A 57671-nucleotide genomic window follows, 5' to 3' on the forward strand; every position below is an offset into this window, starting at 1 on the left:
ACCGCCTAACCCCGGACCAAGCACCATACCCAAATTCATGGAGGCACCCAAGTATCCCATTCCTTTAGCTCGGGTTTCAAAAGTGGTAATATCAGCGACGTAGGCCATATTGGAAGGAACCATTAATCCAATACCTATCCCCCCGATAAATCGGGCAATATATAGAAGAGGCAATGTCGTAGAAACAGCAAACATGAGATCCGAGATGACGGTTAAAAACAGACCGGTGATGATCATGGATTTTCGACCCCATCTATCCGAAAGCTGCCCACCTAGGGGCGAAAAAATAAACTGTGCTGCTCCAAAAGCGGCAATAAGATACCCCGCAGCAGCTCCTGCCGCATTAAATTGTTTCAGATATTCAGGCAGAATGGGAATCACCATACCTTGACCCAATAAAGCAATAAACAAATTCAGCATCAGAATGAAAAGTGGAAATGTAGCAGACTTAGGTAAGCTGCTCATGTTTGTAGCCCCCTTCAACCATTTACACTATGTAACCCTTTACTATGTGTAAACTATATTAGTTGAAGTAGGGACCCTTGTAAATAAAATTACAAACCTATTAAGCCAAGCTAATACCGGAAAGAGATCTTGTTATTCTTGAGTTACACATTGGGCTCCTGTTTTGCAAACTCTTGTAACATCCCTCTTATTTGTTCTACCAATATAGCAGGTGCTTTCTTTGGTGAACCCGTGTCAAACGGAGGCTGAGGATCGTATTCCAAAATCAGCTGAACTCCTTTACTCATATCTTCTCCTAATTCCCATGCCAATAGCTGGAGTGCCATATCAATACCAGAGGAGACACCGGCTGCTGTAACGATTTTGCCCTGACGAACCACTCTCTCATCTGTTGGAATGGCTCCAAGAGATTGGAGCAGGTCTAAGGAACCCCAATGACTGGTGGCTACGGTTCCATTTAACAAGCCTGCGGCGCTCAAAATCAAAGAGCCGTTACAAACCGACGTGGTCCATTTCGTAGTTTCATGTATTTGGCGAATCCAATTTAACGTTTCTTCGTCATTCATTGGCGTTTTATAATTTGGCGGACTGCAACCTGGAACAACAAGAATATCAGCTGAACTAACTTCAGAAAAACTGTAATCAGCATGCAAATAACCCATATTTGAGTCCAGCTTGATTAAGCCTTTTTTCTTAGCGACAAACTTCACTTCACATTTCAGTGTAGCAGCAAATACATCGTATGGACCCATTGCATCTAATGCCGTAATTCCATCGAAAAGCATGATTGCGATTTTCATGATGATCTCTCCTTTGAAGTGGGATTTTATTCATGCACACCCATACTAACATACATATACGGGGTATGGGTATATTTATTATTGTGAAAGCAGTATCTTCATTTCAAACGCCTGTTTAATAGTACTTACCTGTAAAAAGGCATACTTAAAAAGGGCCACCCCCGGGGTAGTCCTTTTAAGTATGCCTGGAAATCTGTTAATCGCGAGCCGGCTTAAGAGCTTTGCTTACTCAATTGACCATAATATAAATCACTGTAAAAGCCTTTGTGAGCCAGCAGTTCATCATGAGAACCATGCTCCTCCAGACGGCCATCCTTCAAGACTAGAATCCGGTCAGCCTGACGAATGGTATTCAGCCGATGCGCGATGACGAAACTTGTTCGACCCTGCATGAGCCGCTCCAGTCCTTCTTGTATCTTCATCTCTGTAATGGTGTCGATGCTGCTGGTTGCCTCGTCGAGTACAAGGATGGAAGGGTTGGCCAAAATAGCACGGGCAATAGCCAGCAGTTGTTTTTGCCCTTGACTGATGCCACTGCCGTTCGCTTCCAGCACCTTGTCGTATCCGTCCTTCATCCGCATGATAAAGGAATGGGCGTTGGCCAGTTTCGATGCTTGTTCAACCTCCTCATCGGTGGCGTCCAGTCTGCCGAAGCGGATATTTTCACGAATCGTCCCCTGAAACAGGAAGGAGTCCTGTAGCACAAATGCCATGCGGGAGCGCAAGCTTTCACGCTGTATGGTGGTGATATCGCGCCCGTCCAGCGTAATCATTCCCTTGTCGGGGCTATAAAATCTGGAAAGGAGCTGGATCAGTGTCGTTTTTCCTGCCCCGGTCGGACCAACCAGCGCGATCATTTCACCAGGTTTGGCTTCAAAAGAGATACCTTCCAGCGTAGCGCTTCCCTCATCATAACCGAAGGAAACATCCGTAAACTGCACCGCCCCCTCCACATGCCCTACCTCCACTGCGCCGCGTTCGTCCTTAGACTCTTCATCTTCATCCAATATTTCAAATACACGCTCAGCTCCGGCAATGGCGGACAGCAGGGTGTTCCACTGGTTAGCCAAATCGTTCAGCGGTCTGGTGAACTGGCGGGCATATTCTACGAATACAATAATTGTACCTATAGTGATGGAACCTCGAATGGCCAAAATCCCACCGATCCCCGCTACAATAGCAAAGCTGAGATTATTCAGTCCGTTCATCAGCTTCGGTATAAAGCCTGAAATCGTTTGTGCCCAGAAGCCCGATAGCCGAATACGGTCATTACGCTCGCCAAAACCACGGATGACTCTCTTTTCCTGCGAAAATGCTTTAATAATCTGCTGCCCGGACAGTGTTTCTTCGATGTATCCGTTCAGTTCGCCCACATTCTTCTGGCGTTCCTTATATAAGGGCCCGGTGCGTCGTGTAATCCAGCGCATCCCGGCAGCCATTAGCGGCACCACGATAAAGGTCAGCAGGGTCATCAGCGGGCTTAACCACAGCATCACCGTGAGTGTACCGATTAGCGTCAATATGCTCGAAAAAATCTGAATGGCGGAGCTGTTAAGCGTAGAACTGACATTTTCGATATCATTGGTCAGACGGCTCATAATCTCTCCCTGCTGACGTTTGCCGTAGAAAGGAATCGGTAGTCGATGCAAATGTGAAAACAGATCGAAACGCATGCGGTACACCGTCTCTTGGGCAATCTCGATCATCCAGATATTTTGCAGCCAGGAGGTTAGCGAGTTGAGCAGATATACAGCTCCTAATCCGATGAGAAAATAAATCCACGTGCGTCCACCCGGACCTTCGAGAAAATCATCTACCGCTACGCCGACCAGATATGGACCCAGCAGAGCCAGCCCGGAGCTGAGCAGTACCATGAACAGTACCAGCATCAGTTTGGCCTTACGGCGGGCCAGATAAGCCCATATCCGTCCTAACGTGCCAGACCAATTCTTCGCTTTGGCCTTGCGGCGTCCTTCAGCTCCCGCCGGATTTCGCAGCACACCGGACGGCGGTGTAGGCTGACGGAACGGTTCAATGAGTTCCTTGAACATGCGACTCCTCCTTTCCGTATTGTGATTCATAGATACGCCGATATAGATCCGAGCTATCCATGAGATGCTCATGACTTCCACTTGCCATCAGGCGACCCTCATCCAGCAGTAAAATCTGATCTGCCGATGCGGTCGAGCTGATCTTCTGCGTAATGAGAAATGTCGTGCAGGACAGGCCATCGAGTGCGTTCAGTAGTGCTGCTTCTGTCCCTACATCCAATGCACTTGTGCTGTCGTCCAAAATCAGCACTGTCGGCTGGCGCACCAGTGCGCGGGCAATCGAAAGCCGCTGTTTCTGTCCGCCAGACAGATTGACACCACGCTGCCCGAGCATCGTGTCATAGCCTTGCGGCAAGCGTTCAATCATATTATGGATTTGCGCCATGCGTGCGGCTTCCTTAATTTGCTCCAGGCTGGCATTCTCCAGCCCCCAAGCAATATTATCCCGAATCGAGCCGGTGAATAGCAGTACCTCCTGAGGCACATAACCAATAGCTTCTCGCAATATGGACGCATCCAGTTCACGAGCGTCCTTTCCGTCAAAGCGCACATGACCTTCATCTTCTTCATACAGACGCGTAATCAACTGCACAAGTGAGGATTTTCCCGAGCCAGTGGCCCCCATAATAGCTATCCGCTCGCCCGATTGCGCCTTAAAAGATATATCCTTTAGGACAGCCAGATCACTGCCCGGATAATGAAAGCTCACCCGGTCCATTTCCACCTGTCCCTCAATCCGTGTATGATGCGTTGAAACAGGCTCCAGTTCTTGCCCATCTTCATTAGATGTTTCCAATACCTCTCGAATCCGCCCGGTAGATGCAGTTGCCCGGGAAAATACAACAACGATACCCGATAAGGCAGACAAGGCTCCAATCGTCCGCAGTGAATAATTGACGACTGCGACAACCTGTCCTACACTGGCATCCCCAGTGGAAATTTGGCCGCGTCCGAACCATAGTACTGCAATAATCCCTGCGTTCATCGTAAACAAAATGAACGGCATCGTCGTTTCTGTCCAGCGTAGAGCGGACACCGTCCCTTTCATCAATTCCCCTCCGTAATGGGCAAAACGTTCGATTTCATGCCGCATCCGCACAAAAACCCGGATGAGACGGATGCCTGTCAGGTTCTCCTGGATTACTCCGTTAACGTCATCCAAGCGTCGCTGGACACCCTTAAACAAAGTGACCGTTCGCCGCATCATCACTAGCACAAACAAGAACAGCACCGGAGCCATAACCGCCAATAGCAGCCCAAGCCTGAAATGCACAACCAGTGCCATCACGATACTGCCGATGACTACAAGCGGAACCCGTGTCATAAACCGCAGGCTCATAAACACCGTATCCTGTACTTGCGTGACATCCCCGGTCAGGCGCGTAATCAGCGACGAAGTGGCAAAACGTTTAAACACAGGATACGAAAAGGATTGCACTTTACGGTATAGCTTTTCCCGCAAATCATAGCCGAAGCTCTGACTTGCATGTGAAGCAAAAAAAGAGCTGGATATACCCGCCATAAAAGCGATAACAGCACTCCCCACCAGTACACTGCCCCATAACCAGACGACAGACAAATCCTGCTGTCGGATGCCCTCATCAATGATTTTAGAGATCAAATATGGCTGTGATAGCTCTACCGTCAATTCCAGCAGCATCATCACGAGCGCTGCGATGGCTGGAACCCGATATTTTTTCAGAAAAGAAAACATCATCCCCACAAGCATTCCTCCAATTGCCCAATAGCCGTACTTCCAGATCAGCGTGTCATGGTTATATGAATCAAGACCTGCTGTAAAACCATATATACGCACTTTATACAGCACTATATTTTATTATACCCTTCTGAACGGCTTCGTTTAACCCGCAAATTGGAGACTCCGGTTGTGAAATTAAAAGATATGCAAGAAAGCGTTCCAGTCACGGTCACACTTACCGGACGGGAACGCTTTTTCGGTTATTTCGGTAGCTCTGCCGGATAATGCTGCAGCCAGCGCTTTAAGTCTGTGCTGTAGATAACACACTTGGGGTCTTCACCGACCAGGCGAAGCCGCTCCAGCAGAAATTTGATTTCATCGGAGCCTGCCTTGATTCCCTCCTGCTCCAGCATATATTGAACTGCACTTCTGCCCGAATGCTTGCCGAGTCCAGCATGATGGCAATTTAAGTGTGTCAAATTTTACGTTAGGTAAGATGTCACACCCTTTACATGTGTGCGGTTACATTTCATATTCTCAATAACATCAAGACGTAAAAAAAGAGAGTCCGTAAATACGGCTCTCCTTTTGAGATAAGAAATTCAAATTGGCTCGATCCTTACATGTTGGTAAAATGCCTGCCCTCCAAATACATTCACACCCACATGTCCCTCGGCGAACGTACTATCTTCCAGGTCGATGACCTGCTCACCGTCTACATCAATGCAAATGCGCAGGCCCTCCGCCACGATTTTAATATGATGAAACATTTCCGGCAAAACGAATCTTGGAACCTTGGCAAGCACCTGCTGCTCCTCGAAACGGCCGTCTTTTTTATAGAACAGGCGAATCGATTTCAGATTGGGGTCCAAATTCAGATAATAGCCACTCGATCCGTCAGCATTGGCGCGGAAAATCATGGATCCAGCACTTCCATTTCCATGCAGCTTCATATCAGCCTCATACGTAAAATCTTCCGCCTGCTCAGTAGCCATATAATTCGCATCGCTGATATAGCTTCCTCGCATCCCATCCGTTGTCACGATCCACCGCGATGCGGAAACATCCGGCTTCCAACCTGTAAGGTTGGTATGAAACACCCCGTCGTTCACCTTAACCAAGGTACTGTCACGCACCTTATCCTCCGGGTCGGAAGCCGTAACAACAGCTTCTCCTGGGGCAATCGCCTCCATTAGCGCACTCCCGTCCTTGGACGCAGTGATCTTTACAATCTTAGGATTGTTAGAAACCCAAATCAGCGAGTTTTCTTTTTCTCCAGACTCATCCTCCACACTCGCGTACAGACGCTTCGTCTGCTCCCTCGCAAGCTCCACATAAGTGTGATCCATGATCACTCTGGTGGACGAAGCTTCTGGTATCCTCCAGCTGTTCCGCAAGGCATAAACATGGAGGGAAACAACTTTCACCTCACCCCCCTGGGTGTAAAAGCCCATCCCTCTTCGCGCCGAATCGGGCAAAATAATCTCCGAAAATACGACTTCTCCATCATTCCCAAACACCTCAACCGAGGATTCGTCCACAAATATACGCATTTGAATTCGATTTTCAATAGGTGCAAGTGATGCTTTATGAAGCGTTGAAAACAGAGTAGAGAAATCAGTAAGTCCTGAATCAGCACGGTTTACAAATATTTGTTGTACATCTGTTTTATAGCCGACTGCGGTTCTTTGCTCACCGCCATCCCGCACGTAAAACCCGAATGTCGAGGCAGCCCCAACAGAAGACAGTTCGAACTCCGCCTCAATCTCATAGGCACCTGCATTCAAACCTTCCAGTATATTCGGAGAAGATTCCGTGACACTTTGATTTTCTATCGAAAATAAACGGGAACGCAGCAAAGTCAGCTCGGATATCGGATGCTGTATCAAACGGATGCCTTCACGGGTTGTTTTTAGCGATAACTCTCTTGGGATGCTAAACTGTCCCTTCCAGGGAGAAGTCGGAAAGCTGAACGGATAGTCCCAATTCGTCATCCATGCCAGCATGATACGCCGCCCGTCGGGTACATTGGAGAAGGACATTGAGGCATAGAATTCCTTGCCCCAATCGGTTTTCAACACCTTCCCCGGTGAATGATCATTTTGAAATTTGCCATCAGGCGTCAGTTCACCGATAAAATATTCCGCATCCGAGCCTTGAGTATTCGCGCTGGCTCCAGTGCTAATCATCAGCACCCATTTAGAAGTGTTACCATCGTCTAACGGAAGCTGAAATAGATCCGGGCATTCCCATACTCCACCACGTATATAATCACCATAGCCAAAGTTATCCGTCCAGCGCCAATCCAATAGGTTGGTGGAGGTAAAAAAACGGATATGATCGCCTCCCGACACTACCATAATCCAGCGCTGATAGGCTTCATCCCACACTACTTTAGGATCACGGAAATCCCAATTGCCAGGATCATTTTCACTTTGGCCCGGGTTCTCTATTACAATTGGACGGTCTTTCGGGTATTGCCATGTGCGCCCCCGGTCTGTGCTGTAAGCAAGGCCGATTCTCTGGTTTCCCTTGGGCTGATCGGGATTGAAGGAAGTGTAATAGGCAATCAGCCCTGTTCCTCCATAGTCGCCGAACAAGCCGGAAGTATTGGTTAGATCAGCTACAGCCGAGCCGGACCAGATATGGCCAAGATCATTCCACTCCAATGCAAACGGAAGCCTTTTCCAATCCAGCAAGTTCTGGCTGACCGCATGCGCCCATTGTCCACCATCCTGATGGAACAGGTGGTACTCCCCCTCGAAATAAACTAATCCGTTCGGATCGCTCGCGGAACCTCTAGCAGGGGAATAATGATACTGCGGGCGATATTTTTCTGTATAGTAATTCGAGACAGAGGTAAGGTAGAAATCCTGAAAATAAGCGATTCCTCCGGTTACTTTCAAGCCTGTAAAGCCGTTGGTATTGCTGCTGTCCATGATATCAATTGCCGCAGGCGTATAGCCATCTATAAACACCTGAATCCGCCCTCCATGAGCGATGATTTCCAAGTGGTGTTTGCCGCTGAACCCACCCGGATATGTCTGCGCCGACCTTGTAATCAACGTTCCGTCCGCCTTCTTCAGTTGTACGCGAACCTGATTGCCTTCGCCTTGCACAGAAGCAACATATCCATCCTTCCCATCCTGACTCCCTCTGAAAAATAGTCCTGCTTCCATCCCCGGTTCAGAAGGATTCAGCGTCACACCGCCTTCCAGCACTAGGTCTGTAGCTGCGGAGCCATACATTTTTAACGCATCTTCTGCACTTGTTCCCTCACCCCTTTGCCCTTTCAGGTCAGGTTGCCATTTTCCATGGATCAGGAGCGGTCCGCTTAGATTCGTATTCATATCACTGACTTGAATGTTCTGAAATAACGCCGATCCATTCCAGACATTCAGCCCCAAATATCCTGATGTATAAGTCGTATCGACCGCATCTATAATCGGGTTATATCCCTTATCCCAGAACACCTTAAGATGGGAGCCCTCTACGCTCACCTTGAGATGATAAATAGCTCCTTTTTTTAAATTGACCTGACGTTCCTCTTTCAGTTTTCCAAGATCCCCAGCGGCATCCCGCAGCCGCAACAATCCGGCAGCTGGTACGATATGGAGCATATAGGAAGACCACCCGTCCTCACTGGAACGGAATACTAGCGTAGCATCCGCCTGTGTGTCAGTGACCATCACATCCGCCTCAAAAGTAAAATCCTGAGACGTTGTTCCGGACATAGCCATCACATTTTCCTGTGGCTCCGACCTCAGCAAAAGTCCCTGGATGTTATCTTCTATGTGCCCTTGTCCTTTAATCTGCCAGCCGGTCAGGTTCGTTCGCGTGTTTGCCAACTCCATCTCCATTCCCAACCTCCTGCCTTCCAGTACGGATTAACACTGCGCTTCCACTACAAAACAACAGGGAAATCACTGTATAGGTCATCATGAAGAAAATCTCATTTCAGCGCATAAAGCTCCAGCGAAAACAACGTGATCTGCTCATCCGCTGTGAATATTTCAAGACCCTTAGATTCTGCATCAGGAAATATTAAATCGGTAATTACCACCTGCCCGTGGTTAAAAAACACTTCAATGGACGAACGATCCACATAGATATGAAGGTCCAATCGGTTTTCTGCCGTTTCCAGTGGGAAAGCGTGTCTCCCTGCAAATTCCTCATGAAAATCCGAACAGCCTGACCTTGTCCCGTCTACATATACTTCCTGTGTTTCGGAAGCATAGCCGACGAGCGTCTCCTGTTCTTCTGATACTCGCAATCCCCCCAATCTGTAATAAATCGTATGTACAACAAATTTGAAAAGGCTTACATTTTCAATTTTCAATTTACCAAATCGAAATGTCATTCGTCAATTATTTTTGCAAAAAAATTCATTTACATTTGACTAAATATAGCATTAATAAATTATGCTTTTGCAAGAAGAAATGATAACAGTCATAGTATATACTCCAACTTTGAAAGTTACCCATTAACAATGACCGCTTTACTTATACAGCATGGATCTGTCCTCTCTGTTTCTCATGCGCACTTTTTTGTCCAGCTTGTATAAGATTGAATTCAAATTCATTTTTCGATCCGATGGAGTTAAATATAAGTTATCAAATAAACCTTACAAATGTAAATATTATTTGTTCATTTATAAGGTAAACATTGCTGTTTTATGCGAACTATTATACATTTAAGGTCTGAACGGAGAGCCGTAAGAGGAAATTGTACCTCTCAGGCAATCCATTTTTTATTGAAGGTGGAACCTGTCTATGAAGAAAGAAAAAGTCACTATTCAAGACATTGCCGACGCTTTGGGAATCTCCCGAAATACCGCGTCCAAAGCAATTAACGGTAATGATAGCATCCCGGTTGATACTCGGAACAAGGTCATTAAAAAAGCGATAGAACTTAAATATAAGCAATTTGCCTATGTGGAAACGGAGAGTATCATCCCGAAAAATCAAGGTAACATTGCCCTGGTCACATGCAATCTGCCGAACAGCTCACATTTTGGCTCCTTACTCATCAGTGGTTTGGAGAAAAGAATAAGCGCAGAAGGGTATAATCTGTCGATTCATATTGTGCGGGAAAATGAAATCCATGCAGGAACGCTTCCTAATAATTTTGAAGCCTCCAAGGTGGATGGAATTATTTGTATTGAAATGTTTGATCCACAATATAGTGAGCTTATTACGGATTTGGGACTGCCCACGATCTTTATTGATTGTTCTGTGGACATTTTTTACCCTGATTTGAAAGCGGATTTATTGTTGATGGAAAATGAACATAGCATTTATTCTGTCACCAAAAGCCTGATTCGTCGTGGATTTACGCGGATCGGTTTTGCTGGGGATTATAAGCATTGCAAAAGCTTCAACGAGCGGTGGGTTGGATATAACAGAGCTTTAATCGAAGCAGGTCTAAATGTGGATTTATCTTGCTGCATTGTCGATCAAGACCGAAATTTTTTCTCCGAGTCGGATTGGATGGATAAACAATTGGACGGCATGAGCGTGTTACCTTCTGCGTTCGTGTGCGCCAATGATTTTATTGCCGTCAGTGTCATGAAAGCGCTCAAAAATAAAAACTTGAAAATTCCTGACGATATTGCCGTGTTTGGGTTTGATAACGCTCCTGAATCCCGGATTGTGGAACCTCATTTATCCACCGTGCATATCTACAACAACGAAATGGGCATTACGGCGGCTGAGATGCTATTGGCGCGGGTCAAAGATCCTTCCCGACCTTATCAGATCACGCATATCAGAACAGAGCCGATATTTAGAGAATCGACTCCGACATTGCGATAGAAGGTGAGAGTAAAAGAGGTGTTCTTACGACGCTCCGCGAACGGAACGTTGCTCCAATCGCTGTTGTATCTGGATTTTATTGAATAGCTCAGTGGTAAAAATCCGGATACAAAGGCGGCCGCTGACGCTTTTTCTCAATCGTTCCGTCCTCTCCGCTGCTTTCAGCGTTTCCCTCACTATTAAGGCTTTTCTAACCACCAATACAGACCTTGGATAGAGCCATCTCTGCTGTGAAAGCTCTAAGAACACAAAAGGCAAGCCTCTAAAATTCAGAGGCTTGCCTTTTTTCTAAATCCATTAACTAATTTATACGCGGAAATAGAATCTTAGTCTTCATCTAGTGGTTTATAAATCCTTTGCTGGAACTACAGGAACTACTGGCTCTCCCTCTATTTCCTTCACATCTATTTCCGTCCCATCGACTTTCGTTCCATCGACTTCTTTTTCATCTACCTCTGCTGTCTCTACTTCATCCACCTCATCACTGTTGTCTTCCTCCATCAAGGCTTTTGGCGTGTAGAGCTTGGGAATCGGCACATTCGCCCAGTCCATATCGGACCCAAAGTAAAAGCTCGTATAGGAAGGTTGATTATACCCAGTATTTTGACGCGCCACATCCGTGCGATATTGCGGATCATGCATTAACGTGTACAATTTATGCGTCGTAGGCTCTGTGCTCAGATAGATACGGATTGCTGAGCTGTCCGCTGTGCGGACGAGCATTTCCTCCCGCCAATCTCCGAAAATGTCGGCTACCAGCGATGGAGTTCCTTTCGTATAGTTGTTCGTTTTGGTTCCAGTAGCGGTCAACAATGTACCTCGTTTCCAATCCTCAATGGTTGGGGTTACATCAATTGCGCCGTTTACGATTTGTGTGGTCATATCAGCTGCCCATTTGATACTCATATTGGTACCCGGCATCTTCGTATCCAGCTGTTTCCCCGCTGCGGTCCACAGGCCTATGGCCCACGTCTCCAGACCTCGCTGATCCGGGTCTATGTCACCGACCATTCCCCGACCTGTATCCTTGCCGGAATATGCGCCGTAAATGATTTCACCTGTTTTGGCATCCCGCAAAGAATAGCCATATGGAGCGTAGGTGCCACCTTCATGTACCATAAAGATTTCTTTGCCGGGGCGATCCGGGTCAATATCGGTTACATGCAGCGCATCGCCATGTCCCAATCTGGCGGTTTGACCCGGAGTTGCGCTTTCAGGAGGCATGACATCAAATGAGCTGTACAACAGGCTGCCATCATGGTCAATCGTGGCGGAACCGTATACGATTTCATCCTTGCCGTCACCGTCCACATCCACCACGCTCAAAGAATGCGCTCCCTGTGTGGTCAAGGTGCCAAATTTCGGGTCCGTTCCATCACGCCCGTGCGGACTATCGTTAAATGGATTGGTCATTGGTGTCCAGCCACTGTCCACCATCCAATGTTTTTGGAGATGGCGGCCATCCCATGTGTAGGTGGCCAAGGTGGAACGCGTATAATAGCCGCGTGCAAATACGGCGTACGGCTTGCGTCCGTCCAGGTAAGCCACACCTGCCAGGAAGCGGTCTACACGGTTGGCGGGTTCAATTCGGGCCATAGCGTAGTCGCCCCACATGAGGCCATCGTCATGACGCTCCGGCTCATAGCGGATGGTATCCAGCTCAGCACCCGTTTTCCCCTTGAAAATCGTCAAATACTCCGGTCCATCGACAATAAAGCCCTCGAACTCTCTCAGCTTGTTTTTGTCGCTCCGTGATGGTGCATATACATCCATAAAGTAGTCTGTCAGGCTTTCCGCATCCTTTCGGGATAACGGATAACTGTACTTCGGAGCGATGCCAAAGCATTCCTCCAGCGTAGCAGGCCATTGTCCCTTGACCACTTCTTCATGTTTCGTCCAGTTCATGAACATGTTCACCACATGCTCATAATAATCCGAGCGGCTCAAACGGTAATCGTCCTCATGTGTAATCCCTGCTTTGCGATCCTCACGTGGCAGAGTAATATACTTTTCTTTTTTCGGCTTGCCCTTCTTATCAAAAGAAATCGTTTTGGTCCCTGGAGCCGTCTTGAACATCAGCTCGGCTTTACCATCGCCGTCAAAATCGTACACCATCATCTGTGTATAATGCGCACCTGATCGAATATTCACGCCCAAGTCGATCCGATACAACAGCTTGCCTTCGGCCGTATACGCATCAACATACGTATTTCCGGTATACCCCTTCTGAGATACATCTTTGGAGTTCGACGGGTCCCATTTTACAAAAAATTCATATTGCCCGTCACCATCCACATCCCCCACACTCATATCGTTGGCCAAATAAGTATAGGATTCACCTGCGGGTGTTACGCCATCGGCAGGCTTTTGGAGAGGAAGTTCATAGTAACCCTGTTGCCATGGCTTCACTTTGGCGCTACGATCCTTTTCCCGTCCATTAACGACTGAAGCTACTCTGTATACCGATTTCCCATTCCCTTCCTTATCCACATAGTTGGTACTGTCGGTCACCGTCGCGATCTTCTTACCGTCACGATATACGTTAAAGTCCGCTCCTGTCAGCCCCGTTGAACCGTAACCGTTCACTTCTTGAGCCAATAACCGCCAGCTTAAAAATACCCCCTCCTGCGTCACCGCAGCTACCAGTCCGCGATCCAGCTTTTCCAGCTGAATGCTGCCGCTACGGTTCTGTTCAACTGCGATTGCTGATTCCGCCTGCAGTGTGGGTTCGGATAAGTCTTCCGCAGCCACTCCTCCAGTCGTCCCCGTCATCGCCAGCATCGCTGCCAACGCGGCGGTCAAGCTTCCCTTTCGCCATGCGCCTTTCCCTTGAGCCATCCAGGTCGTCCTCCTCAATTGTATTGTAATGACAAGCAAATACCTGAAATGATTGCGCTTACATAAATTAAATTTCCTTACTATTATAGTTTTGCCGTTCCCCCAAACGCGTTTAAATATCCGAGGATTTCTCTACACAAATCCGTGTTGTTTACTCATTCCAAATAAAACAGCGCTCACCAAGCCTGTATGAAAACGGCATGCTAAGGGCTGAATACATGTCTAATCTCACTTTTATACTCTAGTGATATCCAATAATTTGAGCTACAACCACGAATACTGCACCCAGTACGAATCAGATGGCCAGTAACGGCCAAAAGAAGCGAACCCATTTCTGATATGGAATACCCGACACCGCCAAACTCCCCATGAAGGCAGAGGAAGTAGGCAAAATCATATTCGCATAAACTCAAAAGGAAATATAAAAAAACAGACAGTGGATTGTTCCCATTGTCTGTTTTCGTATTTTTCGCGCTAGCTATGGATTAGGATTCATCTTGATTACTGCAAGCTAGTGAGGGACAAATGAACTGAAATCGTCCCGACTGGACTGATCCGTATGATAAAATACTACATCCCCGTCCTGTAAATGAAAGATATGCCCGTAAGGGTCTTTAATCTCTCGGCGGTAACCCTCCAGTTGCCACTGGTTCAATAGCGGACCATTTATATACTGTAAATGCGGATGCTCAGCGTCCCCCTGACGCAGTGACTCCACATTAAAGCGGACGACGATAAAACCCGTTTTCTTGAATATATCTGTATGCTCGTTTAGCTCCTGACGGCGACTGACCTCGCGCAAATCCGTGCCTTTGGTGACTGCGTAAACATCAGCAGGCAGGCTATATTCGCCATACCAGCGCTGAATCGAGGCATTAGCGCGATCCACGTTGACCCCATTGGGCAGGTCTGTCTTCGGACCAATCAAGGTACGCACAGCCGCAGGCAGCACCAGCCAGTCGTAACGTCCAATCCAGGTCTTGCTGCGTGCAATACGGTGGGCATACAGGGAAACATAACGTTCCAGTGTCAACTGGCTTTGCTGTGCTTCACTCAGCTCATGCTTGTATTGGTAGGCTGCCGCGTCCTGCATTTCCTCCATCGGCACATTGCGTAGCCGTTCATTCAAAATAACATATCGCTTTTCACGGTCCTCCGCCGATCCCAAACGGATAAATTTTCGACTGCCGGAATGTGTATACAGATCCACCTCTTCCCGCTGTCGCCCATCTTTGCTCACCCAATAGAACGATGGCGTAATGCGAATACCGTCCTTGGCGCTAAACATATTCCCTTTGGTTTTGAGGTCAAACTTGAAATGATAACCTGTTTTGACCGCCACATTTGCATAACCTTCATATGGGTGACTGCCGGGGCGAACGGGCAAGGTGAATGGCTCCGGGTTCCCTCTAGGCAACCCGTCAATATTGCCAAGCCCCGTCCAATAGGACAGGCCGCTATGCATCGGGCTTCCTTTTCGCTGCCGAAACACCCGCTCCCAATGGTAATCAGCAATATCCGTGATATGAAAATCGTACATCCGTCCGATGACCTCAATATTCACCACATCATTGGCTACATGATGGGCGATATCCGTGTTGGCATGGCGCTGTTCGGTGAATCCGTCCGGTGCATTTTCGGCAATGGTACGGAACTCTACTGTATAGTTGCCTTCATCCACCCATACGGGCAAATAAAAGTCTGTCTCCAGTTGCAGCACCGGAATGTCGATCCAGGTACCTCGTGGATAAAATAGTGTCTTTCCTTTGTCGTACACATCGAACGGAAATCGCACCTGCTTGGTTCGTACATATTTGGCATACTCCCGATCACCATAGCCGGGAATGTTCAAATGTGGGCCTGCTGTCGAGATCGTCAACCGGAAAGGGCGCTCCAAAATAAGCGCGGATCGTCCCTTCGTAGGTTGGGTTTTCTGATTATGAGCAGCATCGTCCGACACACTAGACAGATTCACTACGGGAGTGTGGACAGTCACTGTATTAATTCCCTGTATCGGGAACGTTTTATCCGCACCTCCATTGATATTTCCCTTGAGAATAGCGTAATTGATGTCACCGCTGCTGGGCGTATTGGGTTTATTTACCTTATGTTTATCAATCACATGATTCGGACTGTACAGCACATCCGGCCCAATCGCTCCGGAAGAGGGTATAACGCCTGGCTTAGGGCCATTCACCTTGACGCGCTCCGGATTCATAATGATTTTATTTTCAAAGGTCAGAGTATCGTTCTCCACTTCGATTTCCTTAACGGCCCCCTCTGCCTTGGATTTCAGTGCACTGCGGTCATCAGGCACACTTGGCTTGCTGCTGCCACCATTTTTGCTACGGCTGCCGCCATCCACTGTCCCGGGTGCAGGGGGCGGATAAAAATAGCCCTGAGTCGCTGCAACATAGGAAGGAGGTGTATAGGATTGCGGACGCAGGGTGATTGTTTCATTAGGTAACGCATAATTTCGGAGCGCAGCCTCCTTGATGCCATACACCTCCAAATTATCTATCTTCCAATATGAGTACGGACGAACGATTTGGTAAGTATAGGTTCGCTTCACCGTCTCACTCCGCCGAGATTTTTTCTTAGGCCGCCAGGTCAACCGATATTCCCGTTTTACATTCACTGTATATGTACACTGGCCTGTCATGTTCACAAACTTATGTTGAAAAAGGTATCTCTTCGCTTGCACATGACCGTATAGGCTTTCAGATGTAGGAATACCTTTGGATACGTCAAATCGTTCCCGACCACGCTGGTCCGCTTTGATAACAGCAGATACTGTCGGGTCCAATTCGGCAGTTTCCAAGCGCAGACCTGGAACGGGGCGGGAGCAGACAACACCTTTTGTTGGCTGTTCATTATCTTGGCAATCTGAGGGTGCCCCCTCTTGGCTTTCTCCAGGCTTAGGACAGCCCTGAGCTTCTTTGTAATACAAATAAGCGGTAAACTGCTCAAAAGAACCGTCATAGGTAAATCCGGGTACAATTCCCGGTAAAATATCTCCGCTTGGCGGTTTATCGGTCGTGCTTTTCTTATAACCCACATACTCATATTTCGGGTTGGTTGGCGGAGTAAAATCATACAGTTGATCAGCTTTTAGTTCATCTTCTATTGGTGTAAAAACGTTGTTAAGCGATTTTCCATCAATGGTAAAATGCTTGACGATCAGACCACTCTCCAGTTCAATCTTGAATAGGATAGGCTGGTAGATACGCCAGGCTTCTACCTCTTTGGCACACGTGGGGCAGCTCTGTTCCTTGATATTCTCAGCTCGAACCATCGCATTCAGTCTTATATTTACAGTAATCGGAATGATGGTGGTATCCGTTCCAATCCCCTGTTTCTCAAAGGGAAGGATATCCTTCTCGTTATCTGTGCCTTTACTCATGGCACGTGCATAATCCATATAATTATCAGCTCGGGATTTAAGAAAGTATTCGCCATGACTCACATAGTCTTCCGCTGTATACAAGCGAGCTGTTACCTTCTTAATCTTACGGCCTGGAAAATTAAATTTGTAGGTGAACTTGGCTTCACCCTGCATGTCCTTGTCTGGCTGTTTACCACCATCAGTGACCCAAGTCCCAGCGGTATTCTTCCACATGTCGAAGTACATCATGCCGACAAAGTAACGGTCATTCTTGTCTGCAAAGTAGGACAACGGTGTAATTTCCGTATCTGCTACTGCCTTATTTGTGAGAAAAGAAAAAGGTGGGAGCTGCAACAGTAGCAGTACCCCCACCAGCAATACGGCCAGAATTTGTTTCGCTTTGTTCATAGATTTAGTTACCCTTCCACGGGTTGACCATCATCGGGATGTATTCCGTTGATGCAAGGTCAAATGCAATGAATTCAATGTCTTGCAGTTTAAAGGATTTATAGTTTTTTATACCCTGAAAGAGTTCATCACCAGATGAATAAATTGGGTAGTATATCATCTTTGTACCGTCTCCGTTATCTTGGGTAATCTCTCTCAATGGAGAACGCAGGCGTGTATCCTTGTTCTTGGTCAGGAAGAAAATACTCCCTGCAGTGGAATTGGTCTTTACTCTAATTCTCAGATAAGGCACACCCTTTGGAGACGTGTACGGCTCGACAGAGTAAATATCATGCAGTAACTTGATAGGCAAGTCAGACTGTTTAAAGAGTACTACTTTATCATATGGCTTACCTGTAATATTGTTAATGAGGTTCGGTATAGTGTTAATCGCCTTCTTATACGGCTCGATACTCACCGCCTGATGCCCTGTATCCTCCAGCGCAGCAATTTCCTTCTTCCCAATCCAGACCCAGCGGCTGACCTTATCCCACTCCACCGTTTGCCCCAGACCCTCACTTACCAACCGCAGCGGCACAAAAGTACGGTTTTGCTTCAAAATAATCTTCGTTTCATACGTTTTGGTCTGCCCATCCACGGTAGCGGTGTTTTGACCCACTGTCATGTTAACAGCATGTGCATCATTTTTAATCGACACAGCCAATTGACCGCCTGTTTTCTCCCAGCCTACCTTAGCCCCTAGCGCTTCGGATACAAAACGAATGGGAACCATCACATAATCGTTACTATCCTGAAAAGGTTTAGCATCTGGAAACTGTATTTTTTTCGCGTTTAACAAGACTTCAATGGGTTTGGTGCTGCTTGCTGCCTCCGTGGTTGGAATCGTACTTGTCGCGCCCCATAGCAACGTGACTACGGTCAAACTCAACATCCATTTTTTCATACTCATCTCTCTATCCCCTTTGTCAGCTTAAACTTTAAACTATGTATATCATCTCTAATCTCATAAACTTATCGCATCCCCACTTTCGGAAAATACTGGATACAACTTATATATTATAGGGTTTCCCTATTACAAAATCTATAAGAAAAACTTCTAATATAAAGTATTCCAAAAAATAGACTCTATTGAGCAATCCCTCCCCCTAAATCATAGAACTGTCTCTTAAAAAAGTTATATTTCTGAAAATCCCAACAAAAAAGGGCTGCCTCTCCCCTATGAAGGAAGAAACAGCCCGTGTGCTTCACGCGCAAAAAAAACTATGAATATATCAGTTATACCACCATATGGATTATTCCAGCATCATCCATTATTTCTTACATCATAAATCATACCGGACTAAAAATCAAACGTTACTTTTCTCTCACGAAACATTTCAAAGATCATTCATGTATACCTGAACTTCCAGCTTGATAGAGTTGCTCATACACGTCCTTGTTGACCATCCTCAGCCCAAACAATCTGCGAATACGCTGTCCCGGCTTGGCCTTGAAGGTCACCGTCGCTTGATCCTTCCCCTCCAGATATGCAGCCGGAATAGCGGCATTAACGTTGTAAAACTTATCGGCCTCATCAAAGCCTTCACTAAAATGCTCAAGCGGATGACCGTTAATCAAAATATCAAAACCGCAGTTAGGCATTTCCAGTGTAGCTGTGTAGGTAATGACCAACAGCATCGGAGCAGATGGATCTGTATTTAAATCAAAAGAAAACCAGCCATCAATTCCCGCATTCCGGTAAGGTCGGTTATTCACATATCCGGTGCGAGTCGAAGCATCTCCCTGGAAGTTATGATCCCGCTCCGGCTGCATTTCTCCGGGTTGGGCAAAGTCAATCGTACACTGCTCCAGAATCGCCAGCTTTTCGCGTGCCGCTGTGTATTCCTGTTCCGCCTCCTGCCACGCTTCCTTGGTAAAAATGTCCCAGTATACGGAATACGTACGGTCATGCATTTTATACAGAGGAGACAATTCCACATCCCGGGGATGCCCTGCATTCAAGGTACGAAACGTATTGGTCTTGCCCTCCACGGGCTGAATCCAGGCATCCAGCTTTTCCGTTTGGGGGATGAATACCGGTGTGTACAGGAAATCCTTGGCTTTAGGATCTTCTAAGGGTCCCAGGTCGCCTGCCAGCACCAGCGGTCCATACATGACAGCTGCCCGATCCGGGTTATCCGGCATCTGCTCCAGTCTCAGCGACATCGGAATCGTCACCTCTACAACATCACCGTCAATCCACGTTCTGGCGATGGAGACAAAGCTGCCCGGTTCCGATACAACCGATTGTTCCTTGCCATTTACACGAATAGTAATTCCTTTTTCAGCCCAATATGGATAGCGGATGAGTAGCATAAATGAGGCAGGTTGATCGCATTGAATCTCCAGCGTCGTATGATCCGTATCTGGATAGGAAGTGTTTTGTTTTAGCGTAACGCCTCTGTCCTTCCATTCCAGCGTGGAGGCAATGAACTGATTGACATACAGCTTATCGTGATCGTGAAAATAAATGCCGCTGCCGTAGCTCGCATGGTTTTCCATTCCTGTGCCGACACAGCACGTAAAATCGTCAAATTTGCTTTCAAAATGCTTGTGCCCGCCCATCGCCAGCGACAAAAAATATGTTACGCCCCCGTGAACCGGGTCCTGCGAGGCCAAAATATGATTGAATAGACCTCGCTCATAAAAGTCTGCTTCCTTGGCGGAAACATTCCATTGAAACAGATGATTGGTCAGCTTAAGCATGTTATAGGTGTTGCATGTCTCCGTCGTATGAGGCCCGATGCGATCATTCAAGCCATCTGGCGCTCCAAAATATTCTCCAAAGCTATTCCCGCCAATAACATACGAATGATGATCCACCACCCGCTCCCAAAAAAACTCCACCGTTGCCCGGCGTTTCGTATCATTGGTCAGCTCATATTCCTTGGCAAGCCCGATCAGCTTCGGAATCTGTGTATTGGCGTGGATACCCTGCAAACAGTCTTCCTGCGAGCTAAGCGGGTCCAGCACCAGCTTGTGCCAGAAGCACTCAGCCAGCCACAAGTAGCGCTCTTCCCCGGTATCCGCATACAAATCGGCCAATACCTCATTCATGCCTCCATATTCGCAAAACATCATCTGCTGCATCTGCTCATCGCTCATCGGCTTCATAATTCCTTCGAGCCAGTCCGCCAGCTTACGCTCTACATCTAATGCCTTATCACAGCCTGTCAAATGGTACGCATCCCGCAGGCCAGCGAATAACTTGTGCAGTGTATACAAGGGTGCCCAGGCACCGTTCAGGTCAAAGCCCCTCGAGCGAATATTTCCGGCAGACACCTCTTCAAAAAGTTCCTTCCCCCCTGGAATACCGGATACATATCCGTCACCATGCGCCGCCTGACAAACGTCTAGTTCATCCGTAATGTAATGTGCAATTTCTTTAAAACGCTCATCGCCCGTTGAAGCATACATCATGGAGCAAGCGGACAAATAATGTCCCAGTGTATGACCGGAAATAGTCATCGCTTCCCAGCCTTCATATTGGGGTGCTTTGGGCGTAAGTCCGGCATATTCCCGAAAACGCGCCAGCAGGCGGTCTGGTTGAAGCTCCAACAGATAAGATCGGTTCAGCTCCATTGCCTGTTTGAAGGGACCTTCAGCCAATACTACCTCGTTCAGTGCAAACGGCCTTGCTTTCATATGGGCTTTTGCTTTAAGAGTCACTTTCCGTTCCTCCTTTAAGGCGAGTTTAGGATAAAAAAACGCATATCAAACACAACGAGCCGTTACGCGCCACTGCCAGAGGTTTGCCCCCACTGCTGGTACAGCTGCGTTCTCGCCTCTGTAATGCCGGGATGAAACTGAATCAGCGCATGCTTCCGTGCAAAATGGACCTCACGGATCGCCTCCTGTATCCGCTGTTCCCCGCCTGCTCCGCCGAGTCCAGCGGCATGGAGCATGGAAGCGGCGGCTAGTCGACCTTGGGCCATCGCGACCAGCCCGCTTTCGATGCCGGTAATATTGCCGGCAACGTACAGCCCTTTGAGCGTGGTTTCCATTCGCTCACCATGCAGTGGAACATGCCCGCCTAGCTCAGGGCTGTACACGAATTTGCACCCGGCTACCGCCGCCAGCTCAGCGAGCGGGTACAAGCCGCCGCTCAGCGCCACGAAGTCGGCGGGTTCGACGCGCTCGCTGCCGGGAATAGGCGAGCCGTCCGGTTTAACGTGGACCAGGGTCACGGATTCGACCCGGTCCTGCCCGTTGACGGACAGCACCGCCGTCCGCAAACGGATCGGGATATCCCACAGACGGAAGCCTCTGTGGGGATAGCAGCACGCGATGAGTTTCTCCATCCGCATCGCAGCTGCCAGCCTGCCGCCTACACGCATCCAGGCGGCAGGAGCAAGCCCGGACAGCTGAAGCAGCAGCTTCGCGGAGGCTGTCGGATCTGCCGCCGCACCAGCCAGCGGATTAGCGCACGGCAGTGTAATCGCCGCCACCTTCACTCCGGCGACGGACAGCTCGCGAGCAATCGCCATCGACAATACGTTCATGCCTACTATGATGCCGCGTTCTCCCGGTTTGACATAATGAACGTTGGTCATCACCTGCGCGGCCCCGATGGACATTACGCCGGGCAGCGTCCAACCATCCAGCGGAACGGGAATTTCGGCAGCTCCAGTCGCTAGCAATACGTAATCCGCAGTGAACAATCCACAGGAAGTGGAAATTTCCCACGTCGTTGTATATTCCATACCATGTACGGAAACGCCGCAGCGAATGTCCACCCCAAGTTCCCTGCAACGGGTAATCAGCTCATCCGAAACGTGTTTTCCAACCCACCAGCCTTGACTGCCTTCCTCATGATATTGCCCGGGCATGCGTCCACCCGGCTCTGTAAACTCATCCAGTACCGTGACTGGCAATCCTAGCTCAGCAGCCGATACCGCTGCGGACAATCCGGCGGGACCCGCCCCAATGACGATGAGATGCGCCATTTCATTCATGTCACAATTCTCCCTGTGATTTCATTCGAAAGCTGCCGTCCGGTTTCCACCACCATGCCTTCCTCCAGCTTGGTCAGGCAGGAACGGACGGTACCGAACGGATGAACCGTCAGGCGGCATTCGTTACAATGCCCAATGGCGCAGTATACACCTCTGGCCGTACCGGATTCTTCATGCCTTCTCAGCAAACGGACGCCGCTGGCCAGCAGTGCTGCTGCCAATGGCTCTCCAGCCAATCCCTGCATGGGACGACCGTCAAAAATAAAAGATACCTGCCGCCGCTCCGGCTTTGGCCCCAAAATAGGGTGATTTACAATACGCATGCGGCTCATAAAGAACCTCCCTCTGCCAGCTGCCCGAACGTTACGGGACGTACGGGAGGCCTTTGCGATAACAGCTCCGCCTCCCGGCGGGCAGCAGGATACTGACTGTAAAACCATGACTCTACCAATTGTCGGCATACCCTGCCCTGACATGCCCCCATCGTCACCCGCGTAGCCATTTTAAGCTGTCGCACGGTGTCCACGCCCATGCGGCAAGCCTGCTCCATCTGTGCGATACTCACTTCTTCACAGCGACATACGAGCAAATGACCTGATGCGCTCCCAACCGTCTCACTTCGTCCCGTCGCCCGCTTACTCATAGCTGATCGCGCAGGTTTTAATCGCTGAATAAAAATCCAGCGCCGCCTGGCCCTGTTCCCGGGTATGTGAGCTGGATTGCTTCAGACCGCCGAACGGAGCCTGGTATTCAACACCAGCCGTCTCCTGATTAACCCGGACCATACCGGCGTTCGCCTCATCCAGAAACCGGTGAGCCAGCCGCAAATCGCGGGTGAATAGAGAGGCGCTTAATCCATAAATAGAATCATTGCACAGTCGAATCGCATCCTCAAAGTCGTCCGCCTGCACGACCCCCATCACAGGTCCAAAAATCTCCTCCTGAATCAAAGGATGGGACGAATTCAGTCCAGTCGCCATCAGTGGGCGCACATAATACCCGTTCTCCGTCCCGGCGGTGGCTCCACCTTCGGCCAAAATGTGAGCTTCCCGGCGGGCGAGTGATACATAGGACATAACCTTCTCATACTGACCTGCGGATGCTACAGGTCCAAGATACGCACCAGGGTCAAGCGCCGGAGCGATCTGTATTTTTTCCACCGCTTGGCGTAAGGCTTCCGTGAACGTCTCATAGACAGGCTGTTCCACAATTACCCGGCTGGTGGCCGTGCATTTTTGCCCGGCTGAACGGAAAGCTCCGCTAACAATCATCGCTACTGCTTGCGCCACATCCGCGTCCTTCAGCACTACAGCGGCATTTTTACCACCCATCTCGGTCTGGTACTTGATATTACGGCGTGCGCACCGTCCCGCAATGCCCAAACCTGTAGCGGTAGAACCCGTGAAGCTGACCGCATCCAGTACCGGATGCTCCAGTAAGGCATCGCCAATACGGCTACCCTGCCCAATGACGAGGTTCAGTACCCCGGGCGGAAGCTGCACCGCCTCGAATAGCTCGGCGACCCGTACTGCGGTTAATGAAGCATGTTCGGCAGGCTTCCAGATGACCGTGTTTCCGCACAGGAGTGCAGGGGCGATTTTCCACAGCGGAATGGCTACCGGAAAATTCCATGGCGTAATAACAGCCGTTACACCCAGCGGAATGCGCTTCGTATATTGCAGCACTCCCGGCTCATTCGAAGGAATGACTGTACCGATGGAACGTACGCCCTCTGCCGCATAGTACCGGAGCAGATGGACACCTCGCATGACCTCTCCGCGCATCTCGGTAATCGGCTTGCCCATCTCACGGCTAGCCAGCTCAGCCAATTCAGGTAATACTGCCTCTAGTAACCCGGCTGCTTTGAACAGATAAACTCCCCGAGCTGCGGGACTTAAAGCAGCCCAGCCCGCCTGAGCCAGCCGTGCCGCGTCCCCGGCCTGTGTAATATCGCCCGTTTCTGAAAAATGGACGACTCCGACCTCCTCCTTCAAGGACGAAGGATTGTGAACCACCATTTCCTCGCCGGAAGGGCTCAGCCACTCACCGCCGATCCAATTTCGGCTCTCCATCGTCTTCACCTCCATTCAGGATGAAACCCCGCTCGGACGAACTGCCACCTCAAAAGCTTCGCGAATCCGGTCATAATCCGCCTGCGGCAACGCAAGTCTAGGCGGACGTGTCGGGCCGACCGGAAATCCAGCCAGCTCCATCATATATTTGATGGACTGTACCAATTGTGGGCTGGCATCATAGTGGAACAGCGGCAGCAGCCTGCGATACAACGCGGACGCTTCCGCCATATTTCCCGCCTGCGCAAGCCGGAACAGCTCCACCCCTTCCTTGGGCAGCGCATTCGGTACTCCCGAAATCCAGCCTGTCGCGCCGAACAATGCCCCCTCCATTGCCAGATTATCCACTCCAACCATGACCTCCAGCTCCGTCTGGTCCAAAATAGCGTGAATACGCCGTACATCACCGGAAAATTCCTTGACTGCTACGATATTTTCAATTCGCGACAAGTCCGCAAGAATATCTGGAGTCAAGTCAACCTTGTAATCATGGGGGTTGTTATACGCAATGATCGGCAAGCCCACCTCCGATAATGCTTCATAATGGGCCGTTACCTCGTGAGGCAGTGGATTGTAATTAATGGGCGGCAGTGCCATAACACCCGCAGCCCCGGCATCCTTCGCATGCTGAATCCAATGCACCGCCTGTTTGGTGGACGGAGCCGCCGAACCGACAACAACCGGGACACGCCCTGCCGCAGCGTCAATTACGGTATGCACAACCTGCGACCGTTCCTCCGGGGACAAAGCCGCATATTCTCCCAGCGATCCCGTAGGAACCAGTCCGCTAATGCCGCTTGCAATCAGATGCTCGCACAGCTCGATCAGACGCTTATGGTCTACCTCCAGCTCTGCCGTGAACGGTGTAACCAAGGCCACATATACACCTTCAAAACGTGCCATATGCTCACCAACCCTTTCCCATCTTTATTTTCATACTCAGCATTCGGGAATGATGCAAAATGCTCACATCAGCAAAAAACCTTCTTTAAGCGGGTCCTCGGGGTCCAACACAAATTGATGATGTCCCGTCACCCAAGCCGAACCTGTAATTTGTGGAATGACTGCCGGATAAGGACCTATCTGCGTCTCACCCACGATTTCAGCCCGAAACATGGAACCTGTGATGCTTTCATGTACAAACGGCTCATTTAAGCCCAGTTTTCCCTTGGCGTGCAGCACCGCTACCTTGGCCGAGGTTCCTGTGCCACAAGGAGAACGATCGATACCTCCCGGTGGGATGACGACGACATTGCGGCAATCGGCCTGTGGAGCCACAGGCTCCCCATAAAATTCAATATGCGTCAATCCTTGAATAACCGGATTTTCAGGATGTACTACCTCAACAACAGCATTCACTGCCTCCCGAATCTGCACTGCTGTTCGTACAATTTTTGCCCCATTGCTCTGCTCCAGTGCAAGACCGATGGAAGCCGCCTCTACAATGCCGTAAAAGTTGCCTCCATACGCAATATCCAGCGTGACTTGACCGATATCCTCTACCTGGACCTCAACCTCACGGCGGTACACAAAAGAAGGGATGTTTGTGAACGTTACTTGTCGCACCTTGCCCGCATCCACCTCCAGCCGCACTTGAACCGGGCCTGCCGGAGTGTCCAGCAATATCGATTTTTTATCCGCAGCAATCAGCCCGCCTTCCATCAGCGCTGTACATACTCCAATCGTATCGTGACCGCACATCGGTAAATAGCCGCCAGTCTCTATAAAGACCACACCCATATCTGCACCTGGATGACAAGGTTCTGTTAAAATGCAGCCCGACATCACCTCATGCCCTCGCGGCTCGAACATCAGCAGACGGCGAAAATCGTCATGATGTGCTGCCATATAAGTCATTTTTTCCAGCATCGTACGACCTACCAGCTTAGGCGCACCGTGAATAACCGTCCGCGTCGGATTGCCTCCCGTATGGGTATCAATGGTAGTAATTCTGCTCAGTACACTCATCCGGTTACCTCCCCATGAACCTCGTGGCTGGTAAAAGCCTCCCCAAATCGGTCATATCGCAGCGGCTCCACTGGAATACAAGTGGATTCACCGCGTACCATTTCGGTCACCAGCTTCCCCGTAACCGCCGCAAGACTAATGCCATCCCCCTCATGGCCAGAAGCGATATACAGCCCCGGTACTTCGTCCATCGCTGATACAATTGGCAAATGATCAGGTGTCCATGGACGCAAGCCGGTATACGCCCGCATCAGCGGTACATTGGCTAAAGCAGGAAAAAAGCGAATGGCTCTGCGGGCGATTAAGCGAATCACCTGCTGATCGACACGTGTGTCCATATCGACGAACTGACGGCTGCTGCCGATCAGAATGTTTTGGGATGCGGTTGGCTCGAATACCAGCGCTACACCGTATTTTTCATAAAGCTCATCCACACACCGCTGACCGCCAAACTTGCTCATCAGATAGCCGAACTCCATTACCTTGCGGTTGCCAATGGAAGGCATTCGAGCAGACACCAGTATATGTCCTTTACGCGGTATAATCGGAAGGTCCAAACCGAGTGAATGACCCATGCTGCGTGTCCATACACCTGCCGCCAATACCACTGCACCTGCATGGATAACGCCATTAGGCGTCTCCACCCCGCGGACGTTCCCCCTTTCGTCCTGAAGGATGGACTGTATCGGTGTGCGGGGCAGTAGCCTCGCTCCCATCCGACGCGCGGCCTCGGCCAGTGCATACGTCATCAACACCGGATTCACAGTGGAATCTGTCGCACACTCCAGCCCGCCCGGCAAATCTTTGGCCAAATGTGGCCATTCCTCTCGCAAATCCTGCTGATCCAGCATGCGAAACGGAAGTCCTTCCTGCTGCTGGCGGGCTACCCACTGCTCAGCCGCTTGCATCTCCTGATCGTTTTCACAGACCAGAATACTGCCAGGCGCACGATACTCAAACTCATCCTCCAGTTCCCTAGCCAGCTCTGCCACCAGCTCCTGCGATACCAACGACATTCGACTGTCAAAACCGGGCTCTTTATCAATTGCCAATATATTTCCATCACAACGGGACGAAGTGCCTCCAGCAATCTCCCCTCGCTCAGCCAGCACGACCTTCATACCGGACTTAGCCGCATAATAAGCGATGGCTGTACCGATGATTCCGCCGCCTACAATGACCAGATCCGCGGCATCATGTTTCATTCGCTTCCCTCCCTTCGACCGTTTTAATCTGTTTGTGAGGTATTCTTTACAGCTTGAGCGTAAAGCTTTGTTTCACAGGCTTGCTCAGCTCATCATAATCCCGCAGCTGTACGGTGAACGTATACGTCTTGTTGCCTGCTCCGCTGCCTGCTGTTCCGCTAATCGTTCCTGTAAAGCGGTCCAGTGTGAACCCTGCGGGCAGTTGACCGCCTGTCACCGTCCAATCGTAAAATGGAACGCCTCCCTTGGCCTCCAGCTTGGCCGTGTACGCTTTGCCTTTGACAGGTGCTGGCAATTCCTTCGTCATGATTTCTGGCGCGAGGAAAGGAGTCAGGTCCTTACGCAGCGGCCAGCCTGCTTTTTCTGCTACCAGCAGCGAAAGCTTCGTGTTCATCCAGCGCTGGGTCGGGAACAGATGGCGCCAGCCTCCATTTTGACCGCTCAATCGGTCGACTTCTGCAAGCTCTCCGGAGAGATGATAGCTGTCGTCCAATGCAGCTGGTCTGTGCTGATAATCCATAATATCCGGGTCATTGCCCGCCGCTTCCTTCAATGCTTTGACACCCGGGAATGTGTCGCTGAACACAATCGCATGACCGAATTCATGCATGATCAGCCCATGCACATCCGTCACCTTGGACAGATCGGATTGATACCATTCTTCATCGTCCACGGATGTGAATGGAATCGCATCATCATAGAAATCCAGAATCAAACTATAGGAACGGTTCAGGTTCCCCGGGACGGTCACACCGTTACGTGTATGATAATTGCCGTTCGTGGCTGGAAAGCCCGTAGAATAAGGCCCGTTCAGCCCTCTCATAAACACCCACATGCCTTTGTAGGGCTTATCATTTGTCACCTGTATTTCATTTTGCCAGTCGTCTCCTGGCAGATGGTTTACCTCCGCGTTGGCAGGAACCTCATCGAAAGGAGCCAGATCAAAGAAATAGAACCAGTCCTTTACCGCCAGCTCTGCGGCTTTTTTGGTAGCCGCATCATTGAAATAAGGCATGATCGTATCGAAGCGGTAATCAAAATGGAGAGGGACTGTGGGCTCTTTATTATCGTCCTGATCCAACACGCGAATTGGAATGGACTGAGTAGTCGTGTGACCATCATTTCCAGCAACGGACATAGACAGCGTATAGTTCTCTATTTCACCGTTTCCTCCAATCCGGTCAGGATGGATGGCTAGCCGAAAATCTTTTTCCTCCTGTGCATTGGCAAAAGTCAGCGTTTTGCTTGCACCTTGCGCTGACAACGTACTTGGCAGATCCATCATCAGCCGGGACGTGCCCTGCGCATTTAACGTAACCGTTAACGGAAAAGCAGCATCCGCTGGCGGCTTCACTTTTAGCTTCACATACGGGTTCGCCAGATATCCTTGCCAATCAACCAGATCTATACCATAATCGTTCACCGTCCGACTAAAGATGTCGATGACTTTTACATCCGACTCCGCCTCGGCATAAGCCTGTTGACCCGGAATAGCTGGTGTCAAAGCCACAATGAGAGAAGCCGCCAGCGCAGTCAGCCATATTTTGGTGTGTCTTTTATGCGTGTTCATTTGATCCCCTCCATCTCATTTTTGAATGACTTGCAAACTATGGACAGTTACCTATAACGCCACTGCGTTTTATAATAAAAGCAGTTCCTTAGGCGAAGAGGTCAGTACCTTGACACCGTCATCTGTGATCAGCACATCGTCCTCAATCCGAACCCCGCCGAAGCCTGGGATATAAATTCCCGGTTCCACGGTAATGACGTGACCCGGTACGAGCACCGACTTACTTTCGCGGGACAGCCGTACCTGCTCGTGAATTTCCAGACCAAAACCGTGGCCCAGCCCGTGACCGAACTGCTCCCCATAGCCGTAAGAAGCAATCACATCCCGCCCCAGACTGTCTCCCTCCCAACCGCTTATGCCGGGGCGAAGCCCTGCAATCGTCTTCATATTTGCCTCCAGCACAATGGCATACAATTTCTCATGTCGTTCTGAGGGCTGGCCTACGAATACGGTACGCGTGATATCGGATAGATAACCACGCACATTTGCGCCAAAATCCATTGTGACGAACTCGTTCTGACCAATTTCCTTGTCACTGGCCAGTCCGTGCGGCAGCGCCGAACGCTCACCTGAAGCGACAATGAACGCAAAACCGCCTGATTCCGCGCCTGCGAGCCGAAGCTGATATTCCAGTTCCGCCGCAATCCGCCGCTCTGTAACTCCAGGCTTAATACAATTCAGCACCTCCGTGAAGGCAGCATCGGTAATACGCGCAGCTTCGCTAATGGTGCGAATCTCTTCTTCGTCTTTCACATCGCGCAGCCGTTCAATGACATCCTCCGTTTGCACGTACTCCAACGAGCCCAGCTCGACTTGAAGCTGTCCCGACTGTTGAAGTGAGACATGCCTGCTCTCCAAACCCAGTCTGTGGACACCCAATTTACTTGTGAGATCGGCCACGGTTTGGAAGATTTGCGCCTCATGCCGAATCACTGAATATTCCACTGCCTGATCTGTTGCCTGCATCATATAGCGGAAATCCGTCACTAAAAAAGCCTCTTCCTGCGTAACAAGCGCAATTCCAGCGGAGCCTGTAAATCCGGTCATATATCTTCGATTAGGCCCATGTGTAATAAGCAGTGCATCTATCCCTAGAGCCGGGAATTCCGAGCGTAACCGGGCCAGTCTGCCTGGAACACCCTGTAACGGTTTTGTCTTTTGACTCTCTTCCTCTTTCACTCGTACGCCTCCTTATTCCACATCTCTTTTCAGGGCATATGCCTTAGAACACTCTCTCCACTTGCTTTGAACACATGTATGCTCTTCTCGCTGCCGCATTCCCGTAAGTCCTGTGCCCAATTCTCCGTCTCTTTTTCAAGCACATCAGCGCGTCCCAGCTTCCTTTTAGCCTTTGATCCCTGTTAATGTGATGCCTTCGATAAAATAGCGTTGACCGATAAAAAATATCAGGACGATGGGAGCCAAAATCGTGCTGGAAGCCGCCATCAGGTAAGGCCAGTTGGTATTGTTCAATCCCCGAAAAGTCGCTAGCCCCAGCGCTAGCGTAAAATGCTTTTCGTCACTTAAGTAAATAATCGGGCCCAAAAAATCGTTCCACACATCAATAAATGTAAATATTCCGATCACGATCAATGCAGGTGAAGATAAAGGAATAATGACGCGCCATAGTACAGTCAGAGGCGTACCTCCGTCCATATAAGCCGCTTCGTCCAAATCGCGTGGAATCGTCAGCATGAATTGTCGCATCAAAAAGATGTTAAACGCCCCTCCACCAAACCATGCAGGAACAATCAGCGGCAGAAATGTATTCAGCCCGCCCAACTCACGCCACATGACGAAAGTGGGTATTAGCGTCACCGCGTAAGGCAGCATCATCGACCCGATCAGCAGGGAAAAAATCAGATTACGTCCAGGCCAGCGCAGGCGGGCAAAGGTAAACGCCGATATAATCGAGGTCAACATCACTCCTGCCAGCACACATACCTCAATCATGAACGTATTCATAAAATACCTGCCGAACGGTACTGAAGTCAGCGCTTCCGGGTAATTGCTCCATTGAAAAGGAGAGGGTATCCACTCTGGCGGGAACACGAAAATTTGCGATGTCCCCATCAGAGAGCTACGAATGAGCCATGCAAATGGCAACAGCATTAAAACACTGCCTATAATTAAAACGATATACAGTACAACACGGCTGATTGGGAATGGTTTGGAACGGGTGGCGGTAGCAGGACTTCGGGAGCGTTCAGGCTGTGGAAGCGGATGTTGTGGTGTTTCTGAAGGATTGACAGAAGAAGTGACCTGATTCATGAACGTTCCCCTCCTTCATAGTGGACCCACTTTTTGGATGTGGAGAAAATCAGAACCGTTAGCACCATGATGACGAAAAATAAGATCCAGGCCAGCGCTGAGGCGTAGCCGATTTTAGTCTCCGTAAAGGCCGTACGCCACAAGTAGAACACATAGAACAGGGTTGAATTGTTAGGTCCCCCGTTGGTCATGACATACGCCTGATTGAAGGCCTGAAAGGTGCTGATTAAAGACATGACCAGATTGAAGAAAATGGTTGGTGTCATCGAAGGAATGGTAATGTGAAAAAATTTGTGCCACCTATTGCCGCCGTCTACCTCAGCTGCTTCATACAGATGGGTGGGAACCGACTGAAGTCCCGCCAAAAAGATAATGACTGTGTTCCCGATCCCCCAGGTGCTCATCATGATCAGCGAGGGTATTGCAGTGTTCTCGTCATAAATCCATTTGCTCCCCGGCAGTCCAACGCTCTCCAACAGCGAATTTAACAGACCAAAATCCGGGTTGAACATCCATAGCCACAGCATCGTGTTGGCAATACTCGGTACAATGGTAGGTAAATAATAAATCGTGCGGAACACCGACAAACCCTTCACCTTTTGATTTAATAACAGCGCAATGATAAAAGCTGCCGCCAAGCCTAGAGGTACGCTGCCCAGTGCATAATATGTGGTCACGAACATGGATTGGGAAAAGGTAGCATCCTCGGTCAAAATAGTTCGGTAATTGTCCAATCCGATAAAGGTCATCTGTCCACCAATCGTCCAATCGGTTAAGCTGAATACGAACGAGGCCGCGATCGGTCCAATTGTAAATATCATTAATCCGAGGATGGCAGGAAGCGCGAATAGCAGACCCCAGTTTCGCTCCATACGCATCATTCCTGATTTTGGTCGCTTCATGGGCCGATCTCCTTTCGCAGCTGTCCCGCCGCATTATTCATCCGGGTATACCCCTTGAAGCAATGGCTGAATGATGGGCTCCAGTTCATCCAGCGTCTGCTGCGGCGTCTTCTTGTTCGTCCAGATCAGATCCAGCCCTGGGGTCAGCTTGGAACCGATATCAGGCCAGTTGCGAAGGGTCGAAGTTGACGGCTTAATCGCATAATCTCTGGCATACTCAATGCCTGCCTTTTGAAATTCCGGTGGATGTGCGGCATTATTCGTCCATGACTGGATGGCCTGCTCATCGGTATAATATTTTTCCTCGATAGGCATCCAAAGACCGGACTTGAACAAATCCACCTTTTCGGGATTGTTATGGTACAAATAAAATTCGAGCGCTTCCTTCGGGTGCTTGGTGCTCTGGAAAATGACCGTGGCTCCCGCAACGATCATCGTTTTGGGCTCTTTTAGCTTCGGTAGGACGCCGATACTCCATTGCAGCTGCTTGTTGTTCGAAAAATCGAGCAGGGACCATGTCCCGTCAACCACCATGGCGACCTTTCTTGTCTGAAGCCGAATCGTATTGGACGGCATGTCCTGCTGCTGGATCAAATCAGGAGAAACATGCTCCTTGAAAACCAGATCCTGCAGCTTCTGAAAAACCTCCACCGACTCAGGACTGTTCAGGGTGTACTTCTTGCCTGTTTTGTCAGTCAAACCTCCACCGTTGCTCGCTAAAAGCGGCCCCCAGGAGCTGCGGTCATTGCCGAAGGCAAAGCCGTATTGCACAATATTTTTCGGATCAAATCCACTGTCTCCCGGATGCTTGCCGTTCTGATCCTTGGTCAGCTTTTTGGCAATTTCCAGAAATTCATCCCATGTCCACGCTTTTTGAGGATGAGCCGGAGGGACGGGTACCCCTGCTTCTGTAAACAACTCCTTGTTGTAAAATAACTGCATCACTTCCAATGCGGTGTAATTTCCGATAGACTTGCCAGGTTCGCTGTAGAGATAGGAGGATTTGAGCTTGTTTTTTAATTCGGGATATTCGTCATAATAAGAGGATAAATCCAGGAGTCTGCCTTCACTTGCCCATTTCATCGTGAGCGAATCGCCCAAGTAGGCGATATCAGGAAGCTGATTGGCAGCCATTAACGTGTTAATTTTCGTCGTGTAGTCACCAGGGACATGCTCGCCCTTCACCCGGATGTTCGGGTGGGATGCATTAAAGCTTTGAATCATTTTTTCCATCGCCTGCTTCTCGTCATTGCTTCCCCAGTACATGAACTTGAGTTCGACCGCATTGGGATTAGCCGGTTCGCCAGCGTTACCACTGCAAGCCGTCAGTCCTGTCAACATCGCCGTCATCACGAGAGCCATCCATGTCCGCAACCTTCGTTTCAGCAAATCAACCGGCCCCTTCCTGAACTGGTTTCTCCTTACAAGCCTATTATGCGCCGAGAGCCCAGAGCCGACCACCCAACGACTCCAGACTCTCTTTGTTTTGGTATGATTTTTTTAACAGCGCGTTTACAAAAATGTTTTACGAAACTCCGTCGGGGTCAGTCCGGTATGCTTTTTAAAGGCAATGCTAAAATAGTTGGTATCTGTGAATCCCACAACCTCCGCTACCTCCGCCACCTTGCGATTCGGGTCCAGCAGCAGTTCTCGGGCTCGCTCAAAGCGAACACGCGTCTGGTAGTCGGCGAAGCTTTCACCTGTAACTTGCTTGAAACGGGCACTCAAATACTTGGGGCTCATATTCATGTACTCTGCCAGACGGTTCAGCCCGCCATCCTCCTGAAGATGCTCCCGAATCCATTCCTTGGCCCGTTGGAATTTGCGTGGAATGCCCTTCTCGCGTGATTCTCGGACATGGCGACCCACTCGGACAAAATAGCGCGATACATAATCAATCATCTCGGGCCCATGCCGCAATCGGGACAGCTCCAACAACGGGTCCTGTTCCTGCATGGACGTTTGTCCTACAGATGCATCACTCTGGACGATGCGCATGACGAACAGGACGAGCTGAGTGACGATCATTTTCACCTGCTTGACAGGCAAGCCCGCCAATTGTCCTGACCATTCCTGTAAAATCGCATGTACGGCAGCATCATTGCCGGCTCGAATTTCCGTAATCATCAGCAGTTCCTTCTCCAGTAATTGACTGCTGTTCGGCTCGGCCGTCTGAATGCTCTCATAGGGGATGATCTGGCTATAGCCCACCCACCCCCGATGCTCCGCCGCTTGCACAGCTTCCTCATACGCTTCGGGAAGTTGCTCCATCCGTTGTACGGGACGGCTAATCCCGATGGACACGCCCAGGCTCAATCGTTCCTGCACGGCCTGACGAATCTGCTGTGCCGTCCGCTCCGCCGCCCTGCAAGATGCCGTCGCCAGCAGCACAACACGCCGATCGCGGGAAACCGCCGCACCATGCGCCTTCGCCCCGGCTGCTGCTGCAGCCTCCCCTGCCAGTCCGGCGAATACATGGCTGCTTTTATGCATGGAACCGTGTGGCTTGCTAGTGGCGGTTGCCTCCTGCTGCGACGCCTCCTCCAGCTCGCAGCACAGCACGGTATAAGGCGGCCCATTCGTCTCTCCGAAAAATCCCAGCCCGTCCATCTCCCGAATGACCTCGGCTGCAGGACGCCGTTGCTGGAGCAAATCCAGCAGTAGATGCTCCCTGTACAATGGCTCCAAAGAACGATGGCGGTGAATGGCATCCTCCTCGCTTCTTCGCCATTGTGCAATGCGATCCTCAGCCCGGCTCAATGCCGCTTCAAAATCCCCGCTGGTCACCGGCTTGAGCAAATAATCGACCGCTTGAAGCGAAACTGCCTGACGAATATACGTCATAGATTCGTACCCTGTTAGAAATAATAACGGGGTCCGCTGATCCTTTTCCCGAATGGTTTTTGCTACGTCCAGTCCACTCATATCCGGTAAATTAATATCCAGTAAAATCATGTCCGGTCGCTGCTCCGTATACAAACGTAATGCCGTTGCGCCGTCCTCCGCCACATCACTGACTTCCACTGACAGGCCACTTTCCGCCACCATCAGCTTCAGTCCTTCCCGAATATGATATTCGTCGTCCACAATCAGCAGCCGGTACATGCCATCCTCCCCTTTCTTATTCGGTTCGAATGGGTGCCAGTAAGGTAACCGAGGTGTACTGACCCGGCTCGCTTGTCACGGACAGTCCATATTGCGGACCATAATGCCGAAGACGTTCATGCACATTGCGCAGCCCAAAGCCAATAGCACTCCCCCGTTCTGCATCTAGCGACTTCCGGATATCGTTCAGACGCTCGACTCCAATACCGCCCCCATCATCACTGACCGTCAAACGCAACATATCCCCTTCCCTTGTACCGGATAACATGATATAGCCACGGTCGGTGCGCCCTTTTAAGCCGTGGTAAATAGCATTTTCAACGAGTGGCTGGAGGATCAGTTTGGGTACATAAAATCCGCAAATATCCTCCTCTACCTCGCAAATCCATTCGAACGAATTCCTAAACCTGAACTGCTGCACCTTCACATAGGCGCTTACATGCTCGACTTCCTGTCCCAAACTGATTTGCTCTCGGCCATAACTTAGCGAAATGCGAAAGCATTTACCGAAGGCACCGATTACCTCTGCCATATCCCGTTGCCCATTCGCCAATGCCATTCCCTTCAGTGATTCTAACGTGTTGTACAAAAAATGCGGATTAATCTGCGCCTGAAGCGCGCGGAACTCCGCTTGCTTACGCGACAGCAATGCTTCGTAGACCTGACCGTACAGTTCATGATTTTTTTGCATCATATGAAGAAAACGCTCCCCGATCTGCCCTACCTCATCCTTAGGATTAAAAACAACGGAAGTAGGAGCTTCGAAAGCTTGGGCTGAGCCTGTAGCGCTCACACTCCCATCGACCGCCATCAATCGACTCAATTGAAGCAGGGGGCGACGAATCGTGTCACTCAGCCGATAAGACAACATCCAGCCCAGCATCAATGCAATCAAAAAAGTCCAGATGGTCCAGGCGCCAATTTTCCGCGCATCCTCGAACAGCACGGACTGATCAACTTTTTGCAGCAACGTCCATTGTCCTTCATTTAACGGGCCGTAAGAGATCATCGTCTGGCGGCCGTTCCATGTTCTCCAGTCCTTCGTAAGCACAGGCCTATCCACAGCCGATTTGGCAATCTGCCGCAATAGCGCTTGATCCGCAACACCCTGCTCCGGCAATCGGTATACAGGCTCGCCCTCCTGATCCAGCACCCACATCTGGGTATTGCCATCTGTTTCATGAAAAGCAAGCCCCCGAAACAGACTGGCCTTGTCGATTTCCAGCAGCAAAAATCCGAGGGGTGCATAATCTCCAGTCGTTTTTCGGAGCAGTTTCCCCACATAGATGCGATCCTCCGCCATCCCGCGTCCTGATTCAAACGGCGAATGAGCCATCCACATCATGGGCCGCTCAGCGAGCAGGCGGCGATAGTACACACGTGCTTCCTCTAATGTAGGAAGGCCGCCAAAACGGACCGAAACATTCCCTTGATAGAGAGAATGCTTGAGCCCGCCATTGGCGGCATATATGAGAGAGGACGTGATATACGGCTTGGTCTGGGTTTGCGTACGGACAACCATACTGAGTGTTTCATCGTTCCGTAAATATTCATAATCATCTTCCGGCTTGGTCTCCAGCGTAGACTGCACATCAGGATTGCTGAGAATGGAATTGGTCAGATCATTCAAATCGGAGAGCGTCGCATTGACGTAATTTTCACTCATTTGCCGGGACTGCATAGCCAGCGCTTCTGACTTCTCACCAAGGGAATGGGCCGCGATCCGGTAAAAGGTAAAGGTCAGTACCACCATCGGAATGACGGTGAGTACCAGCGTCAGTACAATGAATTTCCCACGGATTGTAGGAATCCCGGCGAACTTTTGACGACCACGGCCTCCCATTCATCTGCCTCCCTTACACATAGGCTGGGAGCCATGTCCCGTGGGCTGCAATCAGGTCATCACACAGAGAAACGATATCATCCATGGACAGCTCTGCGGACGTGTGCGGGTCCAACATAGCAGCATGATAAATGTGCTCCTTTTTCCCGGTGATTGCAGCTTCAATCGTTAACAGCTGGGTATTAATATTCGTCCGGTTCAGCGCTGCGCATTGGGGTGGCAAATCCCCGACAAAGGTTGGCGTAACCCCGCTACGATTCACCAGACAAGGTACCTCCACACAGGCTTCCTTCGGCAGATTGGTAATTAAGCCTGTGTTCATCACATTGCCGCCAATGGCAAAAGGCTGATTCGTTTCGATCGCCTCAAATATATAAGAGGCATACTCATTTGACCGTTCATGACGCAGATCCTGATTACCCAAAAGCTCCTCACGCATCGTTTCCCATCGTGCAATCTGGTTCACACAGCGGCGCGGGTATTCATCCAAAGGAATATTGAAGCGCTCAATCAGCTCAGGGTATGCCCGTTTGATAAAATACGGATGATACTCCGCATTATGCTCGGACGATTCCGTAATGTAATAGCCGAATTTCAGCATCATTTCAAAGCGCACCATATCCTGATGCTTTTCCTGCTGCTTAGCGGCGGCTCGTTTTTTAATCTCAGGATATAAATCTACACCGTCCTTGCTCACTGCGAGCAGCCACGCCATATGATTGATGCCTGCGATTTTTGCCTTTACACCTTCCTGCTCCAGCCCGAGGCTTTTAAACAGCTCCGGTATACATGCCTGCACGCTATGACACAGCCCTACCGTACGGACACCGCCATAAACGTTCATCACATTCGTTAGCACTGCCATCGGATTCGTGTAGTTGAGAAACCATGCATCCGGGCACACTTCGCGCACATCTGCCGCAAAATCGAGCATCACCGGAATCGTGCGTAAATTGCGGAAAATACCGCCAATGCCGACCGTATCGGCAATCGTTTGGCGCAGGCCGTATTTTTTGGGAATTTCAAAATCCGTAATTGTACACGGATCATAGCCGCCCACCTGAATGGCATTTACCACATAGGTCGCTCCACGTAGCGCTTCCTTGCGGTCAGTATAGGAGCGAATCACACAGGTGCTCCCTGTTGTTTTTTTCAAATTGGATAAAATATTTTCCGAATCTTTCAGCCTTACGGGGTCAATATCGAACAACGCCAGTTCAAAGCCCTGCAAAGCAGGCGTCAACATACAATCGCCAAGCACATTTTTAGCAAATACCGTACTGCCTGCACCCAGAAATGTAATCTTGCTCATACTTTTTCCCCCATTCACCTTTTTGTTCGCGGTTTTGCACCTCAAATGCAAGGATACCCACCGCCACTCTCCCCTTTATAGGAAGAAAGTGACGATGGGAAAGGTTACTCATGACTATGCGTTGTTGCCTCCCATTCAGGATACTCCCGCTGATTTAGCGGAGCTGACAGGCCGAGGCGGTAAGGCAGATGTTACCGAGGGTGTCGTAGTTGGCGGGGTTACTGAAGTTTCCGGGCTAACCGGTGTTACCGATGGAGCCGCAGCCCCTGCCTCAATCACGGTTACCTTCGCAATTGCCTCTAACTCTGTCCCCACTACTTTGCCCTTCAACTCAAACGAACCTGGAGCAGCATATTGTGCAGGGTCTATATCCTCCCATTCCACAGCCACCCATTTGGTGGAGCCTTCTCCATACGTAGCTTCCACGACGCTTGGCAGTTCGGGTTTTTCACCGACATGTGTCGTTACATTTACTTCTTTTAACGCGGTGATTTTCTCAGTTGCCGCCAGATTCTGTGCTGTACCGGAGGCCAGACCTGCCACCTCGGTTGCATTCAAAGCACGGCTGTAGATACGGAATTCATCCACCAGACCATTGAAATATGGATCAGGGTACTGAGATTTGCCGATAAAATTATTTTTGGTCTGACCCAGACTGGTAGGATTTAAGGTCAGGTTGGTATTGCGTCCCACTTCTTTTCCATCCACGTACAAAATACCCGTGGAACCCGAAAGCGTGACCGCAACATGCTTCCATACGCCTGTCGGCAGTACAGGGCCTTCAATCGTCTGCTCCTGTCCCTGCCCGTTGCCTTGGTTGGTAATGGCAAACAGCATGGTATTTCCTGCTTTAGGCGTCAAGAACATATATTCATTCGTCCCGGAGCCGAAGTCAAAAATCCGCACATAATCGCTCAGGCTGTTCGCTTTGACCCAGCCGGATACGGTCAATTGCTGTGCACGACTGACAATACCCGCCGGAAGCTGCACATAGCTGTCTTTGCCGTTCAGGCTGACAGCATTGCCTGTTTTACCCGCAGCCCATGCAGCCGTTCCCTTCACGGCAGCATCATTGCCACTGTCCGATGAATCCGCAACCACAGAACCGCTTGTTTCATCAAACTTGTAAACTGCAAGCTGTTCAAGTAATGGTGCCGCTGGCTCAGCTACCACCGTTACTTTAGCCTCCGCTGACAACTGAGAATCGCTGGCTGTCAGCTTGAACACATACGTTCCCGGCTCGGAAACGTCCACCTTCGTGCGCAGTGATGTTTTGCTGCTGAATGTGACCTTCGCGTCCTGGGGTCCTTCGACCAGACTCCACTCGCTCGTCACCTTGCCTTGTGGAAGTCCATCATCCGTAGCCGTGCCTTTCAAAATGATTTGATCCGGCAACTTCACCTTCGAATCTTTGCCAGCATCTACGACAGGTGCCTTGTTCGGATCAGGTGTGGTCGGTGTCAGCTCTACCGTGTAGGAGGAAGCTGTACCAATCTCCAATTTAAGCTTGTTGGAAGGCGCATACGCATTAAACTTCCCTTGTGATTGACCGCCTATTTTAACTAAATACGTTCCTTTTTTCAAACCGTCAAATGTAACGTACGTGGAATGGGCTTGACCCGGCGTTTGATTTTTCAGTTGGAGCCATACGTAATCCTTGGAAGTTGCCAGCTTGGCTTCTGTATATTGGTCCTTTTCCAGCTCGATATACAGCTTTTCCGTGATCAGATTGATGCGCTTGAACAGGCCATCCAGCGGCTTGATCGTATACACGTTGCCGCTTTTGCTCACCTCTGCACCGTAGCCCGTCAATCCGAAAATAGGATCAATTGCGATATCAGCACTTAACGTTTTGAGCGCACCGAACAATCCGAGATCAGCCTCGCCGCTCATGCCGCGCCAGCCGTTAAAAAGCGGAACATTTTTACCGCCGCCAGTGCCGTTCGTGCCGTTATTGCCTTTTTCCGCTTGATACGTCCATGCGACCGCCCCGATGTTTTCAGGGTCCGAGCTGATTTGCCCGGAGTTAATCGCTCCGACATTGGCAATTTTAGCTGCATAGGACAACCGTTGTTGTTCCTCACGGTGATTGTCCTCATGATGGCGAATCCAGTCATCCATCGCATATCCAGCAAGCGAAGTCGTGTACTGGAAGTTAAACCAGTTCTCCCCGGTAATCGTCACCGGATCGGTGTAGTAGTACCATACGGGCATGTGACCGCGTGCCGCACGGGTTTTGGCATTAATTTTACTCATCATTTCCAGGGCTTTGCTTTGCTCGCCCTCTGTATCTATATTCTGTTTGGCTAACGTATATACAGCCTCTTCCCCTGTATTGTCATAGCTATATTCAGAACCGTAAGGATACTTTGTATTTTTAAAATTGTTATATTTGCGATCCATTTTTTCCTTGAGATCATTCGCTTCATCATCATAGCCTTCATCATGAAGTGCCTGAATAATATCCGGTGTGGTCAGTTCGCCCATCAAACCTGTTTCCCAGTTGTACGCGACTGGCCCTTCATATAATGCTTTGAAAATGTTATACGCCCGCAGCAAATAGGTTTCCTTTGGATGCTTGTAAGTGACAAGATCCGGGTATTCCTTGGCAATCTTGTACATGCTGAAATACGTGTTGTATACGTGCGGATACGCATACCCTCGATAGGTCGGTGTATCGTTAGGCTCCGGCATCAAGAAATCATGAATTAAATAATCCTCATGATGTCCATTCATCAGGTTCGTCCAGATCGCCGTCTCCAAATAATCGTCTACTGCCCGCACCTCTTTGGCGACGGGAGACAGTGTGTTTTTCTCAGCCAGGAACTGTCCGTGCGTCAGACCCCAATCGTCTCCCCAGCCCCAATAGCCATTGAAAATGTTCCGTTTGGATTTGGTATGCATCATCCAATCATCAAATACCTTGTCGCGCAGATCACCCGGTACATTCCATTGGGTTTTGTCGACCATAAATGTAGCGTGCCGTTGCAACGCCTGATCAATCGGCTCGATGGCATAGAACTGTAAAACCGTTTTATTACCGTTGCCGTATTCTACCGTGACGAAGTTCGGGCCCAGCTTAGTAAATTTCAATTCATAAATGTGATGTCCTCCGGTCTTGCTATCCGTCTCCGGAATAACGGTTCCGTCTGGATAGGTTACTTTGCTGATCGCCTGCTTGGAGCGCAGGTCCACCTTCGCCTTTTGATTCGTAGGCACGATCATACCCGGTACGACTGTTGTATCCACCAAGTCTTCTTGGTACAACGTATCTTTCACATCATGCTCGTCCTTCACCGCTAGAAACTTGAAACCATAGTTTTTGCTTTGACCAGGATTCAGGATCAGGCTTGTATTGGGCAAATACCCCCGATTGGTGGACTTGATGACATTGGAATGAATATAAAATACATTGAGTCCTTCCAGCCATTTGCCTTCGTTGGCCGGGTTCCAGGCCCATTTGCTGCCCGGATGCTCCTCATCCCGCCAGTGATCCTGATACTCAAAGCCCGCACCCGTTGAGGAATCAGGAATCAGCAGCAGGGAAGAACCAATGCCGCTGGGACGCCCAGCTGTAATATAGGAGCTGTTATTGCCGACAAAGGAATGCGTCACCACTCTAGTTTCGTAGATCGCATCACCGTTGGTCCACTGCTCATTAAAAGGCAGAGGCAAACCGAAATCGCCAATCTCCAGTTTTTTTCCACTTGTATTCTGCACCTGTATATTCCACAACACCGAACCATTCGACTCTGCCGAATACGTTTCGATGACTTTAAAATTGCGTATGCCTTCTGCATTAGTAGAATTCTCGTACGTGACAGTGACACGGTTACCACTGGTTGTGATCTTACGTGCGTCTGCCGACTTGTTCGTCCATGCCTTCGTCCAGCTGCCTCCATCCAATCGGTACGTGAACATCAACTCCCCTAGCCACTGATGATCCGCGGTGTTCTGTTCAGGTGTTACCGTTGCGTTCATGACATACTCTGTCGGGAAAGCATCTCCCTTGATACGTATGGATGAAATTTCTCCATGCTCCCCTGTCTGAATCGTCAGCTTGTCATTGGATAGTTCATGGGCCTCTGCCGTATGCGTCCCAAACAACACAGACGCTGTGGTTAAAAACAAAAATGCCGCCAATATTCCCTTAAATTTCATCAACACGGCCTCCTTTTGGATCTCGGGGTCCTGATTTGCTTGCCAATCACCTGAAGTCTCTTCATTTCGCTGTAACCTCCTTGGAAATGTAAGCGCTACAACTCTATTGTACAAATCCTGGTCCATTGGTAAAATCAACATTTTCAACCGATTTATATAGGATTTCAACCTAATAAGGGGATACTGTTAGATTGGCAATCAACCAAGCTATGACAGATTTTTCTGAATTAAGATTATAGAGGATGGAGAAACAGGAAATTTAGATAGAGAGCAAGGGAGGCATTTTTAGATATATCGGGGTTTGATCAGATTATACAAACGGACACCGTGAAACTGAGAAATTTATTTTGAGTTGCTGTAGTGGGGAATCGTTACGTTGGTTTTCCAGATGCGAAGATATTTATTTAATAGATTCGTTCCTAAGGTAGAATTTGGAGTCTATGTATGTAAAGAATCTTTGGGGTAGAGTATGAGGAAAAATCTGCTGAAAGTATCTATCGACTGGGCTGATTCCAATGGTATGCTTTGTATTGGTCAAGCCCCATTTTGTAGACAATGAAAAAGCCCTATTAACTGTAACTGAACTTCGAAAATTTCCAGACCACCACTTTATCATTGAACTATCGTTTCCCGTTAGTTCAATGTTTTAATTCTACTTTAGTCCCAAAAATTTAATTTAAGTAATTATATGTTTCGTGCTGAGGGTGCTTCTCCATAGACTGGATTACAAAACGAACTTCTACTTTGATGCGAAATCCATTCTTGGCTAGATCGATACCTTGACGGAGACGATACTGGAGCAGACAAATAAATAAGTTTACTAAGGAAACCGTAGAATGCATGACAGGAATGTCATACCTTGCGGTTTCTTTTATAAGATTCGCTTCTGCTGCCAGAAGTAGAGTATAGTAGGAGTAGTTGAAAATATATTCCAGGAGGCTACAGCCATGTCACAGGAGATCTGGATTAACCTGCCGGTCAAAGATGTTGAGAGGTCAACTGCCTTTTTCAATGAGATTGGATTCCATGCGGTGAGCATTGGTAACGAGAGATCCAAGCTTGCCATAGGCCAAACAACGATTCTGCTGTTCCCGGATGCGACGTTTGAGAAATTTACAGATTCAAAAACCGCAGATACTTCCCATACCGCAGAAGTAATATTTTCCATTGGCGCTGAAAGCAGAGAAGAAGTAGATGCCTTTATTCAAAAAGTAGAGTTTGCCGGAGGAAACATCTTTGGCAAGCCGAGTGAAATTGACGGCTGGATGTACGGTGCAGGATTTGCCGACCTGGATGGTCACCGCTGGAACCTGCTGTACATGGATGAGAGCAAAATGCCGAAACGCTAATATGAAAACGCCGGTCACCTGCTTAAGGTCACCGGCGTTTTTTATACCCCCTATAATCTCATATCTGTAATTCAAATCAAAATCATTGCTTAGAAGGAAAAATTCGGTGGGTTAAACTTATACAAAATCACCTGGATTAGCCCGTATTAATTTATTGGTCTTACATAAATAATCAATATTAACACATATTTGAACTAACCTGCCCGTTAGTTTAATAAAAAGAGCAGATTGTAACGCCTGCTCAACAATGCGTGATATTCAACTACCGTGTCCCCTTAGCTCAAATTTGCTTAGAGAGACTCGATTCCCCATTCTTTATATAAGTCGTTAAGCTCATGTGATGTCTTTGTAACAAAACTCTTAATCAAATCTTCTTTTAAATAAATTGGGGTAATCTGGGGTTCATTGTCCTTATTGCGTAGCCACTGTAGTTTTATATCTCGGTATTGGCTTACTTCAATTTGAGTTAACAATGGTTCAATACTATAGGCATTTCCTACATAGAGCTTGTTTAGAACGGCTTCCAGCCCATTCTTTTCTCCTAATTAAATTAAATTCCACCTGATTTGACTCAATATTATAAACTTTTCTTATTTCATCTTTTTTTCCTCGGTACTCACGTTCAAAATTCGAATAAACTGTTTCCGTCCATCTTATGTCCGCATAGATATGAGCAAAATACCCCAGTATGTAATCTTTCCAGTTAGTCTCATCATTTAGGTTTAAGTAATACTGGCATCTTTCCTTAAGTACTTCAATACTAGGAAATCTTTCTTCACAAACAAAATGTGTAATACCCTTTTCACTTCTTGTCACATTCCCTCTTACATGGACAGCATCTGGAGCAATACTCCCAATTAAGAAACTATACCTCGATTACTTTAAAGTGCTTATGTCACTTTATAGTGCGTACTTCCTATGTATGGTTAGTTGATGCAAAATAATGTTGTACAAAGAATGTACAGAAGGAGCTGAAACACTATGAATAATGAATCTACAACAACACGCAAAGTCGCCTTGGTCGTAGGTGCGAATGGTGTTATCGGTCGCAACCTCATTGATCACCTCATCTCTCTTCCTGATTGGGACGTGATCGGCGTATCGCGTCGCGGTGGAGAATCTAGCAACCATGTTCGATATGTGGCTGCGGATCTACTCAATATAGACGATCTTCACGAGAAGTTAAGCGATTTAACTGGGGTAACACACATTTTTTATGCTGCTTACCAAGACCGTCAAACTTGGGCTGAACTTGTTCCACCGAACCTCGCCATGTTAGTGAACATCGTAGAAGTGATCGAACCAATCGCGTCGGGCTTGAAACATGTCAGTCTGATGCAGGGATACAAGGTATACGGCGCACATCTCGGCCCGTTCAAAACTCCTGCTCGTGAGACAGACGCTAACCACATGCCTCCTGAGTTCAATATTGATCAGCAAGATTTCTTAGAACAACGGCAAAAAGGTAAGGCTTGGACTTGGTCTGCACTCCGTCCTTCTGTAGTCTGCGGCTTCTCGCTTGGAAATCCGATGAACCTCGCAATGGTCATAGCGATTTACGCTTCAATTTCTAAGGAACTGGGAATACCTTTGCGGTTTCCAGGTAAGTCGGGAGCTTACAACAGCCTCTTGGAGATGACAGACGCTGGGCTTCTCGCAAAGGCAACAGTATGGGCGGCGACCGACGAGCGCTGTGCGAATCAGGCATTCAACATTACGAACGGCGATCTGTTCCGTTGGAATGAGTTATGGCCGAAGATCGCTCAATACTTTGGTATGGAAACAGCGCCTCCGTTGCAGATGTCTCTGGACGTTGTCATGGAGGACAAGGAGCAGCTTTGGAACAAAATGGTTGAGAAGCATGGGCTTGCTCGGAATTCCTATAAAGACGTATCCTCTTGGCTATTCGGCGATTTCGTGTTTGCATGGGATTACGATTTTTTTGCCGACGGAACTAAGGCTCGTCGTTTAGGCTTTCACGAATTCGTCGATACCGAGGCAATGTTTATGAACATCTTCAACGACTTCCGCAAGCGCAAAGTCATCCCGTAAACTACCGTATAAAATAAGAAAGCCGACCTTGTACTGGGTCGGTTTCTTAACTTTTATTTACGTCTGTAAGCATTGGATTAGCCAGAACAGTAGCCTTTCCCTCGTACTTTCTCTCTATATGCGAATCCCCCCAACGGCACATCAGATGTAGGAGTTCCTTTAGACTCCAGCCGTAGTCTGTCAACTCATACTCAACTCTAGGTGGTACCTGATTATAGGAAATACGTAAGATGACGCCCTCTTCTTCAAGCTCCCGAAGGTGCTGCGTTAACATCTTTTGAGTAATTGCGGGAATCAAGCTCTTAAATTCATTATTACGTTTCTTACCGAATGTCAAATGAAAGAGAATAACAGGTTTCCATTTCCCACCAATCACCTCTAAAGTTGCCTCAACTGCAGTGTTGTAAATTTTTTCAGTCTTTTTCACACAACTTGCCCCTTTTCGAATATTTCGACATAGGTCATTGGTAACTCCTGATGAATTGGAGCCATTAAATGTCCCTATTAAACATTATAACGACAACCAAAATATTAGGCTATCCTGCCCGTTACTTCAATGAAAGAGGGAGCATTTGCCGCGGCAGTGTGCTCTCTGTTCTAAATTCAACTATCGTTTTCCGTTAGTTGAACCCCGAATTAAGTTTTGCTTACATTCCGTAAAAGTATTTCCCTTCCCTTTACTAGTTTCGTTATATTTTGAACCTTTTTATGCTTTTAGACGCTTTTAGAGGATGTATGAAAACTAACGACAGAATATAGTAGCATGAACACCATCGGTTTTTGCATAACGTTTAATCATTTTGGCAAGTTCATTTTGCTGCTTAGTAATTATTTCAGATATTTGGTCCTCCCCGTGCCGTCATTCTTTGTAGTTCGATTATAGTCCATATGTATCTGGTAAATAGGTGGTAGTGAGAGGATTAGGCAAACATTTGGCACGAACGGGATAACGATCGCTTTGTCATCTGGTGCATAATAAGGATGTGAAGTGGGTGTCTGTTATGAATATGGATTGTAGTTGATTTACACATAATAATTAAAAATACTGGAGGATTTTATATGCAAAAAGTAACTTTGAACAATGGGATTGAGATGCCTATACTCGGTTTTGGTGTTTATCAGATCCAAGATGCAAATGAATGTGAACAAAGTGTTTATGACGCTATTATGGCAGGCTATCGGTTGATAGATACCGCTGCCTCTTATTTAAATGAAGAAGCCGTTGGCAGAGCGATCGAACGTAGTGGCGTGACAAGAGAGGAACTATTTATCACTACGAAACTTTGGGTTCAGGATGGGGCAATGTCCGAGAGAAGTTCTTCCCGATTATGAGTTGACTTAAACTATGGTTTAAGTCGTATGATGTTCCTGTCGACAGAGTTAGATACAATTTGGAGGTCTCCAGATGAAGTATTGTTCCATTAGCGAAGTTTCAGCCAAATTCAATATTCCAGAATCAACGTTACGTTATTATGAAAAAAAAGGACTCCTGCCATTAATCGAGCGTGATGAAGCTGGAAGGCGGTTATTTTCAGAAAACCAGATGGCGCTCCTTGAAACGGTTATTTGTTTAAAAAACACGCATATGCCCATTAGCCATATTAAGCAGTATATTGATTGGATATTAGAAGGAAATAGCACCCTCGAAACCCGGCTTAACATGATGCAGAATCACAAGCAAGCTGTACTCGATGAAATTTCGATGATGACAGAATCCTTAAAGGGAATAGACTTTAAAATTACACGATATACAAATCAGATTCAGGAAAGAAATGAAAACGGATAGAGGAGAGAAAATATAATGAAACTTTCAGGAAATACAATACTCATTACAGGCGGAAGTTCTGGAATCGGTTTAGCTTTTGCAGAGCGTTTTATCAAAGCTGGAAATACAGTCATTGTTACCGGACGACGTGAACAGGTACTTCAGCAGGCAAACGAAAAGTTTCCTAACCTTATTACTCGTGTAAGTGATTTGGATAGTGAACCCGAGCGTATCGCATTGTTTGATTGGGTAACAGCCAACTATCCAGAAATCAATGTGTTAGTCAACAACGCCGGTATTCAACAACGCTTTAATGTACTCAAAACGGATGCGAAGCATCATTGGAATGATATCAGTAAAGAAATTACAACGAACATTGAAGCACCTTTCCATCTATCCATGCTGTTCGCTCCATACTTTGCAACAAAAGAAGAGGCGACGATTATTAACGTCACTTCCGGGTTGGCCTTTACGCCGTTTGTGATTGCTCCGATCTATTCGGCAACGAAAGCGGCACTTCATTCATTTACCATCAGCCTGAGACACCAACTTTCAGATACGTCTGTAGAAGTAATTGAAGTTGCTCCTCCGGCAGTGAGTACAAATTTAGGTGGAGCCGGGCTGCATACGCATGGAGAACCATTGGATGCCTTCGCAGATGGAATATTCAAAGGATTGGAAGAGGGCAAACATGAAATCGGATACGGCACTTCTGTGGCTCGCTTACGCATGTCACGAGATGAAGTGGACCAATACGTAGAAAATATGTATAACGCAACGAAAAACTCTATTGAATAACTCGTTTTCGAGAAAAGCACTACTAGAAAATGCAGACTCGCCACTGTTATGGCGAGTTTCTTTAATATCTTATCCTTCTCAAGCTAAACGGTAATGTCAGGAAGGATATGTTAGAAAGTCGCTCAATAATTTACCCACCCTGGGTTCTGTAAAAAAACAGCATTCAGTTCATTCGCTTTATCGTAGAGTAACTTGCTCGTTCACCATTCGCATCGCTACTTTCCCCAGCACGCCTGCCCGCTTGGTGCCGAAAATGATCAATAACTGCAAAAAATTTTCATCATCACCACAATGCGTAGAAGGCCACCAAAGTAATCGGCGGCCTGATTGTCAGTAATTCAACTACCGTGTCTCGTTAGTTGATACATATTAAACTCAGAAATATCAGCGCGGTCTCTGTTTTATATTTACCTTTTTACCGAAAAACACGGCATTTCTTTCCCTCTATGCAACCTGCGTAATAACAAGGTGCGCGGAAACTGGTCTTGTTCCTCCAGCTAATGGAGTGATCGTGAGTGCCGCGGCATTGCCAGCAGGATTTCGCACTGTGAGTACTGAATTAATGACCGTTGTTTGCACAAGAGCCATTCCTACTATTTGAGAAGTACCTGTTGCACGCCCGACCACCGTATAAGCCAGGTCAGCGCCGTTGAGTGTTAAAATGAGTTGACCCGGTTCATTTACACCTACCTGAAACAGAACCTGATAAGTACCAATTGCAGCCAGGTTAAATGAGCTCGCATTTACACGCGTAATTTCAGTCCCACTGATTGGACCATCTTGCGGAAAACTTACGTCCGTGTCGGGAGCAACAGTTGCTGCATTATCAGGAGGCATCAAGGCAAAAAAGTCTGCAAAGCCTAATACTCCACCTGCCGGCCCTGCGGGTCCCGCTGGGCCTGTTGCTCCTGCTGGTCCTGTTAGTCCTGTTGCTCCTACTGGTCCCGCTGGTCCTACCGGTCCTACCGGTCCTGCTGGTCCCGCTGGTCCTGCTGGTCCCGCTGGTCCTGCCAACCCAGCTGCGCCAATTGCTCCTGCAATCCCTGCCAATCCTTGGGGGCCAAGTGCTCCTGCAAGTCCTTCGGGTCCGAGTGCCCCTATCGCTCCTGCAATCCCTGCCAATCCTTGGGGGCCAAGTGCTCCTGCCAGTCCTTGGGGGCCAAGTGCGCCAAGTGCTCCTGCAATCCCTGCCAATCCTTGGGGGCCAAGTGCTCCTGCAAGTCCTTCGGGACCAAGTGCGCCTATCGCTCCTGCAAGCCCTGCCAATCCTTGGGGGCCAAGTGCTCCTGCCAGTCCTTCGGGTCCGAGTGCCCCTATCGCTCCTGCAAGCCCTGCCAATCCTTGGGGGCCAAGTGCTCCTGCCAGTCCTTCGGGACCAAGTGCGCCTATTGCTCCTGCAAGCCCTGCCAATCCTTGGGGGCCAAGTGCTCCTGCAAGTCCTTGAGGTCCAGCTTCTGCAATTGCTCCCGCAAGTCCTTGAAGTAATTGCTGACCTTTAGGTGGGGGACACGGTACCCGCACTATTTTTTTAATAACTAGAAGACGTCGTTTCTTTTTCTTACCTTTTGGATGGCAAACAATTGCGGTTTTCTTTTTGCACGATTTTTTTTTATCCAGAAAACTCAACAGTTTCTTTTTTCTTTTCTTTTGGATGACAAACAATTGTGGTTTTCTTTTTGCACGATTTTTTTTATCCAGACAACTCAACAACGACACCTCCCTATAAATATAGTTCAGTGTACGTGAGTTGTTTATTTTAGGCATGGACGAATGGCCGGTTATTCGCTAGACTAAAAACCATTTTTAGAATATTGGGTGTTTAGTAGGGTGATGTTATACCACAAACCACAACACTCTTTCAGTATGATTACATAATTTAAATCATCCTTCACTGTGTCAACCAAAATCACATTTGAGTCTTTTTTTGTACCTCACAGTGGCAGTGTGCTCCCTGTTCTAAATTCAAGTATCGTTCCCGTTCTGTGATAAATACAACAAAGCGTTCGACTCCGTAATATTTTTCTCCTAGGCTCACTATCCTGAAACCAATCCTGCTCACATCTTGATCCACCTTGTAGATTCTTCTGGTAAGCGCCTGGTCATCATCGGTCCATGATATTTGGATCTGTTTGCGGGTTTTTGAGTGCAGGCAGTAGAATACCATCGATTAGCGCTGTGAAGAAAGGCTTGTCGAACGGTTTGCGCTGGATGAGGCCGCGAAAAGAAGCCATTGAAGTAATGACCTGGCAAGCCATCTCAATGTCCGCGTGAGCAGGAATTTCACCGCGGACGACGGCTCGGTTCATAAGCTCGCGGTTTACAACAACCCATGGCTCGAAAATCCCGGCTGTTCCTGCTTCGGCAAATTCCGGATGCTGCAAAAAGGAGCCTAGGCCCGCTAGGACTCGAAATTTTCGTTCTTCTTCCGCGATCGATTGCGGCTTCAAAAGCACGAGGAGATCTTCGCGCAAGGTTCCTGTATCAGGCAAGCTTTCGAGCTCAAGATGATTTCGATTCATCCATGCCAAGGCGTCTCGGACTAACTCCGCCTTGGAAGACCAGCGGCGGTAAACCGTCGCCTTCCCAGCCTTTGCTCGAGCCGCGACCATGTCCATTGTCATACCATCGAAACTCGTATCGGCGAGGATGGCGATTGCCGCCTCAAGGATTTTATCATCCCGCGTGTGATCTCGCTTGCGGCCCAATGTTTGCGCAGGCTTTTCTGCCACAACCTCAGATAATTCGCTCCTCTCAGACATTTTCTTTTTTATTTTACTCATAAACTTAGCTCCTTTTAAAATATATATTTAGGAACTTATCAGTTCCGGAACTTTACAGTTTCGTTTTTGTGTGATTTAATATCATTATCCCACATCCAACGGGAAATATATAGATGGTACCCCATACCAAAAAGGAGATTACGACCATGCAGGACAAACCCGTAGCCTTGATCACCGGTGCCAATAAAGGAATAGGTTTACAAATTGCGAAAGATCTAGCGGAACACGGCTTCACCGTGCTCGTCGGATCACGCAGCCTCGAGAATGGAGAAACTGCCTCCAAAAGCATCGGTTCGGATGCGCACGCTCTCCAGCTCGACGTTACCGATCAGGACTCCATTGTTGCTGCAGCAGAGCGTATTCGGAACGAATTTGGTCGTCTCGATGTACTTGTGAACAATGCAGCCATATCACACGCAGGTAAACCGGGAAATCCGTTTCCGAGCAGTGGCGCGACGAGCGGTCTTTTGACCGTTGCTTCGCTCGAAGACATTCGTTCGGTTTATGAAACTAATGTTTTTGGTGTCATTGCTGTCACCCAGGCCATGTTGCCACTTTTACGTGAGGCTTCGGCAGCACGCATCGTCAACATGGGCAGCACCGGCGGCTCCCTTAGCTGGAACTCCATTCCGGAAAACTCACATCGTGCGATGTTTGGGGCCTATTCGGCATCAAAATCGGCTGTTCATGCGGTCACACTTGCCTTTGCCTTTGCGCTTGAATCGACAAACATCAAGGTCAATGCGGCATGTCCAGGTTTTACATCGACTGCGCTCAATAATTTTGCTGGCACTCGTAGTGTTGAACAAGGGGCGCGTGAAGCGGTCCGGCTTGCGATGATTGGTGCGGACGGTCCAACAGGAACGTTTTCAGATGAGGATGGACCCATCGCGTGGTAATTATAATTTATACAAACAATGATTAGTAGCTTAAGGGGGATTTCATGATGCGTGTTTTCGTAACAGGAGCAACAGGTTACATCGGTTCCGCTGTCGTCCGTGAACTCATTGATGCGGGTCATCAGGTCGTCGGTCTTGTGCGCTCAGACAATAGCGCTGCGAAACTAAAAGAGGCCGGGGCCGAAGTACACCGCGGTGACATCGACGATCTCGACAGCCTTCGTAGTGGTGCGGCTGCTGCGGATGGCATTATTCATCTGGCATTCAATCACGACTTCTCGAACTTCGCCAGGGCACTCACAGCAGATCTGCACGCCGTCGAAGCGATGGGGACGGCGCTGGAAGGGTCCGGGAAGCCGTTCGTGATCACCACGCACGCCAATGGAGTGGCAGCAGAAAACGTAATGTTATTGCTGGCTGAGCGCGGAGTGCGGACATCGATCGTAGAGCTTTGTCCTTCGGTACACGGTGAGGGGGACACAGGATTTGTGCCGAGACTGATCAACATTGCCAAAACGAAGGGCTTCTCAGCCTATGTGGAAGAGGGGAGCAACCGCTGGCCGGCTGTGCACCGCCTTGACGCCGCACATCTATACCGCCTTGCGTTAGAAAAGGCACCCGCAGGTTCACGACTAAATGGGGTCGCAGATGAAGGCGTGCCATTTCGCGACATCGCAAGTGTTATCGGTAAACACCTGAACGTGCCTGTAGTCAGCATTTCACGTGAAGAAGCAGACACCCACTTCGGCTTCCTCAGCACACTTGCAGCGCTCGATATCCCGAGATCAAGCGTTGCAACTCAGGAACTTCTGGGATGGCGGCCTGTGCAACCTGCACTGATCCACGACCTTGAACAGTCTCACTACTTCAACAACTGATTGGAGACGAGACCGAGAATCGATCTTGGGCCGCTTAATAAAGCACTTGAGAAAAGCGAAGCAAGACATGGACTAACAACAACATGTATAAAATAGAAGTTTGCATATTAAAACGAGATCAACACAAGTGCATACCACACTAAGTGTTGTTATCCTCATTCGCATCAAACTATTCTGGCTAATCGTATTGTTAGGTCACTTCCCCAAGAAAATTTTTCATCTTCACTTATGGTATGGTTCACCGCGTTGGCTGAAGGGGCAAGTTCTCAAAAAAATAGTCTCCTTATCAGAGACTACCCGCGATCTTCCTGTTTGATAATCATACGATAAGCGGTAGCTTTTCCTCTTCTTTCTAGAATTTTTTCAATCAAAATTGCTTTTCATCATTCTTTCAATAAAGGGCCATCCTTTTGCGGGATAACCCTTTATTTGATTTCACATTTTTTTGCAAAGTGAATAAGGGGCTGGATTCCTCCATTTGCGCTTTTGCTTACTTTAATATTGTCCTTTAATTACAAAAAACGAGCCCCTGATTGTTCCAGCTAGTTTAGACTTCTGCCTAGCAAACTTAAACTTCCCTTCTAACTCTTTTGGTACCTCCATCCCCTCAGAAAGCTTAAAACCAACGGCCCGCTTTTTAGGGTCATCCACCGTATACATGACATTGATTGCAAGACCATCCTCATAAAAAACGTAGGTAAATTGGATATTTTCCACTTGAAAACGCGACGTTTCTAAAGGTTTAGCCGCAAACGCAATATCACGTTCTTCTATCAAAATTCGGTTCACATAATCAAGGCTCTCCTGGCTTTCGCTAGCTGGTACAACCATAAATTCATACTTGTATTTGTTCATAAAATAACGGGCTTCATTAGCACGTAAACCAGCAAGCGCTTCTGCTACAGGTGAAGACTCTAAACCAACCGTAGATACATCTTTAAAATCAACGAGATACGACATTTCCATTCCTCCTCTTCTCTCTTTACGCCCTAACAGCTTCCGCATTTCACCAAAATCGAATTCATTTTTCAAGTTGTTGACAAACACACTTATAGCCAGACTTTAAATAAATTCTCTTATCTACCACATAGTATACCAAAATTGATTCAAGAGAAGATTTTGAATGGCGAATTTGTTAGTTTGTTAAATAGTGTTTACATAGACTGGTATTCACAAACACCGCTTTAAATATTCGACCAGCGAGATAATACGATGCTGCCTATAGTTCCTCGAAGTCGGGAAATTAAGGGCTCAGAGTATGTCCTACCAAAAAAATCTCGGCCTGTGCCCTATACTTCCATTAAGGAGGTTCAGATTCACAAGCCAAAACATTTTCATTCATGATGGTGGTCGTTAGGCCATGTTTGTTTGGAAAGCCTCTCTACATGGAAGGGGAGTACCCGCATACGTAAACCAAATGAGTACGATGCCTATCTATCATGAAAATATAGATACATAGCTGAAGAATCATATCGTGCCTGTAATTGCGCTAAACTTTGTAACGGTTATACACGAGCGCCAAATGAAAAAAATCGCCGGAGACGACAAGTTGTTGCGGCAGATGATCGCGGCTATGGACGAAGGCTTTCGCGTGTTAGAGGCCTTACGATATCCGCTAACGCCGGCCGCGCAAGCTTCACTAATCCGCAAACGACCGGCGTTGATGCGCCTTTTTATGAAAATTTATCATAGGATGCCTATCAGTCGGCTGGTTGACGGACCCGTAGGGGAAATCGTAGCTTTGAGCCGCGTGTTTCACCTTTTGAAGGAACAGACCCGGGTCCCTACACCCAACTGGGACGAATTGGGGAAGTGTTTTGAGGCCAAGGTCAACCGTTCGTAACTTCTACCCGAGGAGTAATCAACCGATGATGATCCTAGTTCTACAAAGAAAACTTTGAAGCATTATAAAACAAGGGGCGTTCAGTTGCTTGAATCTTTGAAACTTAACGCGACAGCATGACGCGTTTACCGGTCTATATATTCAAATTAAGCTGCAGTTCCAAGACGCATTGGATCAGATGTCTCCTGAATACAAGGGTGTTTATCGGGGATCTTCATTCTGCGGTGTCGTTTTAAAACCTTGTTGGAGTTCCCGACCTCTGATGCCGCTCTGAAAACCGGTGTCTGATAAAAATATAGTATTAGACTGGATTAAATATAGAAATAGCGATAGCTTTGGACTGAAAAAAGGAAAGTCCCAAACTACCGCTGTTCTTTATTTAACTAACGTTTCCCGTTAGCTTAAGTACATTAATTCACTATCTTATTCTCCAGACCATGACATTTAAAGTTATAGTTAGGATTTTTCATAACCTCTTCTTTCTGAAGTTCATACATGGCAATTTTATAGTTTATTTCTTCCAAGTGTTTAAAACTTTCGTCAATTTTCTTCTGTACTCCCAATTTATGCTGCATCAACATTTCTTCTCTTTGCAAAAAGGTACTATTTCCCGATTCATAAAGTTCCTTGTAATCTTTTATTTTTGAAAGAGGCATTCCTGTCTCTTTGAGACAACGAATAAAAGAAATCCAATCTAATTGTTGTTCGTTATAAACTCTACGGCCTTTTTCGTCACGAGATATATTTGGTAATATCCCTTGCTCTTCATAAAACCTAAGTGTCTTTGCAGATACATTTAAATTCTCCACTACATATGTCATTGAATACAACATCTACTTGTCCCACCTTTAGTTACAGTTACTGTAACTAAATATATATCATAAAGAGAATGACAACAACAACAATTCTATATGTAATCATATAAAAATAAACCCTTGACTTACCGTAACGGCAACCAATTAAACTGAAATAGAAAAGAAAATATGAGAGCGAGGTTAATGAAATGAATCAGAAATACAGTAGGTTATTTGAATCCTTCACATTCAAAAATGGAATAACAATTAAGAATAGTATCGTTATGGCACCTATGACAACCTGGTCAAGTAATGACGATCTTACCATTTCGGATGACGAAGTAAAGTATTACAAACAAAGAGTGAATGGAGTAGGACTCGTCATTACAGGGTGTACTCATGTTACACCTAATGGGCAGGGTTTTACAAATGAATTCGCTGGGTATAATGACGAATTTACTCCAAGTTTACGAAAATTAGCTGAGGCAGCGAAAAGTGGAGGCGCTCCTGCGATCCTACAGATTTTCCATGCTGGCAATAAAGCCGTGCCTGGATTGGATGCAGTTAGTGCGAGTGCATTGCAACCCGAAGTTACTAATTTAGGTTCAACTTCAGAAACAAGAGAACTATCACATGAGGAGATCTTGTCGATTGTACGTGCTTTTGGAGACACAACAAGACGAGCAATTGAGGCCGGATTTGATGGCGTCGAAATCCATGGGGCTCATGGATTTTTAATTCAGAATTTTTGGTCGCCAGCGACAAATCAACGGACGGACCAATGGGGAGGATCACTTGAAAATCGCTTGCGTTTTCCATTGGCAATTATTAGAGAAATCAAAAATGTCATTGAAAAACATGCTACAAAACCTTTCATTTTAGGATTCCGATTCTCCCCTGAAGAATCCTCCAAAGTGGACGGATTACGTATGAAAGACACGTATGAATTAATTGATATTCTTGTTGAACAGGATTTAGATTATATACATGCTTCATTAGATAATGTGTCTTCAAAGCCAGTAGATAGTCAAGATGAAAAAACACGGCTTGAATTAATTCTTGAAAGAGCAAACGGTAAGGTACCTGTGATGGCTGCTGGTTCCATAATAACACCGGATGATGCTCTTAAAGCTATGGAATTAGGTTTGCCGCTCGTCGCCATTGGGCATGCGTTAATTATGGATCCTAACTGGATTGAAAAGGTCGCAAATGGACGTGAATCCGAGGTAGATTCTGAATTTATCGTTTCGAAACTCGACCAGCTTAATATTCCAGAAAAACTTTGGAATGTAATTCAAGCAATGCCAGGTTGGTTTAATATTAGTAAATAGAGAGTAGTCCTAAAGGCTACTCAGATTGACGAGAAACCCATGTCTTTTATGAGACTTCGGGTTTCTTTTGCTGATTCTAAGGTGCTCCGTCCATCCGTAGTTCGGTAGGGCAATTCTTGCTGTTGCGGACACACATACTGCGTATGTTTCGATCTTGAAGGCCTTTGCAAATAGGCGGCGTTAAATAACCTGAATCTAAGACTACCGCTCCAGAATATTGTACGTTAACCTGCCCGTTAGTTTAATAAAAAGAGCAGACTTGAAGCGCCTGCTCAACATTGTGTGTTTAACTATCGTTCCTCGTTAGTTGTACGCCCTAT

At 48.0% G+C, this 57671-nt stretch carries 42 protein-coding genes and 2 pseudogenes (1 of these 44 only partly in view); 10 read left to right on the forward strand and 34 right to left on the reverse strand.

The genetic code is table 11. The features are described 5' to 3' along the window. The 7 genes from C1T21_RS16535 to C1T21_RS16565 all read right to left on the reverse strand — a co-directional run. Positions 1-465: the 5' portion of an MFS transporter gene (locus tag C1T21_RS16535; RefSeq protein ID WP_103049022.1), read on the reverse strand. The gene continues 735 nt to the left of window position 1, outside the view; the window shows 465 of its 1200 coding nt (coding positions 1-465); the start codon lies at positions 463-465; the stop codon falls past the left edge of the window. 143 nt (positions 466-608) lie between these two features. After that, on the reverse strand, positions 609-1265 hold the full coding sequence (locus tag C1T21_RS16540) for a DJ-1/PfpI family protein (protein ID WP_023987280.1): 657 nt from the start codon (positions 1263-1265) through the stop codon (positions 609-611). 212 nt (positions 1266-1477) lie between these two features. Continuing rightward, positions 1478-3316, reverse strand: a complete 1839-nt coding sequence (locus C1T21_RS16545) for an ABC transporter ATP-binding protein (RefSeq protein ID WP_103049023.1) — start codon at positions 3314-3316, stop codon at positions 1478-1480. After that, on the reverse strand, positions 3297-5033 hold the full coding sequence (locus C1T21_RS16550) for an ABC transporter ATP-binding protein (protein ID WP_103049061.1): 1737 nt from the start codon (positions 5031-5033) through the stop codon (positions 3297-3299). Before C1T21_RS16550 ends, C1T21_RS16545 begins: the two co-directional genes overlap by 20 nt. Before the next feature lie 242 nt (positions 5034-5275). Continuing rightward, positions 5276-5494: a hypothetical protein gene (locus C1T21_RS16555; RefSeq protein WP_258012495.1), complete on the reverse strand. Its 219-nt coding sequence runs from the start codon at positions 5492-5494 to the stop codon at positions 5276-5278. A 123-nt stretch (positions 5495-5617) separates the two neighbouring features. After that, positions 5618-8875: a glycoside hydrolase family 32 protein gene (locus C1T21_RS16560; protein WP_103049024.1), complete on the reverse strand. Its 3258-nt coding sequence runs from the start codon at positions 8873-8875 to the stop codon at positions 5618-5620. 92 nt (positions 8876-8967) lie between these two features. Then, positions 8968-9288 (reverse strand): GH32 C-terminal domain-containing protein, encoded by a 321-nt coding sequence (locus C1T21_RS16565; protein WP_258012496.1) that lies wholly within the window; start codon positions 9286-9288, stop codon positions 8968-8970. 499 nt (positions 9289-9787) lie between these two features. On the opposite strand from C1T21_RS16565, the gene C1T21_RS16570 reads away from it, so the two are divergent. After that, positions 9788-10828, forward strand: coding sequence for a substrate-binding domain-containing protein (locus tag C1T21_RS16570; RefSeq protein WP_103049025.1), 1041 nt, complete (start codon positions 9788-9790; stop codon positions 10826-10828). Between the two features lie 345 nt (positions 10829-11173). Here C1T21_RS16570 and C1T21_RS16575 read toward each other — a convergent pair whose 3' ends face one another. From C1T21_RS16575 to C1T21_RS16670, 21 genes and pseudogenes are all read right to left on the reverse strand, one after another. Further along, complete coding sequence (locus tag C1T21_RS16575) at positions 11174-13666, reverse strand: rhamnogalacturonan lyase (RefSeq protein WP_103049026.1); 2493 nt, start codon at positions 13664-13666, stop codon at positions 11174-11176. A gap of 295 nt (positions 13667-13961) precedes the next feature. After that, positions 13962-14072 (reverse strand): annotated as a pseudogene (locus C1T21_RS27050) (hypothetical protein); the annotation flags it as partial. A 105-nt stretch (positions 14073-14177) separates the two neighbouring features. Continuing rightward, positions 14178-17459: a DUF5704 domain-containing protein gene (locus C1T21_RS16580; protein WP_103049027.1), complete on the reverse strand. Its 3282-nt coding sequence runs from the start codon at positions 17457-17459 to the stop codon at positions 14178-14180. 4 nt (positions 17460-17463) lie between these two features. Then, complete coding sequence (locus C1T21_RS16585; RefSeq protein WP_103049028.1) at positions 17464-18408, reverse strand: stalk domain-containing protein; 945 nt, start codon at positions 18406-18408, stop codon at positions 17464-17466. 434 nt (positions 18409-18842) lie between these two features. Then, on the reverse strand, positions 18843-21143 hold the full coding sequence (locus C1T21_RS16590) for a glycoside hydrolase family 127 protein (RefSeq protein WP_103049062.1): 2301 nt from the start codon (positions 21141-21143) through the stop codon (positions 18843-18845). Between the two features lie 86 nt (positions 21144-21229). Further along, on the reverse strand, positions 21230-22453 hold the full coding sequence (locus tag C1T21_RS16595) for an NAD(P)/FAD-dependent oxidoreductase (protein ID WP_103049029.1): 1224 nt from the start codon (positions 22451-22453) through the stop codon (positions 21230-21232). Continuing rightward, positions 22450-22785, reverse strand: coding sequence for a (2Fe-2S)-binding protein (locus C1T21_RS16600; RefSeq protein ID WP_023987257.1), 336 nt, complete (start codon positions 22783-22785; stop codon positions 22450-22452). Before C1T21_RS16600 ends, C1T21_RS16595 begins: the two co-directional genes overlap by 4 nt. Further along, positions 22782-23096, reverse strand: a complete 315-nt coding sequence (locus tag C1T21_RS16605) for a (2Fe-2S)-binding protein (protein ID WP_103049030.1) — start codon at positions 23094-23096, stop codon at positions 22782-22784. The genes C1T21_RS16600 and C1T21_RS16605 overlap by 4 nt, the downstream gene beginning before the upstream one ends. Beyond that, positions 23089-24525: an aldehyde dehydrogenase family protein gene (locus tag C1T21_RS16610; RefSeq protein WP_103049031.1), complete on the reverse strand. Its 1437-nt coding sequence runs from the start codon at positions 24523-24525 to the stop codon at positions 23089-23091. The genes C1T21_RS16605 and C1T21_RS16610 overlap by 8 nt, the downstream gene beginning before the upstream one ends. A 15-nt stretch (positions 24526-24540) precedes the next feature. Further along, positions 24541-25428, reverse strand: coding sequence for a dihydrodipicolinate synthase family protein (locus C1T21_RS16615; protein ID WP_103049032.1), 888 nt, complete (start codon positions 25426-25428; stop codon positions 24541-24543). Between the two features lie 63 nt (positions 25429-25491). Then, entirely contained in the window at positions 25492-26493 is a 1002-nt protein-coding gene (locus tag C1T21_RS16620) for a proline racemase family protein (protein WP_103049033.1), read from the reverse strand. Next, a complete protein-coding gene (locus C1T21_RS16625; RefSeq protein WP_103049034.1) occupies positions 26490-27698 on the reverse strand; it encodes an NAD(P)/FAD-dependent oxidoreductase in 1209 nt (402 codons plus the stop codon). The genes C1T21_RS16620 and C1T21_RS16625 overlap by 4 nt, the downstream gene beginning before the upstream one ends. Before the next feature lie 46 nt (positions 27699-27744). Beyond that, positions 27745-29268 carry an Ig domain-containing protein gene (locus C1T21_RS16630; protein ID WP_103049035.1) on the reverse strand — a complete coding sequence of 508 codons (1524 nt, stop codon included), beginning with the start codon at positions 29266-29268 and terminating at the stop codon, positions 27745-27747. 69 nt (positions 29269-29337) lie between these two features. Continuing rightward, the gene (locus tag C1T21_RS16635) at positions 29338-30447 is read right to left on the reverse strand and encodes a M24 family metallopeptidase (RefSeq protein ID WP_103049036.1); all 1110 of its coding nucleotides are present in this window, start codon (positions 30445-30447) and stop codon (positions 29338-29340) included. A 165-nt stretch (positions 30448-30612) separates the two neighbouring features. Next, complete coding sequence (locus C1T21_RS16640; protein ID WP_103049037.1) at positions 30613-31539, reverse strand: carbohydrate ABC transporter permease; 927 nt, start codon at positions 31537-31539, stop codon at positions 30613-30615. Then, on the reverse strand, positions 31536-32441 hold the full coding sequence (locus C1T21_RS16645) for a carbohydrate ABC transporter permease (protein ID WP_061832109.1): 906 nt from the start codon (positions 32439-32441) through the stop codon (positions 31536-31538). Before C1T21_RS16645 ends, C1T21_RS16640 begins: the two co-directional genes overlap by 4 nt. A 33-nt stretch (positions 32442-32474) precedes the next feature. Next, the gene (locus C1T21_RS16650) at positions 32475-33830 is read right to left on the reverse strand and encodes an ABC transporter substrate-binding protein (protein ID WP_258012498.1); all 1356 of its coding nucleotides are present in this window, start codon (positions 33828-33830) and stop codon (positions 32475-32477) included. Positions 33831-33953: 123 nt separating this feature from the next. After that, positions 33954-35546, reverse strand: coding sequence for a response regulator (locus tag C1T21_RS16655; protein ID WP_103049039.1), 1593 nt, complete (start codon positions 35544-35546; stop codon positions 33954-33956). 16 nt (positions 35547-35562) lie between these two features. Beyond that, positions 35563-37389, reverse strand: a complete 1827-nt coding sequence (locus tag C1T21_RS16660; protein WP_103049040.1) for a cache domain-containing sensor histidine kinase — start codon at positions 37387-37389, stop codon at positions 35563-35565. 13 nt (positions 37390-37402) lie between these two features. Beyond that, entirely contained in the window at positions 37403-38701 is a 1299-nt protein-coding gene (melA, locus tag C1T21_RS16665; RefSeq protein ID WP_103049041.1) for an alpha-glucosidase/alpha-galactosidase, read from the reverse strand. 135 nt (positions 38702-38836) lie between these two features. After that, the gene (locus tag C1T21_RS16670; RefSeq protein ID WP_103049042.1) at positions 38837-42862 is read right to left on the reverse strand and encodes a DUF5695 domain-containing protein; all 4026 of its coding nucleotides are present in this window, start codon (positions 42860-42862) and stop codon (positions 38837-38839) included. 947 nt (positions 42863-43809) lie between these two features. Here C1T21_RS16670 and C1T21_RS16675 point away from each other — a divergent pair. After that, entirely contained in the window at positions 43810-44211 is a 402-nt protein-coding gene (locus C1T21_RS16675) for a VOC family protein (RefSeq protein WP_103049043.1), read from the forward strand. 483 nt (positions 44212-44694) lie between these two features. Here the strand turns inward: C1T21_RS16675 and C1T21_RS28050 are convergent, their stop codons facing one another. Continuing rightward, positions 44695-45027, reverse strand: a complete 333-nt coding sequence (locus C1T21_RS28050; RefSeq protein WP_223822016.1) for a hypothetical protein — start codon at positions 45025-45027, stop codon at positions 44695-44697. A 165-nt stretch (positions 45028-45192) separates the two neighbouring features. On the opposite strand from C1T21_RS28050, the gene C1T21_RS16685 reads away from it, so the two are divergent. After that, a complete protein-coding gene (locus C1T21_RS16685) occupies positions 45193-46263 on the forward strand; it encodes an SDR family oxidoreductase (protein ID WP_025685980.1) in 1071 nt (356 codons plus the stop codon). Between the two features lie 46 nt (positions 46264-46309). On the opposite strand, the gene C1T21_RS16690 is transcribed toward C1T21_RS16685, so the two are convergent. After that, the gene (locus C1T21_RS16690) at positions 46310-46690 is read right to left on the reverse strand and encodes a winged helix-turn-helix transcriptional regulator (RefSeq protein ID WP_103049044.1); all 381 of its coding nucleotides are present in this window, start codon (positions 46688-46690) and stop codon (positions 46310-46312) included. 632 nt (positions 46691-47322) lie between these two features. On the opposite strand from C1T21_RS16690, the pseudogene C1T21_RS16700 reads away from it, so the two are divergent. The 3 genes and pseudogenes from C1T21_RS16700 to C1T21_RS16710 all read left to right on the forward strand — a co-directional run. Continuing rightward, positions 47323-47559 (forward strand): annotated as a pseudogene (locus C1T21_RS16700) (aldo/keto reductase); the annotation flags it as partial. Between the two features lie 109 nt (positions 47560-47668). Beyond that, on the forward strand, positions 47669-48049 hold the full coding sequence (locus C1T21_RS16705; protein WP_103049045.1) for a MerR family transcriptional regulator: 381 nt from the start codon (positions 47669-47671) through the stop codon (positions 48047-48049). 15 nt (positions 48050-48064) lie between these two features. Next, complete coding sequence (locus C1T21_RS16710) at positions 48065-48826, forward strand: SDR family oxidoreductase (RefSeq protein WP_103049046.1); 762 nt, start codon at positions 48065-48067, stop codon at positions 48824-48826. A gap of 444 nt (positions 48827-49270) precedes the next feature. Here the strand turns inward: C1T21_RS16710 and C1T21_RS27370 are convergent, their stop codons facing one another. Together C1T21_RS27370 and C1T21_RS16720 are read right to left on the reverse strand one after the other, a co-directional pair. Then, entirely contained in the window at positions 49271-50455 is a 1185-nt protein-coding gene (locus C1T21_RS27370; RefSeq protein ID WP_180984602.1) for a collagen-like domain-containing protein, read from the reverse strand. A gap of 473 nt (positions 50456-50928) precedes the next feature. Beyond that, on the reverse strand, positions 50929-51606 hold the full coding sequence (locus C1T21_RS16720; protein WP_103049047.1) for a TetR/AcrR family transcriptional regulator: 678 nt from the start codon (positions 51604-51606) through the stop codon (positions 50929-50931). Between the two features lie 146 nt (positions 51607-51752). Between C1T21_RS16720 and C1T21_RS16725 the strand changes: the two genes are divergently transcribed. Further along, the gene (locus C1T21_RS16725) at positions 51753-52505 is read left to right on the forward strand and encodes an SDR family oxidoreductase (protein WP_103049048.1); all 753 of its coding nucleotides are present in this window, start codon (positions 51753-51755) and stop codon (positions 52503-52505) included. 47 nt (positions 52506-52552) lie between these two features. Further along, positions 52553-53383 carry an SDR family oxidoreductase gene (locus C1T21_RS16730; protein WP_103049049.1) on the forward strand — a complete coding sequence of 277 codons (831 nt, stop codon included), beginning with the start codon at positions 52553-52555 and terminating at the stop codon, positions 53381-53383. 495 nt (positions 53384-53878) lie between these two features. Here C1T21_RS16730 and C1T21_RS16735 read toward each other — a convergent pair whose 3' ends face one another. Then, on the reverse strand, positions 53879-54343 hold the full coding sequence (locus C1T21_RS16735; RefSeq protein WP_103049050.1) for a phage tail protein: 465 nt from the start codon (positions 54341-54343) through the stop codon (positions 53879-53881). A 514-nt stretch (positions 54344-54857) separates the two neighbouring features. Here C1T21_RS16735 and C1T21_RS16740 point away from each other — a divergent pair. Beyond that, positions 54858-55226 (forward strand): hypothetical protein, encoded by a 369-nt coding sequence (locus C1T21_RS16740; protein WP_103049051.1) that lies wholly within the window; start codon positions 54858-54860, stop codon positions 55224-55226. Positions 55227-55636: 410 nt separating this feature from the next. On the opposite strand, the gene C1T21_RS16745 is transcribed toward C1T21_RS16740, so the two are convergent. After that, positions 55637-56059, reverse strand: a complete 423-nt coding sequence (locus C1T21_RS16745) for a MerR family transcriptional regulator (RefSeq protein WP_103049052.1) — start codon at positions 56057-56059, stop codon at positions 55637-55639. Positions 56060-56229: 170 nt separating this feature from the next. On the opposite strand from C1T21_RS16745, the gene C1T21_RS16750 reads away from it, so the two are divergent. After that, positions 56230-57351 carry an NADH-dependent flavin oxidoreductase gene (locus C1T21_RS16750; RefSeq protein ID WP_103049053.1) on the forward strand — a complete coding sequence of 374 codons (1122 nt, stop codon included), beginning with the start codon at positions 56230-56232 and terminating at the stop codon, positions 57349-57351. Positions 57352-57671: the final 320 nt, after the last annotated feature.

It is taken from the genome of Paenibacillus sp. F4 (genome assembly GCF_002894905.1).
GTDB lineage: Bacteria > Bacillota > Bacilli > Paenibacillales > Paenibacillaceae > Paenibacillus > Paenibacillus polymyxa_B.

What these genes read in the sequence shown, in the direction of transcription:
- C1T21_RS16655 (WP_103049039.1), bottom strand. Translation starts at nt 35,546, where the DNA reads ATGTACCGGCTGCTGATTGTGGACGACGAATATCATATTCGGGAAGGA.
- C1T21_RS16560 (WP_103049024.1), bottom strand. Translation starts at nt 8,875, where the DNA reads ATGGAGATGGAGTTGGCAAACACGCGAACGAACCTGACCGGCTGGCAG.
- C1T21_RS16600 (WP_023987257.1), bottom strand. Translation starts at nt 22,785, where the DNA reads ATGAGCCGCATGCGTATTGTAAATCACCCTATTTTGGGGCCAAAGCCG.
- melA (WP_103049041.1), bottom strand. Translation starts at nt 38,701, where the DNA reads ATGAGCAAGATTACATTTCTGGGTGCAGGCAGTACGGTATTTGCTAAA.
- C1T21_RS16710 (WP_103049046.1), top strand. Translation starts at nt 48,065, where the DNA reads ATGAAACTTTCAGGAAATACAATACTCATTACAGGCGGAAGTTCTGGA.
- C1T21_RS16570 (WP_103049025.1), top strand. Translation starts at nt 9,788, where the DNA reads ATGAAGAAAGAAAAAGTCACTATTCAAGACATTGCCGACGCTTTGGGA.
- C1T21_RS16685 (WP_025685980.1), top strand. Translation starts at nt 45,193, where the DNA reads ATGAATAATGAATCTACAACAACACGCAAAGTCGCCTTGGTCGTAGGT.
- C1T21_RS16705 (WP_103049045.1), top strand. Translation starts at nt 47,669, where the DNA reads ATGAAGTATTGTTCCATTAGCGAAGTTTCAGCCAAATTCAATATTCCA.
- C1T21_RS16730 (WP_103049049.1), top strand. Translation starts at nt 52,553, where the DNA reads ATGCGTGTTTTCGTAACAGGAGCAACAGGTTACATCGGTTCCGCTGTC.
- C1T21_RS16645 (WP_061832109.1), bottom strand. Translation starts at nt 32,441, where the DNA reads ATGAAGCGACCAAAATCAGGAATGATGCGTATGGAGCGAAACTGGGGT.
- C1T21_RS16590 (WP_103049062.1), bottom strand. Translation starts at nt 21,143, where the DNA reads ATGAAAGCAAGGCCGTTTGCACTGAACGAGGTAGTATTGGCTGAAGGT.
- C1T21_RS16750 (WP_103049053.1), top strand. Translation starts at nt 56,230, where the DNA reads ATGAATCAGAAATACAGTAGGTTATTTGAATCCTTCACATTCAAAAAT.
- C1T21_RS16580 (WP_103049027.1), bottom strand. Translation starts at nt 17,459, where the DNA reads ATGAACAAAGCGAAACAAATTCTGGCCGTATTGCTGGTGGGGGTACTG.
- C1T21_RS16720 (WP_103049047.1), bottom strand. Translation starts at nt 51,606, where the DNA reads ATGAGTAAAATAAAAAAGAAAATGTCTGAGAGGAGCGAATTATCTGAG.
- C1T21_RS16670 (WP_103049042.1), bottom strand. Translation starts at nt 42,862, where the DNA reads ATGAAATTTAAGGGAATATTGGCGGCATTTTTGTTTTTAACCACAGCG.
- C1T21_RS16640 (WP_103049037.1), bottom strand. Translation starts at nt 31,539, where the DNA reads ATGAATCAGGTCACTTCTTCTGTCAATCCTTCAGAAACACCACAACAT.
- C1T21_RS16550 (WP_103049061.1), bottom strand. Translation starts at nt 5,033, where the DNA reads ATGATGTTTTCTTTTCTGAAAAAATATCGGGTTCCAGCCATCGCAGCG.
- C1T21_RS16745 (WP_103049052.1), bottom strand. Translation starts at nt 56,059, where the DNA reads ATGTTGTATTCAATGACATATGTAGTGGAGAATTTAAATGTATCTGCA.
- C1T21_RS16660 (WP_103049040.1), bottom strand. Translation starts at nt 37,389, where the DNA reads ATGGGAGGCCGTGGTCGTCAAAAGTTCGCCGGGATTCCTACAATCCGT.
- C1T21_RS16540 (WP_023987280.1), bottom strand. Translation starts at nt 1,265, where the DNA reads ATGAAAATCGCAATCATGCTTTTCGATGGAATTACGGCATTAGATGCA.
- C1T21_RS16620 (WP_103049033.1), bottom strand. Translation starts at nt 26,493, where the DNA reads ATGAGTGTACTGAGCAGAATTACTACCATTGATACCCATACGGGAGGC.
- C1T21_RS16725 (WP_103049048.1), top strand. Translation starts at nt 51,753, where the DNA reads ATGCAGGACAAACCCGTAGCCTTGATCACCGGTGCCAATAAAGGAATA.
- C1T21_RS16630 (WP_103049035.1), bottom strand. Translation starts at nt 29,268, where the DNA reads ATGAACACGCATAAAAGACACACCAAAATATGGCTGACTGCGCTGGCG.
- C1T21_RS16625 (WP_103049034.1), bottom strand. Translation starts at nt 27,698, where the DNA reads ATGAAACATGATGCCGCGGATCTGGTCATTGTAGGCGGCGGAATCATC.
- C1T21_RS16610 (WP_103049031.1), bottom strand. Translation starts at nt 24,525, where the DNA reads ATGGAGAGCCGAAATTGGATCGGCGGTGAGTGGCTGAGCCCTTCCGGC.
- C1T21_RS16545 (WP_103049023.1), bottom strand. Translation starts at nt 3,316, where the DNA reads ATGTTCAAGGAACTCATTGAACCGTTCCGTCAGCCTACACCGCCGTCC.
- C1T21_RS16595 (WP_103049029.1), bottom strand. Translation starts at nt 22,453, where the DNA reads ATGAATGAAATGGCGCATCTCATCGTCATTGGGGCGGGTCCCGCCGGA.
- C1T21_RS16585 (WP_103049028.1), bottom strand. Translation starts at nt 18,408, where the DNA reads ATGAGTATGAAAAAATGGATGTTGAGTTTGACCGTAGTCACGTTGCTA.
- C1T21_RS16675 (WP_103049043.1), top strand. Translation starts at nt 43,810, where the DNA reads ATGTCACAGGAGATCTGGATTAACCTGCCGGTCAAAGATGTTGAGAGG.
- C1T21_RS16615 (WP_103049032.1), bottom strand. Translation starts at nt 25,428, where the DNA reads ATGGCACGTTTTGAAGGTGTATATGTGGCCTTGGTTACACCGTTCACG.
- C1T21_RS16575 (WP_103049026.1), bottom strand. Translation starts at nt 13,666, where the DNA reads ATGGCTCAAGGGAAAGGCGCATGGCGAAAGGGAAGCTTGACCGCCGCG.
- C1T21_RS16735 (WP_103049050.1), bottom strand. Translation starts at nt 54,343, where the DNA reads ATGTCGTATCTCGTTGATTTTAAAGATGTATCTACGGTTGGTTTAGAG.
- C1T21_RS16605 (WP_103049030.1), bottom strand. Translation starts at nt 23,096, where the DNA reads ATGAGTAAGCGGGCGACGGGACGAAGTGAGACGGTTGGGAGCGCATCA.